68 protein-coding genes, 1 tRNA gene and 1 pseudogene (2 of these 70 cut by a window edge) are annotated in these 52,691 nt (G+C 56.4%); 43 read left to right on the top strand and 27 right to left on the bottom strand.

Translation table 11 applies throughout. The features are described from left to right. Positions 1-35 carry the start of a LexA family protein gene (locus KGB23_RS04505; protein ID WP_223430062.1) on the bottom strand. Its footprint begins 691 nt before the window's first position, so the window shows 35 of its 726 coding nt (coding positions 1-35); it begins with the start codon at positions 33-35; its stop codon lies off the left edge, out of view. 79 nt (positions 36-114) lie between these two features. On the opposite strand from KGB23_RS04505, the gene KGB23_RS04500 reads away from it, so the two are divergent. From KGB23_RS04500 to KGB23_RS04340, 33 genes are all read left to right on the top strand, one after another. Beyond that, on the top strand, positions 115-372 hold the full coding sequence (locus KGB23_RS04500; protein ID WP_223430061.1) for a hypothetical protein: 258 nt from the start codon (positions 115-117) through the stop codon (positions 370-372). Positions 373-703: 331 nt separating this feature from the next. Continuing rightward, positions 704-1,222, top strand: a complete 519-nt coding sequence (locus KGB23_RS04495) for a phage regulatory CII family protein (protein ID WP_223430060.1) — start codon at positions 704-706, stop codon at positions 1,220-1,222. Then, positions 1,215-1,442, top strand: a complete 228-nt coding sequence (locus KGB23_RS04490) for a TraR/DksA family transcriptional regulator (RefSeq protein WP_223430059.1) — start codon at positions 1,215-1,217, stop codon at positions 1,440-1,442. Before KGB23_RS04495 ends, KGB23_RS04490 begins: the two co-directional genes overlap by 8 nt. Beyond that, positions 1,432-3,648: a VapE domain-containing protein gene (locus tag KGB23_RS04485; protein ID WP_223430058.1), complete on the top strand. Its 2,217-nt coding sequence runs from the start codon at positions 1,432-1,434 to the stop codon at positions 3,646-3,648. The genes KGB23_RS04490 and KGB23_RS04485 overlap by 11 nt, the downstream gene beginning before the upstream one ends. Then, positions 3,641-4,006, top strand: a complete 366-nt coding sequence (locus KGB23_RS04480; protein WP_069971017.1) for a hypothetical protein — start codon at positions 3,641-3,643, stop codon at positions 4,004-4,006. Before KGB23_RS04485 ends, KGB23_RS04480 begins: the two co-directional genes overlap by 8 nt. A gap of 526 nt (positions 4,007-4,532) precedes the next feature. Continuing rightward, a complete protein-coding gene (locus KGB23_RS04475; RefSeq protein ID WP_223430057.1) occupies positions 4,533-4,871 on the top strand; it encodes a phage holin family protein in 339 nt (112 codons plus the stop codon). Positions 4,872-5,076: 205 nt separating this feature from the next. Beyond that, positions 5,077-6,078 (top strand): hypothetical protein, encoded by a 1,002-nt coding sequence (locus tag KGB23_RS04470; RefSeq protein WP_223430056.1) that lies wholly within the window; start codon positions 5,077-5,079, stop codon positions 6,076-6,078. 168 nt (positions 6,079-6,246) lie between these two features. Then, complete coding sequence (locus KGB23_RS04465) at positions 6,247-6,849, top strand: terminase small subunit (RefSeq protein ID WP_223430055.1); 603 nt, start codon at positions 6,247-6,249, stop codon at positions 6,847-6,849. Positions 6,850-6,853: 4 nt separating this feature from the next. Further along, complete coding sequence (locus tag KGB23_RS04460) at positions 6,854-8,881, top strand: phage terminase large subunit family protein (protein WP_223430054.1); 2,028 nt, start codon at positions 6,854-6,856, stop codon at positions 8,879-8,881. Between the two features lies 1 nt (position 8,882). Beyond that, entirely contained in the window at positions 8,883-9,089 is a 207-nt protein-coding gene (locus tag KGB23_RS04455) for a phage head-tail joining protein (RefSeq protein WP_223430053.1), read from the top strand. Further along, complete coding sequence (locus tag KGB23_RS04450; RefSeq protein ID WP_223430052.1) at positions 9,089-10,570, top strand: phage portal protein; 1,482 nt, start codon at positions 9,089-9,091, stop codon at positions 10,568-10,570. The genes KGB23_RS04455 and KGB23_RS04450 overlap by 1 nt, the downstream gene beginning before the upstream one ends. Further along, on the top strand, positions 10,567-11,721 hold the full coding sequence (locus tag KGB23_RS04445; protein ID WP_223430051.1) for a head maturation protease, ClpP-related: 1,155 nt from the start codon (positions 10,567-10,569) through the stop codon (positions 11,719-11,721). The genes KGB23_RS04450 and KGB23_RS04445 overlap by 4 nt, the downstream gene beginning before the upstream one ends. Next, a complete protein-coding gene (locus KGB23_RS04440; RefSeq protein ID WP_108183289.1) occupies positions 11,718-12,062 on the top strand; it encodes a head decoration protein in 345 nt (114 codons plus the stop codon). Before KGB23_RS04445 ends, KGB23_RS04440 begins: the two co-directional genes overlap by 4 nt. A 62-nt stretch (positions 12,063-12,124) precedes the next feature. Then, positions 12,125-13,120 (top strand): major capsid protein, encoded by a 996-nt coding sequence (locus KGB23_RS04435; RefSeq protein WP_095128705.1) that lies wholly within the window; start codon positions 12,125-12,127, stop codon positions 13,118-13,120. A gap of 2 nt (positions 13,121-13,122) precedes the next feature. Continuing rightward, a complete protein-coding gene (locus KGB23_RS04430) occupies positions 13,123-13,443 on the top strand; it encodes a hypothetical protein (protein ID WP_223430050.1) in 321 nt (106 codons plus the stop codon). After that, positions 13,440-14,105: a hypothetical protein gene (locus KGB23_RS04425; RefSeq protein WP_223430049.1), complete on the top strand. Its 666-nt coding sequence runs from the start codon at positions 13,440-13,442 to the stop codon at positions 14,103-14,105. The genes KGB23_RS04430 and KGB23_RS04425 overlap by 4 nt, the downstream gene beginning before the upstream one ends. After that, a complete protein-coding gene (locus KGB23_RS04420; protein ID WP_223430048.1) occupies positions 14,098-14,610 on the top strand; it encodes a hypothetical protein in 513 nt (170 codons plus the stop codon). Before KGB23_RS04425 ends, KGB23_RS04420 begins: the two co-directional genes overlap by 8 nt. Further along, positions 14,607-15,260 carry a phage baseplate assembly protein V gene (locus KGB23_RS04415; protein ID WP_223430047.1) on the top strand — a complete coding sequence of 218 codons (654 nt, stop codon included), beginning with the start codon at positions 14,607-14,609 and terminating at the stop codon, positions 15,258-15,260. Before KGB23_RS04420 ends, KGB23_RS04415 begins: the two co-directional genes overlap by 4 nt. Positions 15,261-15,314: 54 nt before the next feature. Continuing rightward, complete coding sequence (locus KGB23_RS04410) at positions 15,315-15,530, top strand: hypothetical protein (RefSeq protein ID WP_223430046.1); 216 nt, start codon at positions 15,315-15,317, stop codon at positions 15,528-15,530. 5 nt (positions 15,531-15,535) lie between these two features. After that, complete coding sequence (locus KGB23_RS04405) at positions 15,536-15,862, top strand: GPW/gp25 family protein (RefSeq protein WP_223430045.1); 327 nt, start codon at positions 15,536-15,538, stop codon at positions 15,860-15,862. Further along, positions 15,859-16,746, top strand: a complete 888-nt coding sequence (locus tag KGB23_RS04400; protein WP_223430044.1) for a baseplate J/gp47 family protein — start codon at positions 15,859-15,861, stop codon at positions 16,744-16,746. The genes KGB23_RS04405 and KGB23_RS04400 overlap by 4 nt, the downstream gene beginning before the upstream one ends. Then, positions 16,743-17,354: a phage tail protein I gene (locus KGB23_RS04395; RefSeq protein WP_046047788.1), complete on the top strand. Its 612-nt coding sequence runs from the start codon at positions 16,743-16,745 to the stop codon at positions 17,352-17,354. Before KGB23_RS04400 ends, KGB23_RS04395 begins: the two co-directional genes overlap by 4 nt. Further along, positions 17,347-19,146 (top strand): phage tail protein, encoded by a 1,800-nt coding sequence (locus KGB23_RS04390; RefSeq protein WP_223430043.1) that lies wholly within the window; start codon positions 17,347-17,349, stop codon positions 19,144-19,146. Before KGB23_RS04395 ends, KGB23_RS04390 begins: the two co-directional genes overlap by 8 nt. A gap of 7 nt (positions 19,147-19,153) precedes the next feature. Continuing rightward, a complete protein-coding gene (locus KGB23_RS04385; RefSeq protein WP_223430042.1) occupies positions 19,154-19,711 on the top strand; it encodes a phage tail assembly chaperone in 558 nt (185 codons plus the stop codon). 103 nt (positions 19,712-19,814) lie between these two features. Further along, positions 19,815-20,981: a phage tail sheath family protein gene (locus KGB23_RS04380; RefSeq protein WP_223430041.1), complete on the top strand. Its 1,167-nt coding sequence runs from the start codon at positions 19,815-19,817 to the stop codon at positions 20,979-20,981. 12 nt (positions 20,982-20,993) lie between these two features. Then, positions 20,994-21,497: a phage major tail tube protein gene (locus KGB23_RS04375; protein WP_095128644.1), complete on the top strand. Its 504-nt coding sequence runs from the start codon at positions 20,994-20,996 to the stop codon at positions 21,495-21,497. A gap of 12 nt (positions 21,498-21,509) precedes the next feature. After that, on the top strand, positions 21,510-21,821 hold the full coding sequence (locus KGB23_RS04370) for a phage tail assembly protein (protein ID WP_223430040.1): 312 nt from the start codon (positions 21,510-21,512) through the stop codon (positions 21,819-21,821). A gap of 148 nt (positions 21,822-21,969) precedes the next feature. Continuing rightward, complete coding sequence (locus tag KGB23_RS04365) at positions 21,970-24,552, top strand: phage tail tape measure protein (protein ID WP_223430039.1); 2,583 nt, start codon at positions 21,970-21,972, stop codon at positions 24,550-24,552. A gap of 12 nt (positions 24,553-24,564) precedes the next feature. Next, positions 24,565-25,425 (top strand): phage tail protein, encoded by an 861-nt coding sequence (locus KGB23_RS04360; protein ID WP_223430038.1) that lies wholly within the window; start codon positions 24,565-24,567, stop codon positions 25,423-25,425. Beyond that, positions 25,400-25,606 (top strand): tail protein X, encoded by a 207-nt coding sequence (locus KGB23_RS04355; RefSeq protein WP_150655344.1) that lies wholly within the window; start codon positions 25,400-25,402, stop codon positions 25,604-25,606. The genes KGB23_RS04360 and KGB23_RS04355 overlap by 26 nt, the downstream gene beginning before the upstream one ends. 93 nt (positions 25,607-25,699) lie before the next feature. Further along, a complete protein-coding gene (locus tag KGB23_RS04350) occupies positions 25,700-26,746 on the top strand; it encodes a phage late control D family protein (RefSeq protein WP_223430037.1) in 1,047 nt (348 codons plus the stop codon). Positions 26,747-26,803: 57 nt separating this feature from the next. Continuing rightward, a complete protein-coding gene (locus tag KGB23_RS04345) occupies positions 26,804-27,367 on the top strand; it encodes a glycoside hydrolase family 19 protein (protein WP_223430036.1) in 564 nt (187 codons plus the stop codon). Beyond that, positions 27,349-27,891 (top strand): lysis system i-spanin subunit Rz, encoded by a 543-nt coding sequence (locus KGB23_RS04340; protein ID WP_223430035.1) that lies wholly within the window; start codon positions 27,349-27,351, stop codon positions 27,889-27,891. The genes KGB23_RS04345 and KGB23_RS04340 overlap by 19 nt, the downstream gene beginning before the upstream one ends. A 329-nt stretch (positions 27,892-28,220) precedes the next feature. On the opposite strand, the gene KGB23_RS04335 is transcribed toward KGB23_RS04340, so the two are convergent. From KGB23_RS04335 to KGB23_RS04315, 5 genes are all read right to left on the bottom strand, one after another. Continuing rightward, a complete protein-coding gene (locus tag KGB23_RS04335; RefSeq protein WP_223430034.1) occupies positions 28,221-31,037 on the bottom strand; it encodes a metallophosphoesterase family protein in 2,817 nt (938 codons plus the stop codon). 246 nt (positions 31,038-31,283) lie between these two features. Then, positions 31,284-31,457 (bottom strand): hypothetical protein, encoded by a 174-nt coding sequence (locus tag KGB23_RS04330; RefSeq protein ID WP_223430033.1) that lies wholly within the window; start codon positions 31,455-31,457, stop codon positions 31,284-31,286. A gap of 424 nt (positions 31,458-31,881) precedes the next feature. Then, entirely contained in the window at positions 31,882-32,475 is a 594-nt protein-coding gene (locus KGB23_RS04325) for a hypothetical protein (RefSeq protein WP_223430032.1), read from the bottom strand. 227 nt (positions 32,476-32,702) lie between these two features. Further along, positions 32,703-32,948, bottom strand: coding sequence for a hypothetical protein (locus KGB23_RS04320; protein ID WP_223430031.1), 246 nt, complete (start codon positions 32,946-32,948; stop codon positions 32,703-32,705). Positions 32,949-33,257: 309 nt separating this feature from the next. Then, the gene (locus tag KGB23_RS04315; protein ID WP_223430030.1) at positions 33,258-33,467 is read right to left on the bottom strand and encodes a hypothetical protein; all 210 of its coding nucleotides are present in this window, start codon (positions 33,465-33,467) and stop codon (positions 33,258-33,260) included. A gap of 492 nt (positions 33,468-33,959) precedes the next feature. Here KGB23_RS04315 and KGB23_RS04310 point away from each other — a divergent pair. Continuing rightward, positions 33,960-34,046: transfer RNA gene (locus KGB23_RS04310), tRNA-Leu, on the top strand. A gap of 82 nt (positions 34,047-34,128) precedes the next feature. On the opposite strand, the gene KGB23_RS04305 is transcribed toward KGB23_RS04310, so the two are convergent. Genes KGB23_RS04305 through KGB23_RS04290 form a run of 4 tightly spaced genes read right to left on the bottom strand, consistent with a single transcriptional unit; the run spans position 34,129 to position 36,146 of the window. Beyond that, a complete protein-coding gene (locus KGB23_RS04305) occupies positions 34,129-35,160 on the bottom strand; it encodes a tyrosine-type recombinase/integrase (protein ID WP_150655810.1) in 1,032 nt (343 codons plus the stop codon). A 1-nt stretch (position 35,161) separates the two neighbouring features. Next, positions 35,162-35,368 (bottom strand): DUF4224 domain-containing protein, encoded by a 207-nt coding sequence (locus KGB23_RS04300; protein ID WP_223430029.1) that lies wholly within the window; start codon positions 35,366-35,368, stop codon positions 35,162-35,164. A gap of 45 nt (positions 35,369-35,413) precedes the next feature. Then, positions 35,414-35,770 carry a hypothetical protein gene (locus KGB23_RS04295; RefSeq protein WP_223430028.1) on the bottom strand — a complete coding sequence of 119 codons (357 nt, stop codon included), beginning with the start codon at positions 35,768-35,770 and terminating at the stop codon, positions 35,414-35,416. Between the two features lie 52 nt (positions 35,771-35,822). Continuing rightward, positions 35,823-36,146 (bottom strand): hypothetical protein, encoded by a 324-nt coding sequence (locus tag KGB23_RS04290; RefSeq protein ID WP_223430027.1) that lies wholly within the window; start codon positions 36,144-36,146, stop codon positions 35,823-35,825. A 1,041-nt stretch (positions 36,147-37,187) separates the two neighbouring features. Here KGB23_RS04290 and KGB23_RS04285 point away from each other — a divergent pair. Continuing rightward, positions 37,188-37,997, top strand: a complete 810-nt coding sequence (locus KGB23_RS04285; RefSeq protein WP_223430026.1) for an HNH endonuclease — start codon at positions 37,188-37,190, stop codon at positions 37,995-37,997. 262 nt (positions 37,998-38,259) lie between these two features. On the opposite strand, the pseudogene KGB23_RS04280 reads toward KGB23_RS04285, so the two are convergent. After that, positions 38,260-38,919 (bottom strand): annotated as a pseudogene (locus tag KGB23_RS04280) (DNA cytosine methyltransferase); the annotation flags it as partial. A gap of 20 nt (positions 38,920-38,939) precedes the next feature. Between KGB23_RS04280 and KGB23_RS04275 the strand changes: the two are divergent. The 4 genes from KGB23_RS04275 to KGB23_RS04260 all read left to right on the top strand — a co-directional run bounded on the left by KGB23_RS04275 (position 38,940) and on the right by KGB23_RS04260 (position 40,840). Next, a complete protein-coding gene (locus KGB23_RS04275; protein ID WP_223430024.1) occupies positions 38,940-39,800 on the top strand; it encodes a DUF2971 domain-containing protein in 861 nt (286 codons plus the stop codon). Positions 39,801-39,946: 146 nt separating this feature from the next. Then, on the top strand, positions 39,947-40,201 hold the full coding sequence (locus tag KGB23_RS04270; RefSeq protein ID WP_223430023.1) for a hypothetical protein: 255 nt from the start codon (positions 39,947-39,949) through the stop codon (positions 40,199-40,201). A gap of 116 nt (positions 40,202-40,317) precedes the next feature. Beyond that, positions 40,318-40,503, top strand: coding sequence for a hypothetical protein (locus tag KGB23_RS04265; protein ID WP_223430022.1), 186 nt, complete (start codon positions 40,318-40,320; stop codon positions 40,501-40,503). Positions 40,504-40,597: 94 nt separating this feature from the next. Beyond that, positions 40,598-40,840, top strand: a complete 243-nt coding sequence (locus KGB23_RS04260) for a hypothetical protein (protein WP_223430021.1) — start codon at positions 40,598-40,600, stop codon at positions 40,838-40,840. Between the two features lie 17 nt (positions 40,841-40,857). Here the strand turns inward: KGB23_RS04260 and KGB23_RS04255 are convergent, their stop codons facing one another. Then, complete coding sequence (locus KGB23_RS04255; protein WP_223430020.1) at positions 40,858-41,220, bottom strand: hypothetical protein; 363 nt, start codon at positions 41,218-41,220, stop codon at positions 40,858-40,860. Between the two features lie 4 nt (positions 41,221-41,224). Then, positions 41,225-41,533 (bottom strand): hypothetical protein, encoded by a 309-nt coding sequence (locus KGB23_RS04250; RefSeq protein ID WP_223430019.1) that lies wholly within the window; start codon positions 41,531-41,533, stop codon positions 41,225-41,227. A 98-nt stretch (positions 41,534-41,631) separates the two neighbouring features. Here KGB23_RS04250 and KGB23_RS04245 point away from each other — a divergent pair, with 98 nt between their 5' ends. From KGB23_RS04245 to KGB23_RS04235, 3 genes are all read left to right on the top strand, one after another. Beyond that, positions 41,632-42,360, top strand: coding sequence for a DUF2971 domain-containing protein (locus tag KGB23_RS04245; RefSeq protein ID WP_223430018.1), 729 nt, complete (start codon positions 41,632-41,634; stop codon positions 42,358-42,360). Between the two features lie 180 nt (positions 42,361-42,540). Beyond that, positions 42,541-43,128 carry a hypothetical protein gene (locus KGB23_RS04240; RefSeq protein ID WP_223430017.1) on the top strand — a complete coding sequence of 196 codons (588 nt, stop codon included), beginning with the start codon at positions 42,541-42,543 and terminating at the stop codon, positions 43,126-43,128. Positions 43,129-43,211: 83 nt separating this feature from the next. Continuing rightward, complete coding sequence (locus tag KGB23_RS04235) at positions 43,212-43,448, top strand: hypothetical protein (RefSeq protein WP_223430016.1); 237 nt, start codon at positions 43,212-43,214, stop codon at positions 43,446-43,448. 56 nt (positions 43,449-43,504) lie between these two features. Here KGB23_RS04235 and KGB23_RS04230 read toward each other — a convergent pair whose 3' ends face one another. The 8 genes from KGB23_RS04230 to KGB23_RS04190 form a co-directional block, all read right to left on the bottom strand. Continuing rightward, positions 43,505-43,831 carry a hypothetical protein gene (locus KGB23_RS04230; RefSeq protein ID WP_223430015.1) on the bottom strand — a complete coding sequence of 109 codons (327 nt, stop codon included), beginning with the start codon at positions 43,829-43,831 and terminating at the stop codon, positions 43,505-43,507. 75 nt (positions 43,832-43,906) lie between these two features. After that, positions 43,907-44,368 carry a hypothetical protein gene (locus tag KGB23_RS04225; RefSeq protein ID WP_223430014.1) on the bottom strand — a complete coding sequence of 154 codons (462 nt, stop codon included), beginning with the start codon at positions 44,366-44,368 and terminating at the stop codon, positions 43,907-43,909. Positions 44,369-44,609: 241 nt separating this feature from the next. Continuing rightward, complete coding sequence (locus tag KGB23_RS04215) at positions 44,610-45,272, bottom strand: lambda exonuclease family protein (protein WP_223430013.1); 663 nt, start codon at positions 45,270-45,272, stop codon at positions 44,610-44,612. Further along, a complete protein-coding gene (locus tag KGB23_RS04210) occupies positions 45,272-46,261 on the bottom strand; it encodes a RecT family recombinase (protein ID WP_223430012.1) in 990 nt (329 codons plus the stop codon). Before KGB23_RS04210 ends, KGB23_RS04215 begins: the two co-directional genes overlap by 1 nt. Positions 46,262-46,313: 52 nt before the next feature. Then, positions 46,314-47,474 carry a hypothetical protein gene (locus KGB23_RS04205; protein WP_223430011.1) on the bottom strand — a complete coding sequence of 387 codons (1,161 nt, stop codon included), beginning with the start codon at positions 47,472-47,474 and terminating at the stop codon, positions 46,314-46,316. Positions 47,475-47,629: 155 nt separating this feature from the next. Next, positions 47,630-47,824 (bottom strand): hypothetical protein, encoded by a 195-nt coding sequence (locus KGB23_RS04200; protein WP_008075831.1) that lies wholly within the window; start codon positions 47,822-47,824, stop codon positions 47,630-47,632. Beyond that, positions 47,821-48,054 carry a hypothetical protein gene (locus KGB23_RS04195; RefSeq protein WP_223430010.1) on the bottom strand — a complete coding sequence of 78 codons (234 nt, stop codon included), beginning with the start codon at positions 48,052-48,054 and terminating at the stop codon, positions 47,821-47,823. Before KGB23_RS04195 ends, KGB23_RS04200 begins: the two co-directional genes overlap by 4 nt. Beyond that, positions 48,051-48,299 carry a hypothetical protein gene (locus KGB23_RS04190; protein WP_223430009.1) on the bottom strand — a complete coding sequence of 83 codons (249 nt, stop codon included), beginning with the start codon at positions 48,297-48,299 and terminating at the stop codon, positions 48,051-48,053. Before KGB23_RS04190 ends, KGB23_RS04195 begins: the two co-directional genes overlap by 4 nt. A gap of 145 nt (positions 48,300-48,444) precedes the next feature. Here KGB23_RS04190 and KGB23_RS04185 point away from each other — a divergent pair, with 145 nt between their 5' ends. Then, on the top strand, positions 48,445-48,741 hold the full coding sequence (locus KGB23_RS04185) for a cupin domain-containing protein (protein WP_223430008.1): 297 nt from the start codon (positions 48,445-48,447) through the stop codon (positions 48,739-48,741). 891 nt (positions 48,742-49,632) lie between these two features. Here the strand turns inward: KGB23_RS04185 and KGB23_RS04180 are convergent. From KGB23_RS04180 to KGB23_RS04155, 6 genes are all read right to left on the bottom strand, one after another. Next, the gene (locus tag KGB23_RS04180) at positions 49,633-50,046 is read right to left on the bottom strand and encodes a CBS domain-containing protein (RefSeq protein WP_223430007.1); all 414 of its coding nucleotides are present in this window, start codon (positions 50,044-50,046) and stop codon (positions 49,633-49,635) included. Between the two features lie 380 nt (positions 50,047-50,426). Then, complete coding sequence (locus KGB23_RS04175) at positions 50,427-51,191, bottom strand: hypothetical protein (protein WP_223430006.1); 765 nt, start codon at positions 51,189-51,191, stop codon at positions 50,427-50,429. Positions 51,192-51,280: 89 nt separating this feature from the next. Then, a complete protein-coding gene (locus tag KGB23_RS04170; protein ID WP_223430005.1) occupies positions 51,281-51,832 on the bottom strand; it encodes a hypothetical protein in 552 nt (183 codons plus the stop codon). Positions 51,833-52,100: 268 nt separating this feature from the next. After that, a complete protein-coding gene (locus KGB23_RS04165; protein WP_223430004.1) occupies positions 52,101-52,289 on the bottom strand; it encodes a hypothetical protein in 189 nt (62 codons plus the stop codon). Positions 52,290-52,323: 34 nt separating this feature from the next. Continuing rightward, positions 52,324-52,527, bottom strand: coding sequence for a hypothetical protein (locus KGB23_RS04160; RefSeq protein WP_223430003.1), 204 nt, complete (start codon positions 52,525-52,527; stop codon positions 52,324-52,326). A 146-nt stretch (positions 52,528-52,673) separates the two neighbouring features. After that, on the bottom strand, positions 52,674-52,691 hold the 3' portion of the coding sequence (locus KGB23_RS04155) for a hypothetical protein (protein WP_223430002.1). It continues 324 nt past the right edge of the window; 18 of the gene's 342 nt are visible here — the last part of the coding sequence; its start codon lies off the right edge, out of view; the stop codon is at positions 52,674-52,676.

The raw sequence follows: 52,691 nt of genomic DNA, 5'->3' as shown, positions 1-52,691 counted from the left end.
GCAAACATGTGACGCAAGTTTTCTTTATCAATCATGAGTTGATGATCACATAGAAGTTGCTAATCCGTCAGTTGACCTTTACTATCAACCAACAGTTGAATAGAGGGCCGAAAATTGAACCCGTCAGACTTTCCAAATGCTATCGCGTTCGCTTTTGAAGCCGTGGGGGGCATTGGTGCTGCCGCCAAGGTGTGCAACCGGAGCTACCAGGCACTGAACAAATGGCGCCTTGCAGCCAGCCTGCCGCGAACCGATTACACCGGTGAAACCCAATACGCCACGCTTTTGGCGATTGCAGCGAAGCAAAAGGGCAACGCATTTGATGCCGCTTGGTTGCTCCATGCGTCGACCCCGCAAAAAGCTGCTGCATAGAAAGAAAAAAGGCGACCCAAGGGTCGCCCAGTTCCTCCCGGCACACACCACCACAGTGCTGTCGGGTCGCGCTGAAGGTAAAGCGGGCACACCACATGCGAACCACTGAACTTCAACGCGTTTCCAAGGCATGGATGCCTTGGTGTTGCTGCCTTTTCCACCACAGATTGGGCAGCTGTTGCGCCAGAGGTGAACGACGGATCGTTCGCCTCGGCACGGTGCCGGTGTTGGTCTTTAAGGACCTCGCCGGCTTTTGGGCACTTCAAGCCACACGACAAATGTATCACCACTACATGTCGTGAGGCACTGGCAACTTTCAAGGATTAATGCCATGAGCCGAATCGCTCTGAGTTGTGTAGAACGGGCGCAGCGGGAAGTCCTGCCGCTCGATCTAGCGCTTTACCATGCTGCTCGGGACTATCCCGGCGGCGCCGCTGCAATTGCCGCTACCACCGGTAGAAACGCCACCACGCTGCAGCACAAGCTGTCTCCAACCCACCCCAGCCACACGGTGAACATTCAGGAGTTTGGCGAGATCCTGGAGCTGACCAAGGACCGCCGCATTCTGGATGCGGTGCATGCGCTGGTCGGGGATACGACTTGGCAGGAGTTGGCCGAGGCGTACACCAACGACATGCCTGAGACCTTGACCACCGGCATTGCTGAGTATTTTCGGCAGGTCGCTGATTTGGCTGAGACATGGGCCAAGAGCATCGGCGACGGTGTGGTGACGGACCACGAACTGGCAGCGATTCGCCTGCAGGTGTTTCGCGGCATTCAAGGGTTGCTGGGGATGTTCAACCGCGCCACCTATGTCAATCAGACGACGCGGGGTGTTGATCGTGGCTGACATTGCTGATTTTGCTAACGACCTGGTGCAGGAGCGTCTAGATCAGGCGCTGGCTGCACGGAACGCCGCCAAGCCTGCCTTGGCGGCGCATTCATTTCTGTTCTGTGAAGGCTGCGACGGTCCTATTCCAGAGCCGCGTCGATTGGCTCTGCCGGGTTGCACCCAGTGCGTTATCTGTCAGTCCGTCGATGAAGCGCGGGAGGTCCGGCATGCTCGATGAGGTATTGAATCAATTTGCAGACTACGGGCTTGAGCCAGAACAGCCGCTGATCTTTGGCAAGCTCACCAGGTGCAAGACCGCCCAGGACAAGGGCAAGGAGAAAAACGGCTGGTACGTCGTCCACGAGCATCGCACTGAGAAGAACGAAACGCTGATCTTCGGTAGCTTCGGTGACTGGCGCTCGGGCGAGTCGCAAAAGATCAAGGTGAAGGCCGGGCGCATGAGTCCCGAAGAGCGCGAAGTCATGCGTGCCCGGCAGGAAGACGCCAAGCGTAAGGCCGCAGAGGTAGCGGCCAACGCGGCACGGCGAGCAGCCAACCGTGCAGCCGGCTTGTTCAAGCGCATGCCGGAAAAGGGCAAGAGCGCCTACCTGGATCGAAAGCAGATCGTTGGGTTCAAGGTTCGTTATGCGCCACGTACCGGCGCATTTTTGGTGCCTATGTGCAACGTGCGGGATCAGATCGTCGGCCTACAGGTGATCTTCCCGGCAAAGCAAGAAGACACCGGTCGCGACAAAGCCTACTGGCCCTACGGCATGTCGAAAGAGGGCGCTTTCCATTTGATCGGTCCGTACCCCGAGCCTGGGGAGCCAGTACTCGTGTGCGAGGGCTACGCCACAGGCGCCAGTCTGCACATGGCGACCTCTCTGACGGTCGCAATTGCCTTCGATGCGGGCAACTTGCTACCTGTCTCCAAGGCCATGCGGGAGCGTTACCCCGGTTGCCCGCTGATCCTCTGTCGGGATGATGACTGGAAGACGAAGCGTCCGAATGGCGATCCGTGGAACCCAGGTGAGGAAAAAGCCAACAATGCTGCGTTGATCGTCGGTGGCCAGGTAGTCGCGCCAGTCTTCTCGGGCGAGCGCGAAATCAAGTGGACTGACTTCAACGATCTGCACATTGCTGAAGGTTTGGAGGCTGTCCGCCGCCAGGTGTTGGCGGTGGTCAAACCTCCTGCAGCTGGTGGTTGGAAGGATCAACTTGCTCGCACCGAAAACGGCTCTTTGATTGCGCACATGCAAAACGTCGAGCTGATCTTGGGCAATGACGAGCGCTGGGCAGGTGTCATTGGTTACAGCGTGTTCAGCTCCAAGATCGTCAAACTGCGGTCGGCGCCCTTTGGCGGCGGTGCTGGCGACTGGGCCGACATCGATGACATGCGGGTGATGAAGTGGCTCGCGCAGCAATACAACCTGCGAGTCAAAGCGTCCCATGTGATCGAGGCGGTCAGCGTGGTTGCCCACGATCATTCTTTTCACCCGGTGCGTGAGTATCTGGAAAAGCTCGAATGGGATCGTGTGCCTCGGCTGGAAACCTGGTTGACGGACGTGCTTGGGGTCCAGGCCAACGAATACTCGGCCAAAGTCGGCAAGCGCTGGCCGATCTCGGCGGTGGCTCGGGTGATGCGTCCTGGCTGCAAGGCGGATTCGGTGATGATCCTTGAAGGCGGGCAGGGTGAAGGTAAGTCCACGGCCATGGGCATTCTCGGTGGCGAGTGGTTCATGGATACCCCTTTTGCCCTAGGCGACAAGGACAGCTTCCAGGCGATTCGCGGCAAGTGGATCGTCGAACTGGGGGAGCTGGACAGCTTCAACAAGGCTGAAAGCACCAAGGCCAAGCAGTTCTTCTCTGCATCTACTGATACCTACCGCGAAAGCTACGGCCGCAGAACGAACGACGTACCACGCCAGTGTGTGTTCGTGGGCACCACCAACCAAGAGGAATACCTCAAGGACGCCACTGGTAACCGGCGTTACTGGCCAGTGTTCTGCAACAAGGTTGACCTGGAAACGCTGCGTGAGATTCGCGACCAGCTGTGGGCTGAAGCGGTGTTCTGCTTCGAGGCCGGCGATATCTGGTGGGTGACGAAGGACGAGTCTTGGATGTTCGCCGAGGCACAGGACGAGCGCTTTGTTGTGGACGAGTGGGAAGGGCCGATCCTGAGTTGGTTGGAGGAGTCGCAGATCGGTGAAACCGCCACCGGCAACGAGATTCTGACCCAAGCCCTCAAGTTGGACTATGGCCATTGGGGCAAGCCGGAGCAGATGCGGGTCGGGGCGATCATGCATCGTCTGGGCTGGCGGAAGAAGCGCATGCCGGCGTTGGCAAAGAGCGGCATCCGGCAATGGGCCTATCAGAAGCCCGCGACCTGGGGGCGTGTGTCGGCGTTGCAGGCGCCACTGGTAGAGGAGCCGTGCTTTGATTAAGCGAATTGATGAGATGCTCAAGCTCTGGGCGCAGGATCTGCATTCGCCGATGACTGTGACCTACGGCGGATCGACTGGCGGCAACATGATCGCCATGTTGATGGAGTGCAAGGGCGAGCTGATACGTGGGACTCGAGGCAGTCGGGTGCTGTTGGATGAGTCGGCGGATATCGAGCTGATTGTTCACAAGCACTTGCCGCCCCGGCTTGCCTTGGTTGTGTTGGAGCACTATTGCAACCAGGAAAGCTTCCTTTCGCAGAAGCTACTGCACTGTGCATGCAGCTCTCGAACCTACTACATGCGGTTGCACGAAGCTCATGAGTTCATTCAGGGCATGCTGATGGGGAAGGCTGCATGAACCCTGGCATCACTCCGCGTGCCGCTGTCCTACTTTCCGGCCTTGTCCGACTGCCATTTGATGCAGTCGGACAGGTGCAGGCCGCGTCGTTGCTGGTCTGTCCTACTGTCCAACCTCTGCCCGCCCCATGCACACGTAAGCATAGCGGGCACGTAGTCGCGCTCATGGCGCGCACGCGTGATTTTGGCTTTCTTTCTATACACAAGAAAAGAGTAAATAAAGTAGGACAGTAGGGCAGAGCCCCGAATTTAGGCGCCTGTAGCTGTCCTACTTCGACCCTGCATAGTGGGACAGGTAGGACAGGGCACCAGAAACGATAGCCGATTGAATGCGTTGTACCCCTGTTGTACCTGCGTCACACCCACGTTGCACCCGTATTGCTCCATGGCATTAAAACTAGCTTGCTGCCAGTAAAATCCACCTGTAAAAAGTACCCATCTTCGATAGGTGCGACCGCATAGAGCGGCAGGCACCACACACCAAACCCGGCCATTGCGCCGGGTTTTTGCGTTTATGGAGTAGGGCGATGACGAACGAGCAACAAGCACTGGCAGAGATGCCAATCTGGTTAGTGATCGTCCTGGCCTTGGTCGGTGGCGTGTCTGGAGAGATGTGGCGAGCAGACAAGGACGGGGCGCGAGGCTGGGCATTGTTGCGCAGGCTGGTACTTCGATCCGGTGCCTGCATTGTCTGCGGGGTGTCGGCGATGATGCTGATGATTGCTGCCGGCATGTCGCTCTGGACGGCAGGCGCCTTGGGATGCCTGACGGCGATGGCCGGTGCGGATGTTGCCATCGGGTTGTACGAACGCTGGGTCGCCAAGCGGTTGGGCGTTTCCGAGTCGGCATCGACCGACCACACCTAGAAGCGGGGCCGTCCAGGGGGCCGATTTTCCGGGTCTTCCGCGAGGGCCGCCCTTACACGGGTTACGGAACTCCTGGTTTCTCCCACATGAGGTTTGTATGCTGATGTCTGTCTTTTAGCTCGCGATAAAAAACCTACGACTCATGAAGGTTTAAGTGGGATGGCGATCATATTCAGTTCACTCACTTGGCGTATGGAGAAGCAATATGGCAACGGGATCGATTGTTGGGCTGAACGAAATCCCTTTTTTTGATCTGTCCGAAGCGACGGGAAGATTTTTCAGCTCTGCCATGTTCTATGACGCAGGTGATTGGCGGATGTGGATGTCCATTGGCGAAGGTAAGTTTATCGAAACTAAGGCTTGGCCTGCTGAAGGGTTTTATTATGGCCGCCACGCAGAGCTAAAGACTGACTTGCATTTGCATTTTTTGGATTTTATTGCGCAGAGAGCTAGTTATTTAGAAATCCAAAAACCTCTGATGGGGCTCCGGGATGATTTTTTCAACTTGTCGGCGAGCCTTGCAAAAATTTCCCATATTCATGCGACTAAAGCTTCCTTGGGATCTGGCGATGGTCGTATGGTGATAACTGAGATTGAGTACCTTTTTTCTGTATGTCGAAGCATGATGGATCTGCTACAGGAGATTGCGGCGAAACTCTGGGAGATGATTGAGCTGCTTGAAACTTTCGTGTCTCCTAAGAAAAAACTGCGAAAATCATTTGGTGACATGATTTGGTATGAAGGCCGTCGAACGACCATGCATGACTTGCAGTATAGATTTGGGTTGCCGCCGATATGGGCTGATTTCTATTTGCAACATATGGACTTTTTTTTACTGGTAAAGAGTTTTCGAGATAACATCATTCACAACGGTTCTCAAGTGCAGACAATATTCTCATCGGATGATGGATACCTAGTTAATAGTTCATTGAAGCCTTTCGATGAGATGGATATTTGGACGGAAAGTGAGAAGAATGAAAATATTCTGGTTCCACTTATGCCCGCTCTTGGTATGGTCGTGTACAGAACAATTTTGATGTGTGAAGAGTTTACCGTCATGTTGGAAAAGTGCATTCGATTCCCAAAGCCACTGGTTCCCGATATGAAGCTGTATATGAGAGGGTTCTTTGATGAGCATTTCGCCCAAGTGATAGGAGATGCTGAAGAGCGCTTTTGCTTGAAAAGGGAAGCGAAAGGTTTCAAATAATTGTTGTTACTAGGGCGCGGAAATTGGCTGGGGACCCTAGGGATATCTGAAGGACACGGGGTCGGAAACCCGCGGGAAAGCGTTAGCCGCAGTGCCCCCAGCTTACTGAAATTCAATCCATTGAAATTGAAAGGTTTCCATTGAAAAGCCGTTGAAAAGGAGGGCTTCATGACAGAACCAATCTACCTGTCAAAGAGCGCATTCGCGGCTCGCATCGGCAGGACGCCGAGTTACATCACCTGGTTGAAAGACAACAACCGCCTAGTGCTGTCGCCGAATGGTAAACAGGTCGATGTTCTGGCGACCGAAGCCCTGATCCTCGAAACCGCCGACCCGAGCAAGGTCGCCGTCGCGGCTCGCCACCAGCAGGACCGGATTCAGCGTGACGTTTACAGTCAACTGTCCCCTCTGGTCGAGCCGACTTCCACGGCTGCGCCGCCGCAGCTGACTGGAGGCGAGGGCAAGCTGCCGGACTTCCAGAAAGCCCGCGCACTTCGTGAGCACAACATGGCGAAGTTGACCGAGATCGAATTGCATAAGGCTCAGGGTTCGCTTGTCGCCAAGGTGGCGGTAGAGACCGGCGCCTACAACGCAGGCCGCTTGCTGCGCGATCAACTGTTCGGACCTTTGCCTCAGTTGTCCCATGACCTTGCGGCCATGACGGACCCCTGGCTAATCGAAAAGCACCTGACTGCAACATTCCGTCGAACGCTGGAGGAGGCCGAGCGCCTGTCTTCGGCGGATCTTGAACACGCCATGACCCCGAGTTGAACCCATGCACACGGAATTTCCTGATGGTGCAAAGGTTTACCGTGAGGCGTATTTCCGTGGGCTACGACCCGATCCTGATCTGTGGATCGACGAGTGGGCCGACGAGTACATGCGTATCCCGCGAGACACCGGCGCACCAGAGCCCGGCCAGTACCGCACCTCGCGTACCCCATACGCGCGGGAGCCCATGCGTTGTCTTTCACCAGCTCACCCCTGTAGGCGCGTGGTCACCATGGTGGCCTCGCAGTTGATGAAAACCCAGATCGCCTTGAACTGGATGGGTGGCCTGATTCACATGGCGCCATCCAACATCTTGGCACTGTTGCCCAGCCTGAGTCTGTCGAAACGAGTCTCGGGCCGGATCAGCAAGACCATCAAGGCCACTCCGGTGCTGCGCGAGCGAGTCGCCGCCAGCCGCTCGCGAGACACTCGCAACACCATGGACACCAAGGAGTTTGAGGGCGGTTCGCTGTACGTCACCACCGCCGGCTCTGCGGCCAACCTGTCGGAGCTTTCGGCGCGGTACATCTATGGTGATGAGGTAGATCGCTGGGAAAACGACGTAGGCCAAGAGGGCGATCCCATCGGCCTGGCGGAAACCCGAGCGACCAACTTTGGCCGCAACGCCAAGATCTACTTCTCCAGCTCGCCGACGATCAAGGGTGCTTCGCGGATCGCGGACTTGTTCGAGTCCAGCGACCAGCGTCACTACTATGTGCCGTGCCCCACCTGCGGTCATATGCAGGTGCTGGAATGGGAGCGGCTGCACTACAGCAAGGACTACAGCACCGTGCATTACGAGTGTGCGGCCCCTGAGTGCGACGTCCTGATCGAGGAACACCACAAGGGCGATATGCTCGCCCGTGGTGAGTGGCGGGCCCATGGTGACGGCGACGGTAAGACGGTTGGTTTTCATCTCAACGGCTTGTATTCGCCGGCCGGCTGGCTGGATTGGGGCACGCTTGCCGAGGAATTTGAAGAAGCCAAAAAGGCCCAGTCCAAGGGCGAGATGGGGTTGATGCAGGTGTTCTACAACACCCGTCTTGCCAAGGTCTGGGACAGCGCTCAAGAGCAAACCAAAGCTGAAGTGCTGATCGCTCGGGCGCGGCTGGAAATCTATACCCTCGGTACGATGCCAGCAGGTGTGTTGATGCTCACTGGCTCCGTCGACGTGCAGGCCAACCGACTGGAGCTGATGGTGATGGGATTCGGCGTTGGTATGGAGCGCTGGGTTGTTGATCACCAAGTGATCTGGGGCAATCCTTCCGATGAGCGAACATGGGCAGTGCTCGATGACAAGCTCAAGGTGCGTTACCGGCATCCTTGTGGTGTCGGGCTGGCGATACTTGCAACGGGTGTCGACTCTGGCGGTCACCACACCGATGAGGTGTACCAGTTCTGCCGTGTTCGCCGCTGGCGCAACATCTTTGCCGTCAAGGGCGCGAGCAAGCCCGGCAAGCCCGTGATCGCTCAGCGGCCATCCATGATGGATGTGACATGGAAAGGCCAAACTGAACGCAACGGAGTCGAGTTGTGGTTTGTCGGTACCGACACCGCGAAGGATTGGATCTACAACCGCTACCCGTTCGAGGACGGCCCCGGAGCGCTGCACTTTGCTAACGATCTGCCGGACGAGTTCTTCGCCCAGTGCGTGGCTGAACGCAAGGTGGCTCGCTACTTTCGGGGCAAAACCACACGCGTTGAATGGGTCAAGGGCAAGGCCGAGCGCAACGAAGCGCTCGACCTGATGGTGTACTGCCTGGCAATGGCGCATTACCTGGGCATCAACCGGTACCAGGAACACGACTGGGATCGGGTGCGGCAGGCGCTGGCTCAGTCCGGTTTGTTTGACGAAGCTCTGGCCATTAAGCCTGTGCAGGGCGAACGTCTAGGCGACAACGAAACACCTGCACCGGTTGCAGCACGGCAGTCGCAACCTTCGCCGCAGCCCGCTGCTCCAGTCGCTCAACCGCGACCCGCTGCCCCCCCTCAACGCCGCAGCACCACCAGCGGTTACCTGAAGAGACGCTGATATGTCATTTACCCAGAAGCACCTCGACGCGGTTGAGGCGGCCATTGCTCGCGGTGAAAAAATCGTGCGCTACGGCGACCGCACCGTGGAGTACCGATCCATCGACGAGTTGCTCACAGCTCGCGACCAGATCCGTACTTCGCTGGTCAACTCGGCCGGGCCACGATCGCGTGTGGTTCGGTTGTACCACGCAGGGAAGGGAGTCTAATGGCCCGCCACTTCCCGACATTGACCCGTAACGGATTCGTGCTTCCGTCGAACATCAAAGCCAGTTACGAAGGCGCCGGCGAAGGGCGCCGCTCCACTGGCTGGGATGCTCCCGACAACGGAATCAACAGCATCAACACCCCGGCACTGCGCAACCTGCGGTCGCGCTCCCGGGCAGCGGTTCGCAATGACCCGTATGCCTTTAACGTGATCGACAAGCGCGTTAGCAACTTGATCGGCACGGGCATCACCCCTCGGCCGACGACTGACGACGATGCTTTACGCAAGTTGCTGCAGGAACTGTGGGGTGATTGGGTCGACGAATCGGATGCGGATGAGCGTACCGACTTCTACGGCCAGCAGGCTCTGGTGGCGCGCACGGTAGAAACATCGGGTGAGTGCTTTGTGCGCCTGCGACCGCGCAGCTTGGATGAGGGCTTGGCCGTTCCGCTACAGCTCCAGATTCTGGCGCCGGAGTTTGTCCCGCATGACAAGTACGAGAGCACCAAAACCGGCAACGTTATCCGTGCCGGGATCGAGTTCAACCCGGGCGGCAAGCGCGTGGCGTACTGGATGTACCTGTCGCATCCGCGCGATGCTGCTTCGCTGAACGCTGGCTATAACCAGTTGGTCCGCGTGCCCACCGCCCAGGTGCTACACATCTTCGAACCAGTTGAGCCGGGTCAACTGCGCGGGGTGCCGCGATTGTCACCGGTGCTCAAGCGTCTGCGCAGCCTGGACAACTATGACGATGCCGTGTTGTTTCGCCAGGAGGTGGCGAACCTGTTCGCTGGCTTCATCAAGCGGCCGGCACCGGACTCTGGACCACAGCCAAGAGACCCGGTCACTGGCGAGCTATTGAGTCTTGACCGTGACGGTTTCACTCCGATGGTGGCGCTGGAGCCCGGCACCATGCAGGAGCTGGGGCCAGGTGAAGAGGTGGAGTTCTCCAAGCCGCCAGACGCTGGCAACAACTATCCGGACTTTATGCGGCAGCAACTGATGGCTGCAGCAGCGGGATCCGGCACACCTTACGAGATCCTCACCGGCGACATGCGCGGGATCAACGACCGAGCGTTACGTGTGGTGCTCAACGAGTTTCGGCGCCGCCTGGAACAACTGCAATTCAGCGTTTACGTACACCAGCTCTGCCGCCCAGTGCGAGCGGCCTGGATGGATATGGCCGTGTTGTCCGGTGTCTTGGTGCTGGGCGATTACGCGCAAAAGCGCCGCGACTACCTCCGTACCCGTTGGGTGCCGCAAGGTTGGGCCTACATCCAGCCGGTACAGGACGTTCAGGCTCGACGGATGGAAGTACAGGCCGGCTTTGCCTCGCGCAGCGAGATGGTGCTGCGCACCGGCTACGACGCCGAAACGGTCGATCAGGAAAACGCCGCCGATCTGGCGCGGGCCACAGCACTGGGCCTCAACTACAACACCCTTGATGCCGTCGACACAACCGACGACAAGGAGCAACCATGAGCAAAAAAGCGCGACCGCGCATTTACAACCGTGCGGGCCAGCGGGTGCAGGTCAAAGACAAAACCTGGTACGCGGTGCAGGCCAGCGGGGAGGCTGTCGAGCGAGTGATCGAAGTCTTCGTCTACGGCGAGATCGGCGCCTGGGGGATCACCGCCAATCAATTTGTACAGGACCTGCGCGCCATGGACGACGGCGTCTCGGAGGTGATCGCCGCATTCAACAGCGTTGGTGGGGACTTGTTCGACGGCTTGGCCATGCACAATGCGTTGAGGCGCTTGGGCGCGCGCTGCACCGGGCGAATTGATGCCTTGGCCGCCAGTGCGGCCAGCGTGGCGGTGTGCGGCGCGCACAAGGTCGTCATCGCCGAAAGCGCGATATTGATGATCCATAACCCCTGGACCTACGCGTCGGGTGACGCCGAAGACTTCCGTAAGGTGGCTGACGTCCTTGACCAGACGATGGAAGCCATCATTGCGGCCTACAAGGCGAAGGCACCGAACATTGATGAGGCCGAGCTGCGGCGGCTGGTCGCCGCTGAAACCTGGTTGACCGCCAATGAAGCTCTGGCCCTGGGGCTAGCCGATGAAATTGGCAACGGCATCAAGGTTAAGGCCTGTCTCGGCCAGGGTGGCGTGTTGCAGCGTTACCAGCACGCACCGGCTGAACTGCTGGCTCAGCTCGACGAGCCACCCGAGCCGGATCCGGAGCTGGAGCCGATCGATCCGCCATTGGTGCCGGTGGTGGTCGATTCGGCCAAGTTGGCACTGATGATCACCCAGCGTTGCACGGCGGCGGGCATCAGCAACCTGGTCGAGCCGCTGCTCAACTCGACCCAGCTCGAAAGCGAAGAGATTGTTCTGGCCGGCCTGGCACGCGCCAAGGCGGTGAATGACCTTTGCGTGGCGGCGCGTTTGCCGGAGTTCAGCGCCGAGTACGTTTCAGCGGGGCTGGATGCTGCGGCGGTCCGGGCGCGTCTGTTCGACAAAATCGTCACCAGCGGCAAGGGCTTTGAAATCGACAACAGCCTGCCGCTGGCAGACGACCCGGCTCCCAAGGTGCTGGCCAAACAACCTGATCCCACCTCGATCTGGGCTTCGCGACAAGCGGCTCAATCTGGCACTGCGCACGGCGCGAAAGGAGCAAGACAATGACCATTAAAAAAGAGCCGATCCATGCGGGTGAATTTCTCCTCTCCGAAGGCGCCGGGAACATCTCGCGGGAAACGATCAACGTTGCCGCTGGCCCTGCGCTGAATCCCGGCCAAGTCCTCGGTCTGGTGACGGCCACGGGCGAGTTTGCGCCGTATGACCCAGCCGCCGAAGACGGTACTCAGGCTGCCGTGGCGATCCTCTACGGGCAGTTGGGAGAGTCGGACATCGTGCGCCGTGGTCGCGCTGTGGTGCGCTTGGCTGAGGTCAGCGAAGTGCATTTGACCGGGCTTGATCCTGAGGCTGAAAAGGACCTGGCCACCCATTTCCTGATTGTCCGCTAAGACCATCAGCCGCGTTTACCCAGCCTGCCTTGAGCGGGTTTTTTCATTTCTGGAGAGTACCCATGGCCGAGATCGCCATTTTTGACGACGAAGCGTTCACCGTCACTGCGCTGACTGCTGCACTCAACGATCAACCCTATTTGCCAGGGCGCATCAGCGCTTTGGGTCTGTTCCGCGAGGAAGGCATCACCACCTTGACCGTACAGATCGAAAAGGACGGCGACACCCTGGCACTGGTGCCTGCCGGTGAGCGGGGTGGTTCTGGCCTGGTAGTCGCGGCCAGCAAGCGCAACCTGATCCCGTTCAACACCGTCCACCTGCCGGAGCGCTTCACCATCAAGGCCGACGAGATCCAGGGCATTCGTGCTTTCGGTACTCGCACCGAGCTGCAGGCGGTGCAGGATGTGGTCAATGCCCGCCTGGCCAAAGCGCGCCGCCAGTTGGATGCGACCCATGAGTTCCAGCGCATGGGCGCCCTCAATGGCCTGATCCTCGATGCTGATGGTTCGACGGTGCTGTTGGACCTTTACGACCGCTTCGGTGTGCAGCGTCAGAAGCTGCCCATGGGCTTGGCAGACCCGAGCACTGAGCTGCGAGTTAAGTGCGGCGAAGCACTGGATATGCAGGAGGACGCGCTGGGCAGTGTGACCAGTACCGGCTCTCGCGCCTTCTGCGGCAAGAACTTCTGGAACAAGTTGATCGTTCACAAGGCGGTCAAGGAAACCTACCTCAACAGCCAGCAAGCAGCGGCGTTGCGCGGTGATGCCCGAGAAAGCTTCGAGTTCGGGGGCATTATCTGGGAGCGCTACCGGGGCAAAGTCGCCGGGGTATCTTTCGTCCACGACGACAAGGCGTTGCTGGTCCCTGAGGGTGTGCCGGATCTGTACATCTCGGTGTTCGCTCCGGCCGATTACATGGAGACAGTCAACACCCAAGGCATTCCGTACTACAGCATGATCGAGCCATTGCCGTTCAATAAAGGCATGGCCGGTGAAGCGCAGTCCAACCCACTACACCTGTGCACTCGACCGCGTGCACAGATCCTCCTGGAGCTCTGACCATGGGCTTTCGCGATCTGATCGCCGAGGTTGACGCGGTGGTGTTCGAAACGCTGGGCGATTCGGCACGGATTGAGGGTCGTGATGAGCCAGTCCTCGGCATGTTCGCAGCGCCCTGGTTGCAGCCGAAGTTCGGCAAGCTCAACACCGGATTACGTGAGCCTCGGTTTGAGATTCGCGTCAGCGATTCGCAGGGGCTGGAGCAGGGCCTGTTGGTCACCATCGATCTGCCGGCATTGGACGGCGGTGGCGAGTACGACCTGCTGCAACTAGAGCCGAGTGGCGACGGTCTGGTCGCCTTGATCCTGAGGATGCGCGCATGAGTGTCGGTAGCTATTTCAAGCCATCGGCCGGTGGCGGGATGCTCTCTATCCAATCCTCTGCGGCGGATCTGAAAGCCTTCGAAGAGTTTGCCAAGGTGGTGCCCAAAGCAGCCGCCGCGGCTCAACGTCGAGCGATCAATAAAACGTTGGGTTGGCTGCGCACCCACATTGCGCGGGCCGTCAGCCGGCAAGAACGCATTGCCGTTGCGGCGGTTCGTCAGCGCCTGCGCAGCTACCCGGTCTCCGGCGGGGCCACCAGCGGCAAATTGTGGTTCGGTCTCAACGCGATTGAGTCCAGCCGGATCGGTCGGGCGCGACAGTCTGGCAGCGGTGTGTCGGTCGCTGGACGGCGTTACCAGGGCGCCTTTCTCAAAAAGGTTTACGGCAACAAGCCCGATATCTGGATTCGTACGGCGAGCAAGCATTTCAACGCAGACGATTATCCCGATAGCTCGGTGTCGTCGGGTGGCGGCGTCAGTTCGGGATGGGTCGCAGAAAACGGCGATCGCTTTCCGCTGGCCAAGGCCAAGGTCTCGCTGGAGCAGGCGCGTCCGCACTTCGACACGTGGGTCAAGCGTGCTGATGCGCGTTTGCTGGAAATCCTGCAGCAGGAGTTCAACTTTGAGCTGCAGAAGTATTTGAAGGGAACGGCCAATGTCTGATGAGCCTTTTAGTCTTGATCAGCTCTACCAGGCGATTGAACAGCACCTGCTGAGCAGCCTATCGGGGATCAAAGCGGTGACGGCATGGCCGAACATCAAGGATCGGATTGCACTGCCGGTGGTGTTCATTGAAATGGCCGAGTTGGAACCTGGTCAAGACATCGGCACCGGGGAGACAACCCTGATTTGCAAGTTCGAGGCGCGGATCATCGTCGACCCAATCAAGCCTTACCATCATCAGCAGGCCGCGCACCTGGCGGCGCAATTGGCCGTGTTGCTGCGCATGCAAACCTGGGGCGTTGCGGTCGAGCCTGCTGAGTTTGTCCAGGCCATGCAGGATTGGACCAAGCCGGAGTTGGATGGTTACGTGGTCTGGTTGGTGGAATGGACGCATCAAATTTATCTGGGCGTTGAGGAATGGCCGTGGCCGGACGAACCGCCGGGCACGCTGGTGATTGATGTTGAACCGGGGGATGGGCCTGTTTCGCCGGAGAATCTGCCGTGAGCTACGCCAGTGCAGAGCATGACCGCATGATCGCCGCCATGTTGATGCCGTGTGTGGTGGTCGGGGTGGATCTGGCGGCACCGGCAGTACGAGTGTCGAACGGCGAATGGACCAGCGCCTGGGTGCGCTGGCACAGTCTCGCGGCCGGCAAGGCGCGGCACTGGCGGGCGCCAAGTCTGGGCGAGCAGGGGGTGTTGTTTAACCCCAGCGGTCAGGCCGGCATGGGAACCTTTATCCCGGGGTTGTACGGGGATGCTGGCGGCCAGCCGGATAACCGCGATCATGTGGAAGTCTGGCGGTTTGACGATGGCGGCTCACTGATCTACGACTGGGCGGCCAAGACCTACACCATCACCCTGCCCACCGGCACGGTATCCATCAAGGTCGGCAGCACCGTGGTCACCGTTACGGATAACGCCGTGTCGGCCGAGGTCGGTGGCACCGTGGTCACCGTTACGGATGACACCGTGTCGGCCAAAGTCGGTGGCACCGAGGCGGCGTTGACCGCTGATTCGGTGGCGGTCAAATCGACGGCCATCAAGTTGACCGGCGCGGTGTTGATCGACGGCACGTTACACGTAACGCAAGCCGTCACCAGTGCGGCCTCGATCCTGGCGACCGGAGCAAGTGACAACCACCACACACACTAATCAATCACCTTTTGAGGCCCGCCCTGTGCGGGCTTTTTCATGCCTGGAGAAAACATGGCCAAGACCACCGATAAGCCTGCCGCCGATCAGTCGCCGGCGGCGGATCTGCTGCTGACCTTTCGCGACAAGGTTTTTACCTCGCGCACCCTGATCATCCCGGCCACCGGCCGCTCGTTGCCGGTGGCCAAGAGCGTCGTGGCAGTGTCGGCGTCCGATGAGCAGGCCCTGAGTTACCTCAAGGCTCACAAAGAATTCGAGCCCCTGGAGTGAGTTAGATGATCGGAATGGATCGCCACACCGGCCAACCCATTTCCGGCATCGAGCACTTGCTGCAGTCCATGGCCGACATTTTGGGAACGCCGCTCGGCAGCCGGCGGCACCGACCGGAATACGGCAGCAAGCTCAGTTCTTTTGTCGACTTGCCCGTTAACGCCGGTTGGAAAAGCTCGGTGCAAGCGGAGGCGGCCCGGGCTCTGGGGCGCTGGGAGCCGCGCTTGAGGCTGGAGAGCGTGCGTGTGCTGTCGGTGCTGGGCGGGAAAATCAATCTGAGTATTGCCGGCGAATACCTCGGCGACGGCTTTCTGGTGGAGGTGAGCGTATGAGTGGCTTGGATCTGTCGGCGCTGCCGGCGCCGGAAGTGCTGGAGCCTCTGGACTTCGAAGACACTTACGGGGAAGGGCTGGAAACGTTTCGCGGCTACATGGGCGACAACTGGACCGCCACGCTGGAGAGCGACCCGGTCACCAAGGTGATCGAGGTCGGGGCCTACATCAAACTCGGCAACCGGGCCCGGGTTAATGACGCGGCCAAGGCCTTGCTACTGGCGCACGCCATCGGCAGTGACCTTGATCAGTTGGGCGCTAATTACAACCTCAAGCGCCTGGTGATCCAGGCCGAAGACCTGCTGGCGGTGCCGCCGGTGCCGGAGATCAAGGAAAAGGACGATCCGTTTCGCGAGCGCATTCAGTTGGCCTTTGAGGGGCTGACTACGGCGGGGCCGCGTAACAGCTACATCCTGCACGCGCGCAACGCCTCGGGGCTGGTGGCGGATGCCTCGGCCGAAAGCCCGTCACCGTGCTGCGTTACGGTAACGGTGTTGAGTTCGGAAGGGGAAGGGCTGGCCAGTCCCGAGTTGTTGGCCGCCGTAGCGGTGGAGCTGGATGATGAAGACGTGCGCCCCCTCACGGACTTTGTGACGGTGCAGAGCGCCGAAATTATTCACTACCGCATCGACGCTATTTTGCACATGAACGGCGGCGGGCCGGAGGGCGACGCCAGTCTGACCGAGGCCACTAAACGCTTGGCGGCCTGGATCAACCCGCGCAAGCGCTTGGGCGTGGAGGTGGCGCGCTCGGCTGTCGATGCTCAGCTACACGTGGCTGGCGTTTCGCGGGTTGAGTTGACCGGATGGGTCGACCTGGCCCCGAGCAAGGCACAGGCGGCATTCTGTACCGGTTATAAGGTGGTGATGGCGGGTGCAACATGACCAGCCTGCTGCCGAGCAATAGCACGCAACTGGAGCGCGCCCTGGAAGCGGCGTTTTACGAGCGCACGATCATCCCGCTGCGCACCCTCTACAACGCTCAAACCTGTCCGGTTCATTTACTGCCCCATCTGGCGTGGGCGTGGTCGGTCGATCGCTGGGACCATCGTTGGTCCGAGGCGACCAAGCGCAGTGCCATTGCCGCGTCGTATTACATCCATGCCCGCAAAGGCACGATCGGCGCTCTGCGCCGCGTGGTCGAGCCGCTGGGCTACCTGGTCGAAGTTATCGAGTGGTTCAAGACGGTGCCGAAGGGGGAGCCGGGCACCTTCGCGCTGAAGGTCGGTGTGCTGGACACCGGGATCACCGAAGAAATGTATCAGGAACTGGAACGCCTGATCGACGACGCCAAGCCGGTAACTCGGCACATGACTGGCCTCGATATCACGCTGGAAACCCGTTTAGACGCCTATGTCGGTATCGCTGTGTATGACGGCGACGAGATCGATGTTTACCCCTGGAGCAATCCCGATATTGACGTGGTGATTCAGGGCTACCACGGCGTTAGCGAATACACCCTCGACGAATTGGACGTGTACCCCCATGGTTGATAAAAACTCTATATTCGGCGGCATGCTCACCATTCAAGGGGCCGCCAAGAAAACCAACTGCGATGCGCTGGGAATCCCTTGGGAGCCGCGTTACATGCTGATTGGCGATGCCAACGGCACCGACCCAGTGCCAAACCCTTCCCAGATAAAGCTGATCAACCAAGTCTATCGGGCTCAAATCAATCAACTGTACGTGTCTCCAACTGACGCCAATGTACTGATTGCCGAGCTGGTGTTGCCGCCCGACGTGGGGGGCTGGTGGGTTCGTGAACTGGCGCTGGAGGACAAGGACGGGGTGTTTTCCGCGGTCGCCAATGCTGCCCCGAGCTATAAGCCTCAGTTGGAACAAAATTCCGGGCGTAACCAGGTGGTGAGGATGCACATCATCACCAGCGGCACCGCGAACATTCAGCTGAAGATTGACCCGTCCGTGGTGCTGGCCACCCGATCCTACGTCGATCAAAAGACGTTGGGGATACAGGACTATGTCGATCAAAAGGTGCTGGAGGAGCTGGGCAAGCAGGACTTTAAGCACTCGGTACGGGTGGCGACCACCGCCCCTGTGGTGCTCAGCGGCCTTCAGACCATTGATGGTGTGGCCTTGAGCGCTGAGGCGCGTGTGTTGGTGAAGAATCAGGCCGCGCCCAAGGACAACGGCCTGTACAGCGTGTCGGCGGCGGGTGTGTGGACGCGTAGCGCGGATGCCGATAGCAGTCTGGAAGTGACGCCCGGGTTGTTTGTGCATGTCGAGCGCGGCACCACCAACGGCGACAGCATTTGGCAACTGGTGACGGATGCGCCGATTGTCCTGGGCGTGACGGATCTGCTGTTTGAAATGGCGGGCGGGCGCACCGGTGTCAATGCCGGCACGTACCGCAGTGTGACCGTGGACAAATACGGTCGAGTGGTGGGCGGGACCAACCCGACCACGCTGGCCGGTTATGGGATCACCGACGCCTTCACCAAAACCGAAACAATCGACTTGATTAACGGCGCGGGCCAAATCCCGTTAGTGGAGGTCAACACATCAAAGTCCCTGGTGGCGGCCGAGTTGGGGCTTGTCCTGATTGATGCCAGCGCAGGGGCATTGACGGTTGAGCTGCCAGACGCCAACTCAGCGCTGGGTGTTCGTGGTGTGGTGGTGCGGCGGGTCGATAACACTACCAACCGGTTGGTGATCAAGGCGGCCGGTAGCAACAAAATCAAGTTCCATACCCATCTGAATGCGGCCGGCTATTCGTTCCTGGTGCTGATGGGGGCCGGGGATTACTGGCATTTTCGCAGTGATTGCAAGGGCAGCTGGATACCTATTGCGCGCTTAGACGGTACGGCACTCGGGCGGCCCGTGCTTGAAACGACCACCGTATTAAATCCGGGTGGTCACGCTCCGTTGGGCAATGCCGTCTTTATTCGTGCCGATTGGCCATGGTTGTGGGACCACGCTCAGCAGTCGGGAATGCTGACTGCGGAAGCCGCTCGTGGGGGTATGGAGGGCGGTTGGACCTCGGGCGATGGCGCGACCACGTTCCGTAGTCCAGATCCGCGCGGTAAATTCGTCCGACACCTTGACGAGTCTGCCGGGATCGATCCGGGCCGTGTGGCGGGCAGCTATCGGCTCGATGATTTCAAGAGTCACGCCCACTATTCAGCTTCCACAGGCTACGGCACGCAGGCGATGGGCGGCGGAAGCATCACCTATGCCACCCCGACTGGTGGCAGCACTGGCGCCGCTGGCGGCGCTGAGACAGTCCCGAAACACATCGCCTATCCGGGCCGAATTAAAGTGATCTGAGGTTCTAATGAATATCTATTTATTTGACCCGCTCGGCATTCTGTCCGGGCCGTTTGAGTTGTCAGCGTTTCCGGAGGTCCCGGGGTTTGGCCAATATCTGCCGGGCAATAACGTCCAGCTGGAAAATCCTTTGGCCCTGCCCGAGGCTGGCCACGTATGGGCGCTGGTCGATGGGGAGCCGCAACAATTGGCCGACTATCGCGGCATGGTTTTCCGCACGGAAGTACCAGGCGTCGCGGAGGAGTATTCCAAGCTTGGCGATCTGCCTGAAGGACTGACCGCCAAACGCTGGCCGGGTCAGTTCTACGTGTGGGCTGGTGGGGATTGGGTTCTGGATGAGGCGGCGCAGATTACAGCGGCGCTAGCGGGCGAGCGAGCGTGGCGCAATGTACAGGTTGCCGCGACTGACTATCTGGCAATGCCGGATTACCCGATCACCGCTGAACAGCGATCCGAGCTGTATGCCTACCGCCAGGCGTTGCGCGATTGGCCGGATGTGACGCTGTTCCCTGATCAGTCAGGCCGCCCCCAGCCCCCGGCATGGATTGCCAGCTTGGCCCAATAACGCCCCGCACTGACGGGGCGTTTTCTTTTCCGTTACGCGTAACACGAACATCCCTGACAGCCTCGCTTATGCGGGGCTTTTTCGTTTCTGGAGATTGAGCCTTATGAGTTTCTTTCACGGCGTCACCACCACGTTGATCGACAACGGTGCGCGGACTATTTCGCTGCCGTCGTCGTCGATCATCGGTCTGTGCGACACCTTCACCCCGGGCATGCTCGGCGGCGGCACAGCCCTGGCCGGCGAGCTGAAGCTGATCACGTCCGAGCGTGAAGCCATCGCCGCGTTCGGCGCCGGTGCGGCGATTACCAAGGCCTGCCAGGCGATCTACGCCAAGGCCAAGGCGGTGATTGTCGCTATCGGCGTGCCCAAGCTGGAAGACGCTGCGCTGCAAACGTCCGCCATCGTTGGTGGCGTTCTCGCCGGTGGCCAGCGTACCGGCCTTCAGGCGTTGCTGGACGGCAAGAGCAAGCACAACGCCCAGCCGAAACTGCTGATCGCCCCGGGGCATTCCTCGACGCAAGCGGTGGCCACCGCCATGGATGCCCTGGCTGGCAAGTTGCGCGCGATCGGCATCATCGACGGGCCGAACACCACCGATGAGGCGGCCATGGCCTACGCCCTGGAGTTCGGCAGCAAGCGCCTGTTTATGGTCGATCCCGGGGTGCAGTTCTGGGACACCGTGCTCAGCGCGACGGTCGATGCCCCGGGCTCGGCCTGGGTCGCGGGGCTGTTCGCCTGGACCGATGCCACTTACGGCTACTGGGCGTCGCCGTCGAACAAGGAGTTTGTCGGCATCACCGGCACCACGCGCCCGATCGAGTACCTGGACGGCGACGAAACCTGCCGGGCCAACCTGCTGAACAACGCGAACATCGCGACGATCATCCGGGATGGTGGCTATCGCCTGTGGGGTAACCGCACGTTGTCCAGCGACCCGAAATGGGCGTTCGTCACCCGGGTGCGCACCTGCGACATCCTCATGGACGCGGTGCAGGCCGGGCACAAATGGGCGGTCGATCGCTCGATCACCAAGACCTATGTCTCGGACGTGACCGGGGGGCTTCAGGCGTTCATGCGCGACGAGAAAAACGCCGGCGCGATCATCAACTTTGAAGTCTACCCCGACGACGAATTGACCACGGCCAGCCAAATCATGCAGGGCAAAGTCTATTGGCGCATTCGCTTTACCGATGTGCCGCCGGCAGAAAACCCGAATTTCCTCTTCGAAGTCACCGATCAATGGGCGACCGAAGTTCTTGAAGCAGCCTAAGGGGGCCGATCAATGATTCCTCAAGTTCTCTCCAACATGAACGCCTTTGTCGACGGTGTGAGTTTTGCCGGCGACGTGCCGACCCTGTCGCTGCCCAAGCTGACGCAAAAGACCGACGACTATCAGGGCGGCGGCATGTCCGCCCCGATCGAAATGGCCATGGGGCTGGAAAAGCTGGAAGCGGCGTTTACCACCAACGGCGTGCGCCGTGAGTCGCTGAAGTACTTCGGCTTGGCCGATCAGACCGCGTGCGCCATCGTCTTTCGTGGCGCCTTCCGGGGCTTAAAAGGGGTGGTGACGCCGGTTGTGGTGACCCTGCGCGGCGGTATCAAAGAGGTCGACATGGGCGACTGGAAGCCGGGCGATAAGGCGGAAATCAAGCACGCGATCAAGGCCGTTTACTACAAGCTCGAAATCGACGGTCGCGTGATGTACGAAATCGACCCGATCAACATGATTCAGGTGATCGACGGTGTCGATCAACTGGCCGCAGAACGCTCGGCCGTCGGCCTCTAAGGACTAAAGAACATGACTCAAGTAAGCCTGAACAAACCGTTGCCGAAGTGGCTGGAACTCACCGACGACGGCGTTACCGTCACGCTGGCCTACAAGGCCAATATCAGCAGCGTTCTCGTCGACAAGGTGACGATGCGCGCGCCCAGCGTCAGGGACATGGAGGCCGCCAAGGCGGCCGGCGGCGGCGAATACGACAAGATGGAAAAGAACCTGTTTTGCAGCTTGATCATGGCCACCGAAACGGATCTAGCGTCCCTGAAAGTCAAAGACTACAACCGCTTGCAGGCCGGCTATTTTCGTCTGGTTGAAGAAGACGACGTGTAACGAAACCACCCTCAAGGCACTGGCCCGACGCTTGGCAAAAGAGACTAGTTTCTCGGCCGCCGAGATCAAGGCCATGCCGTTTTCTGAGATGGTGTGGTGGCTTACGGATTGAGCCGCCTTTGATTGACCCGACGTATAGGGCACGCACATGGCGAACAAACTCGCGCTCGGCCTGGTCATTGGCGGGGCGGTCAGCTCCACGGTGGGCTCGGCGTTCAAGGACGTCACCAGTCGCATCAAGCGCCTGGAGGCCGAAGGCCAAAAAGCCCGGGTGCTGGAAAAGACCATCGGCGACACCATGCGGTTGCGCGATGAATGGCGCAAGGCGCACATGGCGGGCGAGAAGGGTGCCAGCGCCCTGCTGAAACAGCTTGAGGGCAATATCAGCAGCCTGAAAAAGCAAGGCGTGGAGGTCCACAATCTGACCAAGGCCTACACGGCCATGGGTCAGGCGGCGAACAAGGCCGAGCTGAAGGCCAAAGGTCACCAGCAACTCGACGAAGGCAAGCAGAAACTCAAAAGCAGCGTCGGCCAGGCGGTGGCCGCCACGGCGGCGATGGCGATTCCGACCAAGGTCAGCGCGGACTATGGCGCGATCATTCGTGACATTGCGATCAAGTCGAACATTGCCAACAAGCCCGAAGAGGGTGAAATGTCGAGGAAGATCATCGACACGTCACGCGACACCGGCATGGCGCGCAATCAGGTGGCCGAGGTGGTCAACGCCCTGGTGGGCGCCGGCATGGAGCTGGACAAGGCGCTGCAATACGCCCCGACGGCGGCCAAGTTCGCCGTGGGGCAGGGTTCGGATGGCGGCGAAACGGCGCGCATGATCAATGCCCTGGGGCAGAACGCCAAGATCTCCGACCCGGCGGTAATGCAGAAGGCGCTGGAGGCGATCGCCTACCAAGGGCAAGCGGGCAGTTTCGAGGCGGCCGACATGGCCCGTTGGTTCCCCGAGCTGTTGGCGGGTATGGGTAAGCTAGGCATCACCGGCATGGATTCGGTGACGCAACTGGGCGCCATGCTTCAGGTGCAAATGAAGACGGCGGGCAGCTCCGACGAAGCCGCCGGCAACCTCAAGAACTGGATGGAAAAGATCGGTTCGGGTGACACAGTCACCGCCTATAAAAAGGCCGGGATCGATTATCAGGGCTCGATGAACACCGGCCTGCAGAATGGCAAATCGACGCTGGAATCCAGCTTTGAGCTGGCGCAGAAGTACATCGCGGCGACCGATCCGAAGAAGGCCGCCGCCATGGCGAAGGCCACGGCCGAGATCAGCCAGGAGACCGATCCGGAAAAAGCCAAGGCCATGATTGCGTCCCTGGAACAAGCCTTGCGCACCGGCGACCTGTTCGCCGACATGCAGGTCAAGGGCGCGTTGACCGCGTTCATGCAGAACAAGGATCTGTACGCCAAGCTGAAATCGGAGTCGGCGAGTGCCACCGGGATCTTGGATAAGAACCTGGAGGAACGCCGGCAGTCGTCGGCGCAAAAGTGGTCGGAAATGGCCCAGTCCATGGACGACGCCATGCGCGCGATCGGCGATGTCTTCCGGCCGGTGACCGATAAGGTGGCGGACGGTCTGACCTACGTCACCCAAGGGCTGAGCAAGCTGTCGGACGAATCGCCTAAGTTGGTGACCGGCATCGGTGCGGCCGTCGCGGCCGTGATCGCCTTTCAGTCGGCCATGAGTACCTTCAAGATCGCCAAGGGCCTACTGAACATCGGCCGTGGCTCGCTGATGGGCAATCCGAACATCCCGCAAAAGGTGATCGTGACCAACATGGGGGGCATGGGTGGCGGTGGCGGCCTGGACGCTGGCGACCTCGATACCGATGGCAAGGGCAAAAAAGGCGGCAAGGGTGGTGGTCGCGGAGGCGGCGGAGGCGTCGGCTCCGTGGTGAAAGGCACGGCAGTGGTCGCGGTGGTGGATGCGGGGTTTAAGGCCTACGACACCTACCAGAACGCCGAGACGCGGGACGAGAAAGCCGAAGGCTATGGCGGGGCGGCGGGTGGTTTGGCTGGAGCGTTATCCGGGGCTGCGGCTGGGGCCGCTCTCGGCACGATGCTTTTGCCGGTCATTGGCACCGCTATTGGCGGGCTGGTTGGCGGTGTTCTCGGCAACATGGGCGGCGACGCCTTGGGCGGTTACCTCGGCAAGTCGATGTTCGGCACGGACGAAGCGCTGAAGAGCATGCCGGCGGCCGGGCCGCTGATGATGGCCAATGCCGGCAAGAACGTGCCGCCGGTGATGGGCGACATCGCCAAATCGTTCGACACGGCGCCGAAAGCGTTTGAGCCGCCACCGGCGCCGCCGGTGTCGTATGACCCGCGCGACCTCGACTCCAAAGACGCCATGTTGCTGCCGCACTTTGCCAACAAGGTGCGCTTTCCGGGTTCGGAGCTGCGTCGGCCCAAGGTCATTCGCTCCGGGCTGGAAGCCCCGGCGCCGCAACCGGGTGACGCCGCCCGGGCCATGATGTTGCCCCCGGCCAGTGCGGACGCGGGCCTGCCGGCGGGGCCGTTGGCGATGGCGGCGAAGCCGGCACCGACCACCATCGAATCGAAAGTGGACATTCAGGCGCCGTTTTCGCTGGTGGTGAACGGCGACGTGAAGGACGCGGCGACGCTCTATAACCAGCTCAAACCGTTGCTCGATCAGCACTATCGCGACATGGCCAAGCAGGTGGGCAGTAGCAAGCTGTACGACGAACCGCATGTTTAATCAGGAGGGCATATGTCTGATCAGGAAAAGACTGCATTGCAGCAGTTACAGTCGGGCTTGAAGTACCTGGCCACGGCCGGGGAAACCGGCCGGCGTAGCCTGGACGGCATGCTGGGGCCCGTGAATGGCGCGATCGGCGAAATCACCGGGGCGGCGTCCGAGCTGGAGGATTTGCCCTTTGTCGGGCCGGCGGTCGGGGCCAAGCTTCAGCGCGTGATGCGTGGGGTGCAGGCGGCCCAGGCCAAGGTCGGGCAGGTGGTGGCCACCTACAACAAGGCCGCGCGGTCGGTGTCGCAAATTGACGAGCGCGTGGGGATGCTGAAGTCGCAGGCGGCCCGGGCGGCGTCGGCCATCAGCAAGATCGCCGGCAAGGTCAGTCCGGCGTTGACCACTGTGTTGCCGTCGTGGGCATTTGTCACCGATGGCACGCCCGCGCCGGAGGCGGTGAAGCCGTTCCCGCACCTGTTGATCATTCAGCCGCTCGATCCCAAGGCGCAGCCGTATTACTTCAACCTCGACACGGCGGCCTTTGACTCGTTGCGTCGCTCGACCAAATTCCGCTGGGCCTCGCAGGAGCGTTTGTCGCGCCGGCCGGCGCAGCAGGGCGTCGGCATGGGTGACGAAAAAATCACCCTCAAGGGCCAGATTTTCCCGGGCTTCAAGGGCGGATTGAAGCAGCTCGACACGTTGCGCACGATCGGCGGCCGGCTTCAGCCGCTGACGCTGACCACCGGCTATGGCGACGTGCTGGGCACCTGGTGCCTGGAGAGCGTCGACGAAGATCAAAGCGCGCTGATGCAAGGCGGGATTCCGCGTAAACAAGAGTTCACTCTGGAGTTTGTGCGCTATGGCGACGACATGCAGAACGTCTGACGGGGATCTGCTGGACACCCTTTGCCATAACTTTTATGGCCACCTGAATGGCAGCGTCGAGGCGGTGCTTGATGCCAATCAGGGGCTGGCCGAGGAAGAGCAGCCGTTTCGCACCGGCTTGATCATCGTCCTGCCGGATCTGCCGAGCCCGGTCACCGAGGCCGTCACGCTCTGGGACTGACCCCGTCCGGAGTCGCCGCCGGCGCTCGATGGCGTTACGCGTAACGCCCCTTCCCCAAACCCGCCTTGCGCGGGTTTTCTTTTGGATAATCCCATGACCCCCATGTTTCGCGTCGTCGCCGATGGTGTCGACATCACCGGCCTGATCAATGATCGGCTGATCCAGCTCAGCACCACCGACAAACCCGGGATGGATTCCGACGAGTTCGAGTTACGCATTGACGACCGTGACGGGCTGGTGACGCTGCCCCGGCGCGGTGCTGGGGTCGAGATCTACATGGGCTATGTCGAGACGGGGCTGGCCCGTTTGGGTCGCTACGTGGTCGACGAGATCACGGTATTGGGACCGCCGGATACGCTGGTGATCAAGGGCAAGGCCAGCGATATGCGCGGCAGTGGCAAGACCATTCGCAGCGGGAGCTGGGAGGACGTGCCACTGTCGAAAATCGTGGGCGATATCGCCGCGCGTAACGGCTGGGAGCCGAGTTGTCCGGTGGCCACCAAGGTCCCGCGTGCGGATCAGCTCAGCGAATCCGACTTTAATTTCATCACGCGCCTGGCTAAGCAGTACGACTGCACCGCCAAGGTCGCCGATGGCAAATTGTTGGTGATGCCGCGCCAGGGCGGACAGAGCGCGAGCGGCAAGGCGTTCGGCGCTATCACCCTCACGCGCAGCGACGTCAGCCGTTGGCAGTTCCGCCTGGGCGATCGCAACACGCACGGCAAGGTGGCCACCAAGCACCAAGACAAGAAGGGCGGCAAGCTCGCGGTGGTGTCCCTGGACAATGAGGACGCGCCGGCCGGCCTGCCCTCGGTGCATACCGATCGGCACATTCACCCAAACAAGAGCGCCGCCGAGTCGGCGGCCAAGGCGCGCTTGGCGGCGTTCAACCGCTCCGGCGCGGGGGTGCGCTTCGAAATGACCGGTCGCACCGACCTGTTTGCCGAGCGGCCGATTAATGCCCAGGGCTTCAAGGTCGGACTCGATGGCGAGTATCTGGCGGATTCGGTGGAGCAGACTTATACCCGAGCCGGCTGGTCGACCGCGGTTGAGTGCAATGGCGGCAACAAGGGCAAAGCCAAAACCAAGGGCAAGAAAAAGAAGGAGGTGAAGCCGGTCAAGGTCGTCAGTCTCGCCTAACGCTATCGCGTCCCCATTAACCCCGCCGCGTGCGGCTTTTTTATACCTGGAGTTTGTATGTCCATCACGGAACAGCAATTGCTGCGAATCCTCCCAAACGCCCGCCGCCAAGCGGGCGTTTTTGTATCCTCCCTCAATGCGGCCATGGTGCATCGGCAGATCAACACACCGACGCGGCAGGCTGCGTTCCTGGCCCAGGTCGGGCACGAGTCTGGCCAGCTGCAGTACGTACGTGAGTTGGGTGGCGATCGGTACCTGAGCAAATACGACACCGGCAACCTGGCCGCGAAACTGGGCAACACCCCAGAGGCGGATGGAGATGGCCAGCGCTATCGCGGTCGCGGCCTGATCCAGGTGACCGGCCGCAATAACTACCTGCGCTGCAGCTTGGCACTGTTCGGCGACGAGCGCTTGCTGCGCACCCCTGAGCTGCTCGAACTGCCGCAATGGGCGGCCGAGTCAGCGGCGTGGTTCTGGTGGGTACGTGAGCTGAATGCCCTGGCGGATCGGGATGAGTTCGAGGCGATCACCCGCAAGATCAACGGTGGACTCAACGGCCTGCAAGATCGGCTGCAGCTGTGGAAACGGGCGAGGGCCGTGCTATGCGTGTCGTCGACCTGATCCCTGCGCCGTACCGGCTGTTGGCCGTTGGCGTGCTGCTGACCGCATTGATTGGCGGATCTGCCGCGTCGGCCTGGAAGGTTCAGGACTGGCGTTACGGCCAGCAACTCGCCGAACAGGCCGGCTTGCACAAGGACGATCTGATCGCCATCAGTAACGCCGCCGCTGAACAGGTGCGCACGGCACAGGACAATCGTCTGGCCCTGGAGCAGCGGCTGTCGGCCAGCGAACAAACCCACTACAAGGAACTGAGCGATGCTCAAACCAACCAGGCTCGCCTGCGTGATCGCCTTGCCACTGCTGATCTACGGCTGTCAGTCCTACTCGACGCCACCGATGCAGGCAGTGGCGACCCAGTGTCAGCCGCCACCCCAGCCGGCGGCATGGTTCATGGCGCCACAAGAGCCCAACTTGACCCAGCGCATGCTCAACGAATTATCGGCATCACCGATGCCGGCGACAAAGGACTGATCGCCTTGGCGGCCTGTCAGGCCTACGCCCAAAAAATCTCAACACCGAAGTAAAAAAGAGCGGTCCAGCCAAATGCTCAACACCGATTCTTTTAATGTGCTTGCATCTTTATTGTCGTTGGAGTTTGCAGTTAAAACTGACTGTTCGGTTCGCCCGTTTCAACGTCGTACTTATCTCTAAGGTTTTTCGGTTGGTCGTGCAACCCAATCATGGTAAATGCGCGGGGGGATCCTCACGGTAAGTTTTTTTGGAATAAAAAAATCACCTCTTAGAGAAGCGGCGCCTCTTGGGTTTACGGCGCCGCTTTCAGTATTTAAGCGTTAGGTGATATATGCTTTTTGATAGGCTTACTGTCACCTCTTGCTGACGTTGCTCTTGCTTGTCATGCTGTTTCCAACTGTCTCTGTACGTTCCCAACGATTACATCTAAGGAGTGCAGGCTGAGAATACTCATGCTTACTTTTTCCGATACTTCAGGGCGAACACCATACTTCGGTAGCAGTGCTGCGGCATCCACCAAATGCTGTACCGCTACTGATCGTTCGTACAAAGTCGCCCGCTTTCTATCGACCAGTTTTAAGAACTCGGAAATAAGTGCGTTAGAACTGATTTCCTTATCTCGTTTCTGAAGTATTACAAGCAAAGAGACTGCTGCTTCGTGTGCAGCTTGAAATTTCATGTCCACAAATTCGGCGAATAGTTTACGGTAGGCGTACGCCAGATTGCTCAAAAACATTGAGGCTTGATCAAATCTGATCGATGAGTTTTCAACATCGTCAGACATAGCGTAGGATGCTAGGAGTGCCTGCTCAACGTAGTTTCGCTCTCGCCCCTCACACACCCCCCACTCAAAATAGAAGCCTCGATTCTGAGGTTTTTCTGGGAACTCTCTAAATAGTGGTAAGCATTTTTCTACGCTATCTGCTTTGCGATATAGATAGGCTAGCTTCGTTAAAAGATGATAGTCGTTAGGGTTGTCGTCGTACAAAGACTGAGCGACAGTTAGTCCTAGTTGTGGTTCTCCGGCATCAAATAATTCTTCTGATATCTCATAGCGCCAGAAGTTGGAACTCAGAAAGTTTTCCGTTTTGGCTCTTCGTGTTTCTGAAATCGCCAACTTAACAAAGTACTCTGAAATGTTTTCGTCGAATCGTGCTTCCAGCACATTAACGACTGCCTCAGCAATGTAGCGATGACGCGTAAATATCGCTTTTGCCGTATAAGCTACGGCTGCTTCCTGGCCGAGTTTTTTGATCACGGAAGAATTTAACTTGTTGGGGTCAATACCAAGAACGCTCGCTAAGGTAGCACTGCTTAACTGGTCGAACCCTTGAGCATGCATAACGGCTATATAAGAAAATGCGTCTTTCAGTGTGTGTCCAGCATCTAAAGCGATTCTATCCAAATTCAATAGCATGGCTTCAGCGTGATCAATCAAATCAGCACTATGTCGTGACATAAGCAATGCGCCAAAGAATGCATCATTTTTCCCTTGCGCCTCCTTTTTTGCATAGTATCTGAGTTTCCTAGATCTTTCACTCGCAGGTAATAAATAAAGCTCTTCTCCTAACCCACGCACGCCATACTTAGCCCATGCACACACTATTTCCTCTGCGTCTTTTGAACTTAGATTCTTAAGATGTATGGCTTTGAATTTGGCGTGATAGTCCCAAAGCAAAGAGTCGGCACCAGAGGAGCGCCAGTCCGAATCTCTACTTGCGAGAATGAAATCGATCCTCCCCGAGTACCCTTCGCAGCCGCGATCAATGAAACTTAATATTTCGCGGGATACTTCCTCTGCTTGATCTACTACCACCAACCAATCGTCATGCTCACTGAGTTCGGGCAAGAGTTGATCTGGGATGAAAGCCCTATTTGGGTTTGTACGATTAAGTACTCGTTTACTCGGCTGAAGAGCTAGGATGTCACTAACTGCTTGTAATAGCGCGGTAGTTTTACCTTCGCAGCCCGCACCCAAAATTACTGTAACCGAAACTTCAGATGTTTTGATGGTGCGTAAAAAATGATCTCGTATCTGCGCCACAATTTCGCGTTTTGGAATTGATTCTGATAATACATTTTCCCAAGTTGGGTCCGCACCGTCAAAGTATCGAATAGCTTCTTCTAAATCCAATGCAGGGCGCGGAGCCAGCTCTGCTGAATTCTTTACTTCCCATCCTCCCAATGGCTTTTTTTTCGGACGAGACGTATAGCTTATAAGCTTAGGTGCTGGGGCATTAAATTTTGCTCCCCTGCTTGTAATTTGAGAACTATGGAAGGGCTCCATATTTTGGAACCAGCACTGAGTGGGAACACTCCATGTATAAGGGCGTAAATATATGGACATTTCGTTTAAATCGAACTCAGTCCACAAAAAGCCATTTTTCCATTTACTTCCCTCTGGCGCCTGCCATCCAGCGCCAGTTTGTATGCCTATGAAATTCCCGCTACCTGACAGCGTTGGTTCTGCCCAAGCATCATGCATGTGGCCGTGTAAGTAGAAAGAATTATGCTCCCCTAGAACTGTCTCTAATGCACGTCGCTCTGACTCATGTAACCACGAGAGAGGGTGATGACCTAATACTATCTTGACGTCTGTAGATGTTACTTTTTCAAGAGCTTCGCGAACAAGTCTATAGCCCGGTGTGATGTAGAATTTATCTTGATCTCCGTCGCATAACCACGAAGTATTGATTCCTACAATTCCGACAGATAACTTATCGAATGAGTGGGTTTCGTTATAAGTGCCACCTTCCTCACGGAAACTTATTGCACGCTTGTCGCCAGCATGTTCTATATAGGCTTGAAAGCGTCCCAAAAGCATGTCACGTGCCTTCAGTGCCTTTGCTGTTGGTAGAAAGTATTCTGCATCTTGTCGTAGAAACTTTTGTTTGCTGAAGCCATCATTTACTTCTCGGTCAAGATCATGATTTCCGGGAACAGTGAAAATTCTGTTCAAAAAATCTTGGCCGTATAAATTTAATAGTGGATTTAAAATGTTGTCCTTGTATAGCTGATACTGCTCTTTTGTTCCGGAGTTTGCTATGTCTCCTGTTATAAAGATGAAATCTGGGGTTTCGCCTTTTTCCCTTTGTGTTAAGAGAAAGTCGATTAACTTTCTAGAAGAAAATTCCTGCTCATAGGCATTTTTTCCAAAGTGAAAATCTGATAAATGTAACCATTTCAAAATTCCAGACATAGACCCTAATCCTTAGAACCAACGCTTTGGTTTTGCTAATTTAGATAGCGTAATTGTTTTAAAATAAAAAAGATAAATATGAAATAACTGTGTGCCTTTATCCTACAAAATTGAGCGAGCCTCTCTCTATTTGCGCGGGAGGTTTGTCTAGGATGGCACAGTGACATTTGTTTTTGCAAAAAAGTAGCGAGACGGGCGCCTCCGCTACCAAATTTTTGGTGCTCATTTTCAATCGTGAGGGACTGGTTAGAGATCTTTTCCTCTCAGCTTTGCTAACCCCTGTTTGATATGGCCAGCATTTTCACCAATAGTTTGCAGCACCCCGCTGATATTTTCGCCCACATCTGACGAGCCCTGCTCTTCCATCCGAAGCGTCAGCTCCATCAATGCTGCCTCCAGGGCCAATTGATTGGTGTACATCCTTTCGAGCACATCGGACAGTGAATACTCACCCGCATGGTGTCGACTCCTTTCAAGAAAAAGTACAAGCATAGTACCGGCAGTGCCCCTGTCAGGCGATGATTGCAGCTTGCTTAGAAATTGCTACAAAGTGAAGGGGTTATAGAGGGTTAACTAAGCTGGCTAGGGTGATGGGTGACTGCTACGCCCAATCCATCGTGGAGCGGATTTGATGTTTTATATTGCTCATTATTAGGTTGCTGACGCCCAGCTTTGTGCCCTTCGAGCATACCGCCCGTTTTCGACCCTAAACGGCCGCTCGGCAAGGACTGATTTCGGCCAGAGCAATCAGTCATCGCCTACTAAATTAGGGGCGATTCAGCACGAGCTTGGGCAGGGTCGTGAAGGTACATCATGAGACTCAAGAGCCACGTTTACTGAGCTATTAATTGATCAGTATTGGTCGTACAACATTGAACATTGATAGCATGTTTCCTGCCTCGAAGTATGCGGCCAGTATCAAACCATACGAACTTATAATAAGTGTTAAAAATAGGTTCTGAAATCGATTTCCGATAGTTTTGTGATTGGGCTCCCGTTCCAGGTAGTGGTGCTGGGCTAAGTATTTGGAGCACCCGGCCAGTGCTGTTAAAAAAATTGCAAAGCCTAAAATTTTTAAGGTGATGCCTAGTGATTCTATCCCTTCAGGCTTTAGCGAGCTCCATGCCGACCCGGCAAAGGCAAGCAACGCTGCTGCAGAGCCCCCAGTAATGACTAAGCACGCCTTGATCACACTTTGGCTAGCCTCTACCGAAGAGCGCCATTCTTCGACTTCCCATTGATGTTCTTGATCATTTATTTGAAGTGTTAATTCTAGCGGGTCTTCATCATCATCATCTTCTTCTTCTTCAGTGAAATTATTGTTTTTTAGTTTCTTAAGTAGACTTTCGAGGGTGGCAATATCCGCTGCTGCGTTGCTGTTGTCTTTTAGTTGCTCTAGGTGCGATCGAATAAATTTTATTGTGTCGTCTGAACGCATTTGGTGTGGACTCTTTTAACGAAGTAAGGTTTTTGCTCTGTGGGGATGGCCAGAATTAAATGGTTTTTTACGCAGGTTTTACCTAGTCCTAGGACGTCGTAAAGTGTCTTGGCGGGCAGTGATCGACCCGAAGGCGGCACTCGGATTATGAATGCCGCCAAAAAGCTCATATTCGGCCGGGGATGGGTACGATGCCACCACTACCAAGGCTTCAAACGTCAACATTGTCAAATTTCCTGTTCATCCCTGAACCGCTTCAGAGCTGCGAGCTGAGGCTGATCAAGTTTTGCATGAAGATCTTTGACTGGTTGGTTTTGGAATTCAGGTTCGGCAAATCTCCGATCGGCTAAAGCTAAAGCCACCATGACCCCTTGAGTCGTGGAGACTTTACTTTTTTTATGCCCCAGCTTCTCGGACTCGAGGATCTGTTTGAAGTGAAATTCGACCGGGTCAACCTCAGTTCTTTCGTTCATGAAAATGCCTTATTGATTGGAGAGTAGCTAAAGCCCCACGGAGTTTGGGGAAACCTATATGCAGGCAACGATTTTGCCTTGTGTGCATTTATACAGTAACCGAACGCGGCTGGGAGGCGTCAAGGGCAACTTGTGGCCCAGGCTGTGTAAAAACGTAGGCCCTGTTTTGAAGTCCGCGTCTCTACGTGAAATCTCACAGTGATTGGCAGATCAGAGGTGCCGAAATTTGCGTAGGAGCTCGGTTTTCGTTCTGATTAGAACCTTCAAACCTGCTCTAAAACGTTTTTACACAGCCTCGGCCGATAACTGTCACCCAGGCGTCATTAGGACTGCGAGTGTCAGCTTGATGAACTCCTCATTTTTGTCGATGGTGTCCAAGGCTCCACGTACATTATCGGCGACATCGGCCGATCCGCGCTGCTCGACCCAGTTCGAGAGTTCCAGGATGGCGGCTTCGAGGGCGAGTTGATTTTCGTTGATCTTGAATAGCAGGGAAGGGAGCAGGTCTGAATTTGGCAAGGGCGATTCCTCCGTGGAAGATTCAGCGTAGCAGGCGGCAAGGGCAGTGGCACATATGGAGGCGCAGATTCAGAGCGCCAAAAGGGTACATTCGGGCTGATGCTGGGTCGGAGGCAGGGGAGAAAGAGGAAAAATCCGTTCCGCAACCCAAAACTGGCTCCTTGAAGTCCGTAGGATACAGGCCTTTAAAAATCAGTAGCTTGCGGAACGGTAAAGCTGCTAACCTATTGAAATAGCTTGTTTTGTGGATGGATTGCAAATCCATCTACGCCGGTTCGATTCCGACCTCGGCCTCCACTTTAAACGAGCTCCGTAGATCTATGATTTACGGAGCTTTTTTATTTGCACTGTCCTGCAAGATTTAGTCTTGAAAAGGTCCGTCGCAAACTTGCTTCACCGGGGCGGGATGTATATATTTCCCCCTCTGCTGCACAGGCGTCAGAACTGCCAAATCGTTATTTGACAGTCTTCAGACTGCTTCACCGCGCTACCGCCCGAATGGCGAAACTGGTAGACGCATGGGACTTAAAATCCCCCGCTCGTAAGGGCGTGCCGGTTCGATTCCGGCTTCGGGCACCATCTAAAATCAAGGGTTTGCGAGCGAAAGCTGATGCAAACCCTTGTTTGTTTCTGGGTCGCAATTTTAGAGTTGGGTCGCAATTCACTTAGTTGGCGAGACTTTCTTGCCTATGCGATTGCGGATGTATTGCTCGGTCATGACAACGGTCGTATGCCCAAGTTGATCCCTGGCTTGCATGATGTCGCCGCTAGATTCGGCCTTGTCCGTACCAGCCTTTGCACGCAAATCTCGCATTTGAAACTCGGACTTCGCGACACCCGCGGCCTCCCTGGCCAGGTCAAACCTTCCCCGCAACATTGCCACCGTCATTGGTGTGCCATCCTCCGAAACGATCAGCCGTGTCGAGCGGACCTTATGTTCTTTTTTTCGGGACATGATTCGATCAATCAAAACCTTCAGTTCGCCACTTATCTCAATCCGACGTTTTGCATTCGTCTTGCCTTGAAGCACCCAGATTTGGTCGTCTCGGACGTCCCGTTCGTCCAGTAATCGGGTATCGGTCACGCGCTGGCCGGTCAGATAGGCAAGGTCCATCGCATCTCGCAGGCCAGCATCTGCTTTCTCGTATACACGCTTGAACAGCGCGTCCTCGATGTAGACGTCCCGGCCGGTTTCCTTGTTGCCCTTGATCCCGGCACACGGGTTGGCCAAGGCTGTATAGCCAACGTCCCTCGCAAAGTTCCAAATTGCACTGAGCAACGCCTTCTCGCGGTTGGCCCTTACAGGAGCAGCCTTGCGCCAGGTCAAATACTGGCGGACATGCAGGGGTTGGATTGTTTCGAGCGGTGCCGGCGGGTCGTCAAAAAAAGACATCAGGTTTTTCAGCTCTCTGACGTTGTCCTTCTGTGTGGCGGGTTTTTTCGTTGGCACGACGTCGACCATGTACTTTTCGGCCACGTACCGGAACGTGATCACCTTGGCGACCAGCGCAGTCGCGGTGCGGTCCCGCTCAAGCTTAGCGTATTCCATGATTGCCAGGCCGTAGTCGCTGCCCAGCGCGATTTCTTTGCGGTCCTTGCCGCCCATCTCGTAGTAGTAGAAAACCCGGCCGCTGGCTTTCTTGCGCTCTCGCAGCCGGGCTATTGAGCCGGATTTACTCGGTCGTCGTCCCATTTCAGCTAGCCTTGCGTGGTTTCCATTCGGGTTTTTCTGCTTCAAACATACCGACCGCCGTCACGGCCATGGCCGTGACACTTGGCCAACCATTCACCTTAATGGTGTGTCTGACGCCATTCTTCTTCAGGTTGAGGATCTGTCCTGCCTTGGTCCGCGCGCCAGTCAGCTCGCAAACCTCTTCGTGCGATAAAAATTGAATGCTCATGAGCTATTCCATGCCGTGCGTGGCAGCAGAAGGTGGGGAGAGGGGTTAGGCTGTTGCTTTGGAGATCAGCTCGCAGTCAGCGGCAAGCTTCAGAAGGCTGCGGGTGGTCGGCCTGAAGCTGCCGGTGTCCGGGTAGCATTCAAATTCATGACCTTCCGGGAACGAATTGAACAGACCATGCCAGGGCCAATTACTCTTCCAGTCCGCCCAAACGGTGTATGCGTCCTGACCTTCACCCCAATAGTCGGTGCCACCGCCGACACTCCGTACATGGCTCACGCGGGTGCGCTGCCTGTAAGCAAGCTCACTCGGTTCGTCTTTGTCGATCCAAGACCGCCGATAGAGCCCAGGGTGCAATTGAAACAGGCGCTTGCTCAGTTTCTTCTCAATGCGAGCCTTCATCGCCGTGGCCCCTTGTAGATGAGCCAGGCCATGTAGGCGAGGGCGGGGAGGATCATCGCGTCACCCGCCGTGCCCACCAGCAGGCCGGTCCGTTGTCGGTGTCGGATATGGCGAGCGTGAACCAACCATCACCCTCAGGTTTGCTCGGCTCCCAATGCGCGCAGGAACCTTCGCCCTGCTCAAAGTACGGATCGTTGTCGGTATCGACTTCGTATTCCATTTCGGCGGTAACGATGGTCAGGCCCTGAGCCTTTACCCACTCCCGCGATTCTTCACCTTGGTCCTCTTCGAACATCGGCAGATCGGGGTGGTGCCACCAGCCATGCGCCTCGCGTACAACAGGGGCAGGCTGGATCAAAACAGTTTCTTCAGGCATGACTGTTCCTTTGCCGCTATAGCAGCTGACTTTGAGGGGGGGGGAGGGGTTACTGCTGTTTGGCGAGTGCGCAGTTTCTTTCAATGATCGACAGCGAGGAAAAGGCAGCTATTCTCGAATTCATCGCCGGTCAATACGGGATCACTTTCCAAGTTGCCTATGCAGAAGTTGCTCAGTTACACACCACGCCCTGGCCTAAAACCGGGGCCGAGGACGTAGAAGGATGCCGCCCTGGCGTCCATGGAAGAGGAACAACCCATGGCTAACGAGAGAGTTGTAGTGACGACCGACACCAAAAATGAAGGCATGTCGCCTGAGCCCGCACAGGTGCCGGCCAAAAATCCAGTTCCCAAGGCTCCCCCCAGACCTACAGGGGGAATGACCATTACAGCCGGGACCGCAAAGCCAGCCCTCACCGGCCTTAACGGATAGGAAACGTGGAGGGGAGGGCGACTGACAGGCGAGCTTGGGCGATGCTGGTGGAGAAGGTTATTACTGTTGGCCTTCGGCACCTTCGCGGGCTTGATAGACCTTGAGATTTTCTGTGGGCATGGGGGAGCCTCGCCGGGATCGGCTACATTTGATTTTGTCATTCATAGGGGGGTTGAAAATGGCTTGCTTAATCTGAGGGGCCACAGACATTGATATTTTGTCCTCTGGCCATCTTGCTGAGCGGGATTGTCCAGAATGCGGCTATTACGGCGTCCCTAAGCTGCTGGTCGACGAGATGTCGATGCTAAAGCAAAAATTTCATGTGGAGCGCACAAGGGCCTACTTGGCACTGCGCGCCGAAAACAAACAGCCTCCGTGGATAACGCCCGTCGATATCAACATTCATCAGCTATTCATCATTGCGCCCGACTGATCTGCCAGAACTGACGGCCCAGCTGGATGAGTTTGTTCTCTGTGGGCATGGGACGTCCTATGCCGGGGCATGCCTGGGCGGTGGAGTGGGGGATATGCTGAATGAGGCATTCGAGCTGTAGGTCGTCAGTGCCATAATGAAGGCTTAAAAAACGGTGATATATGTTAGGGATGACGATGGCGAATATAAGTTTTCACGATCTGCTTAAAGCTCCAGTTGGATCAATAATTTCAAAAAAGGATTTATATACTTTAATTCAATATTCGAAGGTTCCTGGGTCTGAGTATTGGAATGGCGAAAGCCTCATTATTAACAATACTCCCCAGCAAGGTATAAATTGGGTTGGTTCGCTTCCTGCTCTTGATGGTGTCTTGGTCAAGGTTCGTTCGGGAAGTTATAGCCATGATGGATGGGTGAATTCTGAACGAGAGCTTTATCGCTATTCCTTCAAGGCTCGAAAAGGGGTTGTATCACTCAAGGAAAAGGCGAATCTGGCCTTGCTAAATCAGCCCGAGTTTGGGTATCCAGTGGTTCTTTATAGTGAACAAAAAAGTAATTGGGTTTTCGAAGGCATATTCAGCTTGGTTGATTGTGCTGACGAATATGTCATTCTTGGTCGCCAAGCCGAATCTCATGTGCTTGCAGGTAAGGTTGGACAAGGCTTTATGGAGGGCGGAAAAAAGTATGTTACGCATCTGTTGTCTGAGCGGAGCTCTCAAATAGTTAAGTTTCTAAAGTCGTCCGGATCGTGGGTGTGTGAAATTTGCAATGATGATTTTAAGGCCAAGTATGGATTCGAATATATTGAGGCTCATCACAAGGTGCCAGTTTCTACCAAGGCAACGAAGAGTGTGGTAGTTCTAGAAGATCTAGCATTATTGTGTTCGAATTGTCACTCTGCAGTGCATGCTCATATGCGAGCGGGCATCGAAGATTACTTGGATATTAAAGAGGTTGTCGTGCGCCGCCTAGGTGCAAATGTTTGATAATTCGCCAGCCGATCCAGCGAACTACGGTGACGGCCTTGCTGTTACCAATCGTCTTAAAGCGCGGACCGTCCGGGCATTCGCTGGCAGGTTTGCCGCGCCATGGGATCAGCGTGTAGTTATCAGGCAAGCCTTGGCAACGTTCCCATTCGATGACGCTTGTTCGTCTAATACCCTCGGGCTCCAGTACATATGCCTCTCGGTCATCGAGAGAGCCTCCCCCCTGTGCCGTGAGAGTAGGATGAAGTGTCGACTTCTTTTCCCGTCCCGGCGGGCTATCCCGGCGAGTGCCTTCTCGCTCAAAAAGTACCTCGGTGGGATCGAATCCTCCTCGAGCACTTGCGACAACGAACACCCGGCGGCGTCGTTGGGCCAGGCCGAAATATTGGGCGTCCAGGACCCGCCACGCGATTGTTCTTTTGGGTCCATACACACAACCAGCGTCTGGCCACCTTTTCCCTGAAGGCTGCAGTTCGCAGTCTTCCCCAGCAAGCGCGCCAAGAAAACATCCGAAGGCGTTCCCTTTGTCACTGAGGACACCGGGGACGTTTTCCCAAACGACAACGGAGGCGGGCTCACCTCGACTGGCGCGAACATAGTCAGTTGCATCTGCAAGCTCCACGTATTTGATGGTGAGGGCGCCGCGCGGGTCGAGCAAACCCTGGCGCATGCCGGCGACACTGAAGGCTTGGCAGGGGGTACCACCGACCAGTAAGTCCGGCGCTTCGATCTTGCCGGCCAGTACCAGGGCCCCGAGCTTGGTCATGTCGCCGAGGTTCGGCGTGTTTGGGTAGTGGTGGGCCAGCACAGCACTGGGGAAGGCTTCGATCTCGGCGAACCAGGTGGCGCGCATGCCGAGTGGATGCCAGGCCATGGTCGCGGCCTCGATGCCGCTGCAAACGCTTCCGTAAGTGATGGGCACAGTGGCACCTCGCCGGTATATTGCGTGAAGGTAAATTTTTTGAGGGGAAACCAGTGCAGCTCTTCCACTACACGGACGTAAATGCAGTTAAATCAATACTTGAAAATAAAAAGCTATGGCTTACGGATGTTCGGTATCTAAATGACTCCCAAGAAATGCATGATGGTGTATCTAACATTCTTCGGTATGTGAAATATCAGTCTGATACTTTTTCAAAACGGCATGAATTATTTTTCAATTCTGCAGAGTTTGTTATCGCCAGACTTGGAGGTCTTTCAGATTATGGGTTAGATCGTCGCCCTGTATTCATTTGTTCTTTTAGTCGTGCCTCTGATTTGCTAAGCCAATGGCGTGCTTACGGATCTTATGCAATTGAGTTTTCACGTGATGCGATGCCTGCCGGGCTTTCAAAGTGCGTATATGACGCAGACGAAAAGCTTGAGAGGGCGAGTGATGTGGCTCTGAAAAGTTTGATGACTATTGCGAATGATATGGAATGTAATGATGGGTTTTTAGATTTTCCTGGGCTGAAAGCTTATTCTGACCTTGTCGGGTTGGCAGCGACCTTTAAGCATGAAAGTTTTTCTGAAGAGCAGGAAGTTAGATTGATAGCTGGTCATGATATAGATCCTGATTTGGACGATGGCCTGCCAGTCAAATACCGCTCTCGAGGAGATATACTTGTCCCTTTTGTGGAAGTTGATATATCACTGAGAAACATAAAAGCCATCCATATTGGCCCAATGAGGGACCAAGAATTGGCTTGCATCTCTATGAAAGCGTTTTTGAACAATATTCGACATGCTCAAGAAGTCGCATTAGAAAACTATTCCCATGAAATAAAAGTTATTAAATCCGATATCCCGTATCGAGCCCCATAGCTGTCTTGAGTAATCTAAACTTTCACCCGCGAGTGCAATAGTCATGGAGGGTCTCCCGTCAAGCGATTGCCTCGCCGGCTGGCGTGATTCGTTGAAGTGGGGTATTTGTGTTCGGCCCGGCATGGAGCCGGATCAAGGAGATCGAAATGGTGTTAGTGGATAGGCCGTACCCAGTTGTCTATGAGCATCGAGGCGTTAAAGCGAAGATTGATTTCGAATGGGGTAGCGACAGTGATTCTGTGCCAACAGGGCTTAGAATCGATGTTGAGATCAAAGAAAGGCAGGTTGAAGCAATCCGTGAAAATGCCAAGTACAACAGCTTTAATGAGGCGTTAGCCCGCGGTAAAGCATTGGCGAGGCTAGACATCGATTTGACTCTTGGGCCTGATCTTTCGGCTTGAAAACAGTACTCAGCGCAATAGGTGAGGGTGGGTCAGACGCCTCCCTCGCCGGCTGGCATGAAGTGAGTTAGTGGTCTATGTCTTTATGTCGAATTCAGTCAAACGGGGAGACCGACATGAGACTGCAAAGCGATATCGATGCACTCGCGGCAATCGAGGAAGACGCCCAAATGATGTTGAAGTGGTTGGGGATTCCCGACGACAAGCAGAAACTGGAGGTCGTCATTTGCTTGCGACAGATCATTGAGCTTGCGACCTACAGGAAGGCGATTGACCGAGTTGCTGATCCTTCGGTGCGGTAGGCGACGACGCCAACCACCCAGCCCACTGGTGGGATTCGTTGAAGTGAGGTATTTGTGTTCAGCCCGGCATGGGGCCGGTAAAAGGAGAATCGATATGGCTTCTTGGGATTCGTACGGCTACCCAGAGAACGACCCAAAAGTGTGGATCACGTTCGGCCCGCAAAAGGATGGCTCGCCGCAGGTGGCGTTTCTCGGTCCTATTCGCCAGTCAGAAGGCGATAACCCGAAAGCGACTGAGTACTACCAGGAGGTGGCAGGCCGCTGGTCTGATGAGATTGTGGCTCATGAAGAGCTGGACAAAATCGCTCAAGCACTCATCGAGCAGAAAGGCCTTTAGCAATAGGTGAGGGTGGGTCAGGCGGCTGCTGTCGATTCCGGCGAGTAGTCCAGCCACGAAAGTTTCGTCGGCGACTTCCGTCTCAAATCGTTTTGCGGCAGCTTGATCTTAGCCCTGATAATCACGTCGCGGCATCGCCCCAGCTTCCGGATGCGCTCGGCATAATCGGCCGCGTACTGGGGGGCATCAAACATGCTGCTGAGTTGGGCGACACGCTTGCCGTCCATGATCTTGACCACGCGATCTTCGACAGCCTGGAGCCACTGGCTCATCGACAACTCGATCCGCTGACCCTTTTCGATCTTGAAGTCGCGAACCTTTCGCTTCGCCTCTTCGCGGGCGAAGTGTTCGTTCATTCCGAATACAGCAAAAGTGCTCATAGCATCACTCCAGGCAGTCGAGCGCTTTTTGCAGCAGCGCATTCAGTGAAAGCTCCCGGTCGTCCGGGTCCATTGCTCGCTTGATCCACTGGCAGGCTTCGCCGGCACCATCGCGAAGATTTTCGAGTTCGTCTTCGTCATCGCTCGCCTGGCTTTCGAGGCGGCGAATGTCTTCGCGCAGCTCTTCACGCTCGGCGCTCGGATCGATGCTCTGCGAGGTCAAGCGACGGGTGAGTCCGGTGGCGGCCGCCGGATCAAGCGCGGCGTAGTGCAGGCACTCTTCGTCGCTCAAAGCATTTGCGGGAATGCTCATTGGCAATCTCCAGGCAGACGCCTGCCTCGCCGGCTGGCGTGATTCGTTGAAGTGGGGTATTACGTGTTTTTGGAATTGATACAGGTTGGGTTTGGGATATGCACACAGAGCATCCTGCTGCAAAGACGCCGGGTGATGATGTAGTGATTTGGCGCTACATGACTGTTGAGAAGTATTTGTCGCTACTTACTACATCGAAATTGTTTTTGTGTAGGCTGGATAACTTTGAGGATCCTTGGGAGGGAGCATGGCCAAAGGCTTTTTTGCAGGGGTTACTCAATGAACTCAAAAAAGACGGTGTTGATGGCGGACACCTTCAGAGTGCTCATAAGAAATGGCTGTTTGTTAGTTGTTGGCATGCCAACGAGTACGAATCGGCAGCTATGTGGGACCTATATAGTACAAAAAGCTCGGGAGTTGCTGTGCGAACCACAGTTGGCGCCCTCAAGAAAAGTGTTATTTCTTCCCAAAATTATACGATAGGGCAGGTTGATTATTTGGATGTGGAAAGCGATCCGAGATCGCTTGAGTTTAATATGCTCGTTCCTGCTTTCTTGAAGCGAATGAGCTTTAAGCATGAGAACGAGGTACGACTGGTTCGCTTCGATCTTGGGACTACGGTTAATGAAAATGGTGAAAACCGTATCGGTGATCCTTCACCTATTCTGGATTTAGAGGTTGATCTGAATGAATTGTTGGTGGATGTGTATTTTTCACCAACTATGCCTAGGTGGCTTGTCGATAGTATCGTTGCCGTTTCCAAGAAATTTGGTTTAAGCGGGGATAGGTATACTCAGTCGAAACTCTACGATAACTATATTCTATAGGCCGAAGTTAGGCTTTTGCTGATCATTAAGAGCTTAGCTTGAGCACATGCCGGTCGTGAAGAACGTACCCGGTAATCGCCAATCAGGCGCCGACCTCCGTGACCGGATGCGACAGTGGCAATTTGGGTAGTGGTGGGGTATTACGGATTACCGGCATGGAGCCGGGTCAAAGGAGAGAAAATGGCGGATTCGCCGTGGGAAATGTGGTCGGCCATAGGCACGGTGGCCGCTGTTGTCGTTGCCCTAGGGATTTCCGGTCAAGCTGCCTGGGCAAATCGGAGGGCTGAAAAGGATCGCTCGGAATTGGCTGCCGCTAAGATGCTCGGTCCGCTCTTCGCCCTCGAAAGAAAATCAGCATTCCTTTCCATGTGCTTTGAATTCGGTGAAAACGATTTTTCTGAGGTGGACGCCAATATTTTGAAGGCGCTGGAGGAGCTTGAAGCACTGTCCAAGGGTGTTTCTATTGATGATCTGTATCCCCTTCTTAAATTGCCAAATCATGCTGCCAAAAGGTCGGCTCTAGCCCTAGGGTTGATCCAAACTTTTGCAAGCGATGCTCGTGCGATGCTTGCACATCAGTCTTGGATCGACATGGAAAAGACTCAGAAAGCCATTCATTACAATAGATGGCTTAGGATGATCTCTGAGATCAAAGGCGACCTAATTGTTGCTGTACGCGCCTGCGAGTCAGCTGCTGCGACCGGCGCGCCACGGCCATCACCGGGCGAAATATACGGGGGAGCACCAAATGAACCGGGTAACCTGTAGCCGCCCTCCGTGACCGGATGCGACAAGGTTTGATTGGGGGCGCGTTAGGCGTGTAAGATCGCCGCCATTAACGAAGTCGCGCAATGGCGATTTCTAACGAGCACGGACTAACAGCCAGAACGAAAGAAAAATTCTTCAGCGGTTTGGCAATCGCATCGAGCCTAGTAACGCTATGTGGAGCTCCTGCTACTTTTGGAGTACCAGTTTTTAACCATATCGATCTAGGAGCATTGTTGATGGCTATTACAGCGGCATTTGGATGGGGCGGGGCGGCGCTGGGAGCGTACGATTTTCCAAATTGCGAAGGGTTTGACGAGTAGCGCTGGTGTCCGGACAGTTCCGCAGGGGGTTCGAACCCTCCCGCTCCCTCCAAATTTTAATCCGGCGTGATGACTTCGTCGCCCGGATCGCGCTTCAGCTCAGTCAAACTCTCATTCCGAAACATCCGCGCCACGTTTTCGCTTATCTGCACTTTGTGGCGCGGACTTTCCATCGCTTGGAATGAAAGAGTCGGCCCGAGCGCATGCGCGTTCAGAATCAGGTTCTGCACCGCCTCATTGATCTCCTCGATGCCGTTCCAGGCCATCAGCTCACCAAGCTTCTGCCGGATGCCGAGCCTCACCCGGTGCCGCAATTCCTTCTCGTCGTACTGGATTCGCTTCTCTGCGGCCTTTGCCGATCGCTCTTGCCCACTCTTGGCCATGGCCAACCTCTTCTATGCCACTGGCCGGCAGCGCCAGCCAGGTTTGTCGTTTTCGTTGTTGGGTGCGGAACCGTCTCATGCCGCTACCTTGACCTGATTCCAAGCGCCGACCGCTTCAAAAATCCGTGCGGCGTGAGCCTCGTCGAGCGACAACTGTTCAGGAATAGCTATCCAGCCAGAAGCCACCATCTGGCTTTGATTGGCCGAGTCGCGGAGTTGCTTGTAGCAATGCTCGATCACGTCTTCCAAGTGGTCGGAGAGGTACACGCCGTCCGGTGCCACCTCAATAGACTTGCTGTAGCGGCCGCCGCGGGCATCAATACAGAGCGCGCTGAGGTAGATCGTCCAGCGGTGGGGTATGCCACACACGGCCTGACCAATCTTCCCGGGAGCGATGTTCTTCAGTGACTTGTAATTGATCATGCCCTGGTGACCACTGGGGTCGATGTTCACCACTGCGACGTGGTTGGTGGCCAGCAGCGAACGACACGATCGGTCGATGCGGGCCTTGAGGTTATGCGGCTTTCTTTTGCTCATAGTGAGTCCGCCATTACCCGGAGAGCCTTTCGATCAGCGGCTGTCAACGCCTTGGGCTTTCTCTTGAGAATCGTGCCGGGGTCGATTTTTTGTGAGCGGGGAGGTGGCAGCGGATTGCGCGGCGGATTTTTCAATTAGGCGATTTGCCCGCCGGCAGCCAGAAATTCGGCGGTCCGACTGGAAATTGATTCCGCGTTCTGCCGCTGCTGCTCGACCAAGTTGAGGTGGTTGCTGATCATGATCAGGCTCCTAAACGATGGGCTTGAGCCCTGGCTTTGTCCGCGACTTCATCAACCATGCGATTCAGTTCCAGATTGAACTGGACCAGCTCTTTGTGCAGGTTGGCGATGTAGTCTTCGTCGCGGTGAATCGTCTCGATGTAGAGCTGACACTCTTCATCTTGGCGAGAATCGAACGACAGAAAGTCCCACCATTTCCGTCCCGTAACGAACATGCAGCCTTGGACCTGCGGCAAGTGTTCCTCGGGCATACCTTCGAGCCAAGTCTTGACGTGTATCGCCTCGTTGAAAGGGCACTTCGACTCGGTGCCACCGTCATCGTTGATCAGGCCGTCTGGCGAGCAGCCGAGCCAGTCGTACTTCGGGTGGACGATGAACTCTGACGGTATGACGATGTTGCCGGTCAACATCTCGTAGGCGTCCTGAGCCTTCTGTTCTTCGGTGTGGCCCCACTTCAAGGAAGCGCTGCTGACGTTGTGCTTGGACTTCTTTGCCAGTCGCTCGAAGCACAGCTCGCGCATGTATGAGGTGCGCGCCCCCATAGGCTCGCGCTTCCCATTTTTGTCAGGCTTCCCCCAAGCAATCACATCTTTAAACCGGCTGGCTGTCACTCGGCCAGATCGGTCTGCATGCCACTTTTCAGTGCCCTGAAGTTCCGTTCTCACTACGCCGCTTCCTCGACCTGAGACAGGCCGTCGTTGTTGCCAGTCATATCGGTAAAGTCGCCATCAACGGTTGCCGCCATGTTCTTGAGCGCTTCGTGGCATTCCAGGCCGATCGCTGCGCGCTGCTTAGGCTTGAGACCTGCCCAGGCTGTCGCATAGGCTTCGATGTCCTGCCGCTTCGCGACGACAAAAAGGTCTGCGAATACTCCGTCGATTTCAGGCGACGGGGATTTCGGGCCGAACGACACACCAGCAGCGGCAGCGGTGTTTGAAGCCTGCTTCGCAGGGGTGATATCGATTTCGCCGCCGTACGAGTCTTCGAATTCATCGGGTGTATAGACGCCGAGGATGACGTCAGGGCAGAAGAGTCGCGCCCATTTTTTAGTCACCAAATAGGCAATCTGCTGCTTGGGATCTTCCGCCCAAAGCGTAGAGTTCCGGGTGCGGACCTGGGTGAGCAGAAGTTCCAGAATGCGTGGCTCGTCTTCGCCTTTGAAGGTTGCCCAAACCTTAATCCCGAGACCTTTCTCGTCGTCAAAGCTCCAGGCCGGAACGCGATACTTCTTGAACTCGCCAGTGTCCTCGTCTTTCTTGGTCTTGCTGGTGACTTCGCGCATCTTCCCGATGACGTTTTCCCAGGATCCGAACCACTCGAAGTTCAGTCGACCCTTGACTGGGGCCTTGGCGGTGATCACCGCGTTAACGAGCTGAGCTTCATAGCTCAATGCGCCACCGTTGACGATGAACGTCTTCTGCGCAACAGCGAATGGGTTCATCTGCCACTGCATTGCTTGCAGCACTACCGCCATGCAGTCAGCTTGATTGCCCTTCAGATGTTTGGGGACTGTTGTCACGCCCTTCGACATCATCAGCGCGAGGTCGCTCATCGACTTCATGGTGCCCGGATCAAGAATGAGCGCTGCCGCGTTGTGCGATGGATCGTGGTACGTGGCAAGGCCTGTTGGTGCTTGGGTGTCTGAGTCGGTCATTGCGCTCTCCGTGGCCGACATGGTGTGGTCGGCCTTCAGATGGAAAGGGTGGTTAGAAGCGGATGGCGCGAAGCCATGCGCGAGCAGTGTCGGGGTCCACGTCGAAGCCCAGGGCTACAACCTCGACAATGTCGTCAACCGATGGCGCAGTCGTAGTCGCATCGTCGGATTCAGCGGCGATTGCATGTGCGCTGACATGGGCGACTTCGACCTTCTCTGTGACCACGGATGCAGCTACTGAAGTGGTTGGAGCGGGTGCGGCAGCCTGGGCGCGCAGACGGGCTAGCTCTTCTTGGTCACGTTGATACTGTGCGTCGCGTTCGCGCTGCTGGCGCTGTTGCTCTTCCTGCTGCTCACGCTGCTGGCGTTGCTGTGCCTCCATGTCGCGGCGCTGCTGGTCCAGCTCGTCCTGCTGTTGCTTCAAGCGCTTGCGGTCCTCCTCGGCACGCTGCTTGCGCAACTCCTCAGCTTCAGCGTCGGCAATGCGTTGCTTCTCGCGCAGTTCATCAAGCTCTTTCTGCTGGGCCAGCAGCTTGGCGGCGGCCTCTTCTCGTTCAACGGCAGACTTGTGCAGCGTTTCAAGCTGATCAATAGCGTTGTCGCGGGCGATGGTGCCTTCAGCTTCGAACTCGGCATATTCTTCGGGCAGGATCACTGATTCCTTGACGCCTTGCAGAATGTTTGCGACATCCGCAGCGCTACGGCTTGCATATGCGGCAGCGACAGAGCTGAAGCGGGTAATCTTTGCCCGGATGGCTTCGACACGTTCAGCCTCGACACGCTCGCGTTCTGCTTTGGCATCAGCTACGCGTTTTTCCTCGGCCTTAATTGCTTCGTCGACAGGCGTTTCAATTGCCAGCACACGATCCTTCAGCGTCTCGCCGAACTCCTTAACCTGGTTGACGCGAGCCTGGGCATCTTTGACTTTCTGCTGATAGGGCACGAGTGCCGTTTTGGTGGTGTTCGCCAGGGCATAGCGCACCTCGCGGATATCGACGCGAACTTCCTTCGCATTCGCCAAGCCTTCGTTGGTCGAGCAGTCAACGACCAGCTTCGCGTAAGTGGTCTCCAGACGAACGATCTGTTCTTCGTGCGGCCGATATTCGGCGATGTCGGTGACGGCTACCGCAGGGACTACAGATTTTTGTACATCGTCGCTTTCGCTAACTTCGAGCGGTTGTTGTGCGAGTGCTTGTTTAGTATTTGCGGACATGACAGTTCCTTGCGGCGCGGTGCGCAGCTTTGAAGGTGTGCGTTATTGAGTGAGCTGGCCGGAGTAAGCGCTTGCCAGCATCCAGGCAGTGAAGAAGAGCAGGGCGATGGCAGAGCCGCGCCAGAACCAAAAGCGCTTTGCGCGCTGATAGGAAGTCATGGCCGAACCCTCACCGCGATCCGGCCGCCTTTCATGGTTGCCGCCAGACGGCGAGGCAGGCTGGCGACCAGAGCTTCGCGAGACTTGCCAATCACCTCGTTGAACGGCAGGCCGAAACCCAGCAAGACCAGCTTCGATTCGATCTCGTCGAGCTGCTCGTCGATCAGTGATTTAACTGGTGGGGTCGTCATGCTGCAGCTCCTTGCCGGATCGATTCGTTATAGGTGGCGTAGATCTGGTCGATGCGCGCCCTATAGTGACGCTGCTCACCGTCGTCGATGACGCGCAGCAAGTAGGCCAACGTGATTACTGATGTCGCCGCCGAGCTGGCGTTCGGCTTGCCCAAATCGCGGATCATGTTGTTGATCTCGCCTTCGATCCAGGTGACAGCCGTCTGGTGATCGCGTTCTTCAGTGTTCACGCTGCGCCTCCTTTTGGCGGACACACCATTTCCATTTGCGCCATGGTTGCGGCAATGCGCTGCTTCAGGCTTTTGCGCTCTTCAATTGCACGGGCGGCACGGTCAGCCAGCTCCTGAGTGCGCATTTGTTCGGCTGCCTCGTAGTCGTGGAACTCGTCAGGCTGCGATTTCTTCTCGCGGCCCCAAGCGTCATAACGCCTGTCCCACTCCCGGGCCTGTGCACTGTCTGCATAGCTGGTTGCCATGGTCGCCTCCAGAGTGGCGGGTGTTGATCCAACAAAACTCGGCTGCACTCATCCGTTCCGCTGTTTACCGTTGGGCGCAGAGGGGAGTGCATGCGGGTGGTGCCGGAGGGTATAAATGAGGGCCGGGATAAATAAGGAAATTTCTATGTCACTGCTGGATCTTGATTTGATTTCGAAGGCTTTGCCTCAAGCCTGGAAGTCCACCGTGCTTGGGCGGGTAGGCAACTCCAATATCAAAGTTCTACGCATGGATGAAATGCCCTCTGCGGCAGAGGTGCATGACTACACCGAAGGCTTGTTAGTCATTTCAGGACAGCTACTGCTGGACGTCGATGGTGAAGCCATCAGCGTTGGAGAAGGGCAGATCTACCTGGCCGAAGCCGGTGTTCCGCACGCGGTGTTAACCGGAAGCCACGGGACATTAATCATCATTGATATTTGAGGGGCTGCAGGCGCCCGGAACTACCCGGGATGTGTCGAGTCTGGCCAGCTATGCCCTCGGACTCGTCTGCGGTAATTCACCCAAGCCCGCTACTGGCGACGGCCTGGACTTGCAGCATCAAGTTGTCTTCGCGCTGGGGTGGCCTACCGGAATTCCGGCCGATGCGCGGTGACATCGACGACCTGCTGTCCGCTGCCTGAATGAGTGTTGGGCGCAGCCTTCAGGCTTGCTGCTCCACGCGGGGTGAATCGTTCAGCTACTTCATGGCGCATCCTCCGTGACGTGGGCAACTCCGAGCATTCCTCGGTAGTTGGTTGTGATGCAGGTGGGCGGTTATAGGCCGCAGTTTCGTCCGCATCCCAAAGCCCACTCAACGAATGGACAGAGGTGATGCCTTCGGCAGTGACCCGCTGCTGGCGTCGATCACTGGCCTATCTCAAATTGTTCTTCCAGCCGCGGGCCTTTCGGCTTGTTCTCCCGCTGGATAACTGTTCTTGGCGTTTTACGCTGCACGCCTGGGTCAGTTGCCAACCCTCTGAACCGTTGAGGCCGGTTCATCGCTGCCTTTGAATCTGGGCCGGTGGTGATCCGGCAAGGTGAAACGGTGGAGCTAAAGAACGGCGGACCTCTCGACCCTTCGCAGCTGGCCCCTGATTGGGTACCGGTTGCGATGGGGCAAAAGTAGCACTGCTACTAAATCAAGTAAATAGCACTGCTAATATATTTTCATGCGAGCACAAAAAAGCCCGCGCATGGCGGGCTCTTTGTATGGGGTCAAATCCTTTTGTCTGTCCAATCTGCGCTGCGTTCTGTGAGCGCTTCGTGAAAAGCATGTCGCAGATACGAAAAAGCCCGGCGCTGGGCCAGGCTTTAGCCATGTCAGAAAAACTGTTAATGGGCCTGTGCCACTCCACGTAGAACCGTAGCAGAAGCGGTTTGCGATCTAGCGCTGGCAATGTTCCCTAGCGACACCATGCCAACTAGGCGCTTGTCACGGTTGAGTACAGGCAAGCGGCGGAGCTGAATGTCGGCCATGTTTTTTGCCACATGTTCAACGTCCTCATCCTCAAAGCAGTAGCGGACGCCACCACTCATTATTTTGCTGATCGGGGTGTCCCCCGCGAGTCCTATGGCTACGCCTCTGATGGCGATGTCTCGGTCCGTGATCATACCAATCAGGCGTTCTTGCTCCTCGATCATAATGGCGCCGCTGTCGATCTTGGCCATGAGGCTGGCTGCTTCTTGGATTGTGTGGCTGGGTTTGGCTGTTTTAACGTCCTTCGTCATTACTTCCGAAATCTTCATGAAAAGACTCCTTTTAAGTGATGATTCAGTGGGCAAGGGGGGGCCATTTATTTCGACTGATAGAGGACGAAAGGAGTTCATACCGTTTCGCCCCCACTGGTCGACGCAAGACAAAGCGGTGCCCTATCGATAGCGGCTGGTGAGGACTGTTTTGATCGCTGCTCTGAAGAAGAGCTCATCGTCCGCTCCCTGCGTTGACGCATTAGCGGACTGGAGTGAAAGCCGATCACAAAAAAGAAGCCCGGCGCTAGGCCGGGCTCTTTATGCACGTGGCCAAATCCCTTTGGCTGACTGCAGTGTGCTTGGTCGGTGTGACGAAGGGATGAAAGGGCAGAAACAAGAAGCCCGGCGCTGGGCCGGGCATCTTTTTGATTCAATAGTTACGCACCTAAAAGAACCACTTGCTCTGCCCCAGCTGATGCCGATGTTACGGGGATATATCCGACGTTTACAGATCTTGCCTCGCCGGCAATTTCCTCATTCAAGAGCTGAATGTTTTGGCGCTGCCGAACCCCTAATGTCGGGTCATCTGATCGAGGAACTGCCGATATCAAAACTGCTTTATCAATTCCCGTAATTTCCCGGCAGCGCTGAAGTTCAAATATCCGTGCCCTTGCGTCTCTTAAGCTCGGACCCGGTCTGATGGGGGTCACCACATTGAAATGCAATGCGGCTCGCGGAGAAACGAATCCGAATCGCACCTTATCGCCGCCAGAAAAAAGAACTGCATGGCGCCCGAAATAATCTTCAAGATTTGGGTGATCTCTAACTACCAGATCCCGAATTTCCGTACTAAATCGTTTTGTCACTTCTTCAGAAAGAGGGATGTCCTGTTCTTGAGCGGAGTCGAATTTATCAAGGTTCGCCAAGCTTGAGTACAGTAGGGCCGCAGTGCGCAGAAGCTCTGCTCTTGATTGGGCCTCTGTAGTTCTTTCCTCGCCAGCGTATAGGCCTGATATTGAAACACCAAGCCTCTCAAGCGACGCGGCTGATTTGGCTGCTTCGCCAAAGAGCTTCAGTCCAAACTCGATCAAGTTTATGGCGCCGTTTGCGGCATCTTGGCCATAAAGCGCTGCGAGCACGTCGTCGCGGATAATTCTTACGGCTTCCCATTGGCCGTCATAGCAAAAAACTACGCCCGCCATTAGACGCTCCCCAGTCCCTGAAACAGGCTCCCAAAAAAGAGGCCTCCAAGGATGAAGTGCGACCGAACTCGATGACTTCGATAAGGTTTTCATGCGCGTGATAGTAGGTCATCGGCAGCTGGAAAGCGACTCAGCAACCGATTCCCCATCGACGCCAACCTTGCGGATAGTTCGGTGATAGGCTTCTCAAGATCTGCGACGGTGACTAAACAAGATGCGACCAATTGCGGTGCCTTTCTGTCCAGCATCATCCACGATGCTATTGCTGACTGGCTAAATGACTCTCCCACGGCTGAGGCATTGGCCATCAAGCACAATTTGTTCACATCTTGCATAAGCCCTTCTGCATTCCCTAGCGCATGGGCATGATCAATCCAGGCTTCTGTCACACCATCCCAGAGAACGTTTCCGAGATTGCGGTCCCTGTTATCGATAGCCTCATCTGCCGTTGCTGCAAGAGGTGCGGACGGAAGACTGCAAATCAAATTGCACGCCATACCCAAGGCTGCATCATATTCCGGTGAGCCGGGGTGAAGGGCGTCGATGCCTAAACGTTGAGATAGGTTGGGATAACCTGTATCGGCACTGGCGAAAGCTAACTCGCCTTCAAGATCGACGAGATAAGAAGAGGGTACAGTCAAACCCCACGCCCTCAGGAGCATGCCACAAAAAGCCTCGGCAATTATTTGCTCTCTGGGGCCTCTTTTCAGAATCGCAGCAACTAAGTTTCCGTCGACGCGAAGAGTGCATCGGTGCGCTCCTGTGACGCCTATACCTACAGGTCTCTCAGTACCCTTTACAATCTCAGCCCATTCGACTTTCACTGCTATCCCTCGCTAGTAGCTTTAATGGCTGGCTCAGCCTTACCCCGCACAATCCTTCCCGCTATCACCTCATCAGCATAAGCAGTCAGCCCGCCATCGCGATTCTCAGCGCTACCGCAGCCTCAAGCAGCTTATTTGCCTGGTTCGAGACAGCCATTGCCAGGACATCATTTCCAGCGTCTCTCAGCATTGCTGCCAAATCGAGCAGTTTCCCCACTTCGATCTCAACGACGCGAACGGATTCGGTTATCTGGTATTGAAGTGAGTGCGCCATGCCGTCATTCCTCGTTCCAGAACCAAGACGGTCTTCAATGAAGAACCCTGCGACTTTCGCCAATCCTGATTCGGTCCAGCGCCCGGTTTAGAGAGTCCAAGGCATCAAGGAGGGCTTTCGCCTCGGTCTCTCGACCATCTCCCCAAAGGCGTTCAGCCATTTTGTTCAGGGCTTGGATAGAGCGCTCAATTTCAGCTGCGGACGCCGCTGTTTTACTTTCCGGCTTTTTCTTCGGCATTCAGTAACCCTTCGGCAGGGCATCGCTCTGTCAATTGTTAGCGCGAGTACATCGCCCGCTAGATCACGCGGCCAAAGATCGCGGACTGCACGATTTTACCCCTCACAATCCTTCCCGACTTCACGCTTTCCAGGTCCCGTTAGCGTCTACGGTTCATGGTAGAG

Origin of the sequence: Pseudomonas sp. GL-B-26, assembly GCF_019947405.1 — a bacterium.
In the GTDB taxonomy this organism is placed as follows: Bacteria; Pseudomonadota; Gammaproteobacteria; order Pseudomonadales; family Pseudomonadaceae; genus Aquipseudomonas.
This window is presented reverse-complemented; position numbering and strand designations above follow the sequence as displayed.

Coding starts and splice junctions, on each gene's coding strand:
- KGB23_RS04495 (WP_223430060.1), top strand. CDS start 704: ATGAGCCGAATCGCTCTGAGTTGTGTAGAACGGGCGCAGCGGGAAGTC.
- KGB23_RS04485 (WP_223430058.1), top strand. CDS start 1,432: ATGCTCGATGAGGTATTGAATCAATTTGCAGACTACGGGCTTGAGCCA.
- KGB23_RS04475 (WP_223430057.1), top strand. CDS start 4,533: ATGACGAACGAGCAACAAGCACTGGCAGAGATGCCAATCTGGTTAGTG.
- KGB23_RS04470 (WP_223430056.1), top strand. CDS start 5,077: ATGGCAACGGGATCGATTGTTGGGCTGAACGAAATCCCTTTTTTTGAT.
- KGB23_RS04465 (WP_223430055.1), top strand. CDS start 6,247: ATGACAGAACCAATCTACCTGTCAAAGAGCGCATTCGCGGCTCGCATC.
- KGB23_RS04460 (WP_223430054.1), top strand. CDS start 6,854: ATGCACACGGAATTTCCTGATGGTGCAAAGGTTTACCGTGAGGCGTAT.
- KGB23_RS04455 (WP_223430053.1), top strand. CDS start 8,883: ATGTCATTTACCCAGAAGCACCTCGACGCGGTTGAGGCGGCCATTGCT.
- KGB23_RS04450 (WP_223430052.1), top strand. CDS start 9,089: ATGGCCCGCCACTTCCCGACATTGACCCGTAACGGATTCGTGCTTCCG.
- KGB23_RS04445 (WP_223430051.1), top strand. CDS start 10,567: ATGAGCAAAAAAGCGCGACCGCGCATTTACAACCGTGCGGGCCAGCGG.
- KGB23_RS04440 (WP_108183289.1), top strand. CDS start 11,718: ATGACCATTAAAAAAGAGCCGATCCATGCGGGTGAATTTCTCCTCTCC.
- KGB23_RS04435 (WP_095128705.1), top strand. CDS start 12,125: ATGGCCGAGATCGCCATTTTTGACGACGAAGCGTTCACCGTCACTGCG.
- KGB23_RS04430 (WP_223430050.1), top strand. CDS start 13,123: ATGGGCTTTCGCGATCTGATCGCCGAGGTTGACGCGGTGGTGTTCGAA.
- KGB23_RS04425 (WP_223430049.1), top strand. CDS start 13,440: ATGAGTGTCGGTAGCTATTTCAAGCCATCGGCCGGTGGCGGGATGCTC.
- KGB23_RS04420 (WP_223430048.1), top strand. CDS start 14,098: ATGTCTGATGAGCCTTTTAGTCTTGATCAGCTCTACCAGGCGATTGAA.
- KGB23_RS04410 (WP_223430046.1), top strand. CDS start 15,315: ATGGCCAAGACCACCGATAAGCCTGCCGCCGATCAGTCGCCGGCGGCG.
- KGB23_RS04405 (WP_223430045.1), top strand. CDS start 15,536: ATGATCGGAATGGATCGCCACACCGGCCAACCCATTTCCGGCATCGAG.
- KGB23_RS04400 (WP_223430044.1), top strand. CDS start 15,859: ATGAGTGGCTTGGATCTGTCGGCGCTGCCGGCGCCGGAAGTGCTGGAG.
- KGB23_RS04395 (WP_046047788.1), top strand. CDS start 16,743: ATGACCAGCCTGCTGCCGAGCAATAGCACGCAACTGGAGCGCGCCCTG.
- KGB23_RS04390 (WP_223430043.1), top strand. CDS start 17,347: ATGGTTGATAAAAACTCTATATTCGGCGGCATGCTCACCATTCAAGGG.
- KGB23_RS04385 (WP_223430042.1), top strand. CDS start 19,154: ATGAATATCTATTTATTTGACCCGCTCGGCATTCTGTCCGGGCCGTTT.
- KGB23_RS04380 (WP_223430041.1), top strand. CDS start 19,815: ATGAGTTTCTTTCACGGCGTCACCACCACGTTGATCGACAACGGTGCG.
- KGB23_RS04375 (WP_095128644.1), top strand. CDS start 20,994: ATGATTCCTCAAGTTCTCTCCAACATGAACGCCTTTGTCGACGGTGTG.
- KGB23_RS04370 (WP_223430040.1), top strand. CDS start 21,510: ATGACTCAAGTAAGCCTGAACAAACCGTTGCCGAAGTGGCTGGAACTC.
- KGB23_RS04365 (WP_223430039.1), top strand. CDS start 21,970: ATGGCGAACAAACTCGCGCTCGGCCTGGTCATTGGCGGGGCGGTCAGC.
- KGB23_RS04360 (WP_223430038.1), top strand. CDS start 24,565: ATGTCTGATCAGGAAAAGACTGCATTGCAGCAGTTACAGTCGGGCTTG.
- KGB23_RS04355 (WP_150655344.1), top strand. CDS start 25,400: ATGGCGACGACATGCAGAACGTCTGACGGGGATCTGCTGGACACCCTT.
- KGB23_RS04350 (WP_223430037.1), top strand. CDS start 25,700: ATGACCCCCATGTTTCGCGTCGTCGCCGATGGTGTCGACATCACCGGC.
- KGB23_RS04345 (WP_223430036.1), top strand. CDS start 26,804: ATGTCCATCACGGAACAGCAATTGCTGCGAATCCTCCCAAACGCCCGC.
- KGB23_RS04340 (WP_223430035.1), top strand. CDS start 27,349: ATGCGTGTCGTCGACCTGATCCCTGCGCCGTACCGGCTGTTGGCCGTT.
- KGB23_RS04335 (WP_223430034.1), bottom strand. CDS start 31,037: ATGTCTGGAATTTTGAAATGGTTACATTTATCAGATTTTCACTTTGGA.
- KGB23_RS04330 (WP_223430033.1), bottom strand. CDS start 31,457: ATGTACACCAATCAATTGGCCCTGGAGGCAGCATTGATGGAGCTGACG.
- KGB23_RS04325 (WP_223430032.1), bottom strand. CDS start 32,475: ATGCGTTCAGACGACACAATAAAATTTATTCGATCGCACCTAGAGCAA.
- KGB23_RS04320 (WP_223430031.1), bottom strand. CDS start 32,948: ATGAACGAAAGAACTGAGGTTGACCCGGTCGAATTTCACTTCAAACAG.
- KGB23_RS04305 (WP_150655810.1), bottom strand. CDS start 35,160: ATGGGACGACGACCGAGTAAATCCGGCTCAATAGCCCGGCTGCGAGAG.
- KGB23_RS04300 (WP_223430029.1), bottom strand. CDS start 35,368: ATGAGCATTCAATTTTTATCGCACGAAGAGGTTTGCGAGCTGACTGGC.
- KGB23_RS04295 (WP_223430028.1), bottom strand. CDS start 35,770: ATGAAGGCTCGCATTGAGAAGAAACTGAGCAAGCGCCTGTTTCAATTG.
- KGB23_RS04290 (WP_223430027.1), bottom strand. CDS start 36,146: ATGCCTGAAGAAACTGTTTTGATCCAGCCTGCCCCTGTTGTACGCGAG.
- KGB23_RS04285 (WP_223430026.1), top strand. CDS start 37,188: ATGGCGAATATAAGTTTTCACGATCTGCTTAAAGCTCCAGTTGGATCA.
- KGB23_RS04270 (WP_223430023.1), top strand. CDS start 39,947: ATGGTGTTAGTGGATAGGCCGTACCCAGTTGTCTATGAGCATCGAGGC.
- KGB23_RS04265 (WP_223430022.1), top strand. CDS start 40,318: ATGAGACTGCAAAGCGATATCGATGCACTCGCGGCAATCGAGGAAGAC.
- KGB23_RS04260 (WP_223430021.1), top strand. CDS start 40,598: ATGGCTTCTTGGGATTCGTACGGCTACCCAGAGAACGACCCAAAAGTG.
- KGB23_RS04255 (WP_223430020.1), bottom strand. CDS start 41,220: ATGAGCACTTTTGCTGTATTCGGAATGAACGAACACTTCGCCCGCGAA.
- KGB23_RS04250 (WP_223430019.1), bottom strand. CDS start 41,533: ATGAGCATTCCCGCAAATGCTTTGAGCGACGAAGAGTGCCTGCACTAC.
- KGB23_RS04245 (WP_223430018.1), top strand. CDS start 41,632: ATGCACACAGAGCATCCTGCTGCAAAGACGCCGGGTGATGATGTAGTG.
- KGB23_RS04240 (WP_223430017.1), top strand. CDS start 42,541: ATGGCGGATTCGCCGTGGGAAATGTGGTCGGCCATAGGCACGGTGGCC.
- KGB23_RS04235 (WP_223430016.1), top strand. CDS start 43,212: ATGGCGATTTCTAACGAGCACGGACTAACAGCCAGAACGAAAGAAAAA.
- KGB23_RS04230 (WP_223430015.1), bottom strand. CDS start 43,831: ATGGCCAAGAGTGGGCAAGAGCGATCGGCAAAGGCCGCAGAGAAGCGA.
- KGB23_RS04225 (WP_223430014.1), bottom strand. CDS start 44,368: ATGAGCAAAAGAAAGCCGCATAACCTCAAGGCCCGCATCGACCGATCG.
- KGB23_RS04210 (WP_223430012.1), bottom strand. CDS start 46,261: ATGACCGACTCAGACACCCAAGCACCAACAGGCCTTGCCACGTACCAC.
- KGB23_RS04205 (WP_223430011.1), bottom strand. CDS start 47,474: ATGTCCGCAAATACTAAACAAGCACTCGCACAACAACCGCTCGAAGTT.
- KGB23_RS04200 (WP_008075831.1), bottom strand. CDS start 47,824: ATGACGACCCCACCAGTTAAATCACTGATCGACGAGCAGCTCGACGAG.
- KGB23_RS04190 (WP_223430009.1), bottom strand. CDS start 48,299: ATGGCAACCAGCTATGCAGACAGTGCACAGGCCCGGGAGTGGGACAGG.
- KGB23_RS04185 (WP_223430008.1), top strand. CDS start 48,445: ATGTCACTGCTGGATCTTGATTTGATTTCGAAGGCTTTGCCTCAAGCC.
- KGB23_RS04180 (WP_223430007.1), bottom strand. CDS start 50,046: ATGAAGATTTCGGAAGTAATGACGAAGGACGTTAAAACAGCCAAACCC.
- KGB23_RS04175 (WP_223430006.1), bottom strand. CDS start 51,191: ATGGCGGGCGTAGTTTTTTGCTATGACGGCCAATGGGAAGCCGTAAGA.
- KGB23_RS04165 (WP_223430004.1), bottom strand. CDS start 52,289: ATGGCGCACTCACTTCAATACCAGATAACCGAATCCGTTCGCGTCGTT.
- KGB23_RS04160 (WP_223430003.1), bottom strand. CDS start 52,527: ATGCCGAAGAAAAAGCCGGAAAGTAAAACAGCGGCGTCCGCAGCTGAA.